Source organism: Pseudomonas citronellolis (genome assembly GCF_900112375.1).
Taxonomy (GTDB): Bacteria; Pseudomonadota; Gammaproteobacteria; order Pseudomonadales; family Pseudomonadaceae; genus Pseudomonas; species Pseudomonas citronellolis.
Map to the genome: position 1 here is coordinate 112,507 of NZ_FOLS01000005.1, position 55,521 is coordinate 168,027.

50 protein-coding genes and 1 pseudogene (2 of these 51 cut by a window edge) are annotated in these 55,521 nt (G+C 69.5%); 22 read left to right on the plus strand and 29 right to left on the minus strand.

Annotation, left to right across the window (positions count from 1 at the left end; translation table 11 throughout):
* The 7 genes from glnT to BM060_RS06750 all read left to right on the plus strand — a co-directional run.
* Positions 1 to 643, plus strand: the final stretch of a protein-coding gene (gene glnT, locus BM060_RS06720) for a type III glutamate--ammonia ligase (RefSeq protein ID WP_009622550.1). Its footprint begins 692 nt before the window's first position; only the last 643 of its 1,335 coding nucleotides appear in the window; the start codon falls outside the window, past its left edge; the stop codon is at positions 641 to 643.
* A 91-nt stretch (positions 644 to 734) separates the two neighbouring features.
* A complete protein-coding gene (locus tag BM060_RS06725) occupies positions 735 to 1,640 on the plus strand; it encodes a class II glutamine amidotransferase (RefSeq protein WP_009622549.1) in 906 nt (301 codons plus the stop codon).
* A 32-nt stretch (positions 1,641 to 1,672) separates the two neighbouring features.
* Positions 1,673 to 2,347 carry a GltB/FmdC/FwdC-like GXGXG domain-containing protein gene (locus BM060_RS06730; protein WP_074978498.1) on the plus strand — a complete coding sequence of 225 codons (675 nt, stop codon included), beginning with the start codon at positions 1,673 to 1,675 and terminating at the stop codon, positions 2,345 to 2,347.
* 22 nt (positions 2,348 to 2,369) lie between these two features.
* Positions 2,370 to 3,695 (plus strand): FMN-binding glutamate synthase family protein, encoded by a 1,326-nt coding sequence (locus BM060_RS06735; RefSeq protein ID WP_074978500.1) that lies wholly within the window; start codon positions 2,370 to 2,372, stop codon positions 3,693 to 3,695.
* 618 nt (positions 3,696 to 4,313) lie between these two features.
* On the plus strand, positions 4,314 to 5,633 hold the full coding sequence (locus BM060_RS06740; protein WP_043313395.1) for an ammonium transporter: 1,320 nt from the start codon (positions 4,314 to 4,316) through the stop codon (positions 5,631 to 5,633).
* Positions 5,634 to 5,644: 11 nt separating this feature from the next.
* Positions 5,645 to 5,983, plus strand: coding sequence for a P-II family nitrogen regulator (locus tag BM060_RS06745; RefSeq protein WP_009622545.1), 339 nt, complete (start codon positions 5,645 to 5,647; stop codon positions 5,981 to 5,983).
* 68 nt (positions 5,984 to 6,051) lie between these two features.
* Positions 6,052 to 6,393, plus strand: coding sequence for a DMT family transporter (locus BM060_RS06750; protein ID WP_074978502.1), 342 nt, complete (start codon positions 6,052 to 6,054; stop codon positions 6,391 to 6,393).
* A gap of 569 nt (positions 6,394 to 6,962) precedes the next feature.
* Here the strand turns inward: BM060_RS06750 and BM060_RS33580 are convergent.
* The 8 genes and pseudogenes from BM060_RS33580 to BM060_RS06790 form a co-directional block, all read right to left on the minus strand.
* Positions 6,963 to 7,931 (minus strand): annotated as a pseudogene (locus BM060_RS33580) (methyl-accepting chemotaxis protein); the annotation flags it as partial.
* Between the two features lie 69 nt (positions 7,932 to 8,000).
* Complete coding sequence (locus tag BM060_RS06760) at positions 8,001 to 10,346, minus strand: trimethylamine N-oxide demethylase (protein WP_074978506.1); 2,346 nt, start codon at positions 10,344 to 10,346, stop codon at positions 8,001 to 8,003.
* 49 nt (positions 10,347 to 10,395) lie between these two features.
* Complete coding sequence (locus tag BM060_RS06765) at positions 10,396 to 11,766, minus strand: trimethylamine monooxygenase (protein WP_074978508.1); 1,371 nt, start codon at positions 11,764 to 11,766, stop codon at positions 10,396 to 10,398.
* A gap of 25 nt (positions 11,767 to 11,791) precedes the next feature.
* Positions 11,792 to 12,649, minus strand: coding sequence for a formyltetrahydrofolate deformylase (gene purU, locus BM060_RS06770; RefSeq protein ID WP_043313401.1), 858 nt, complete (start codon positions 12,647 to 12,649; stop codon positions 11,792 to 11,794).
* 53 nt (positions 12,650 to 12,702) lie between these two features.
* Complete coding sequence (locus BM060_RS06775; RefSeq protein ID WP_074978510.1) at positions 12,703 to 13,833, minus strand: aminomethyl transferase family protein; 1,131 nt, start codon at positions 13,831 to 13,833, stop codon at positions 12,703 to 12,705.
* Between the two features lie 32 nt (positions 13,834 to 13,865).
* Positions 13,866 to 14,882 carry a heme-dependent oxidative N-demethylase family protein gene (locus tag BM060_RS06780; protein WP_074978513.1) on the minus strand — a complete coding sequence of 339 codons (1,017 nt, stop codon included), beginning with the start codon at positions 14,880 to 14,882 and terminating at the stop codon, positions 13,866 to 13,868.
* A 10-nt stretch (positions 14,883 to 14,892) separates the two neighbouring features.
* On the minus strand, positions 14,893 to 15,819 hold the full coding sequence (locus BM060_RS06785; protein ID WP_074978515.1) for a PDR/VanB family oxidoreductase: 927 nt from the start codon (positions 15,817 to 15,819) through the stop codon (positions 14,893 to 14,895).
* Positions 15,816 to 16,346: a dimethylamine monooxygenase subunit DmmA family protein gene (locus tag BM060_RS06790; RefSeq protein ID WP_074978519.1), complete on the minus strand. Its 531-nt coding sequence runs from the start codon at positions 16,344 to 16,346 to the stop codon at positions 15,816 to 15,818. The genes BM060_RS06785 and BM060_RS06790 overlap by 4 nt, the downstream gene beginning before the upstream one ends.
* 244 nt (positions 16,347 to 16,590) lie before the next feature.
* Here BM060_RS06790 and BM060_RS06795 point away from each other — a divergent pair, with 244 nt between their 5' ends.
* The 4 genes from BM060_RS06795 (at position 16,591) to BM060_RS06810 (ending at position 19,546) form a co-directional block, all read left to right on the plus strand.
* Positions 16,591 to 17,721: a sensor histidine kinase gene (locus BM060_RS06795; protein ID WP_083426730.1), complete on the plus strand. Its 1,131-nt coding sequence runs from the start codon at positions 16,591 to 16,593 to the stop codon at positions 17,719 to 17,721.
* Entirely contained in the window at positions 17,690 to 18,316 is a 627-nt protein-coding gene (locus BM060_RS06800; protein ID WP_009622532.1) for a response regulator, read from the plus strand. Before BM060_RS06795 ends, BM060_RS06800 begins: the two co-directional genes overlap by 32 nt.
* Before the next feature lie 12 nt (positions 18,317 to 18,328).
* On the plus strand, positions 18,329 to 19,063 hold the full coding sequence (locus BM060_RS06805) for a PAS domain-containing protein (protein ID WP_009622530.1): 735 nt from the start codon (positions 18,329 to 18,331) through the stop codon (positions 19,061 to 19,063).
* A gap of 84 nt (positions 19,064 to 19,147) precedes the next feature.
* Positions 19,148 to 19,546, plus strand: coding sequence for a DUF1801 domain-containing protein (locus BM060_RS06810; RefSeq protein ID WP_074978525.1), 399 nt, complete (start codon positions 19,148 to 19,150; stop codon positions 19,544 to 19,546).
* 7 nt (positions 19,547 to 19,553) lie between these two features.
* Here the strand turns inward: BM060_RS06810 and BM060_RS06815 are convergent, their stop codons facing one another.
* A complete protein-coding gene (locus tag BM060_RS06815) occupies positions 19,554 to 19,715 on the minus strand; it encodes a DUF2474 family protein (protein WP_009622514.1) in 162 nt (53 codons plus the stop codon).
* Positions 19,716 to 19,743: 28 nt separating this feature from the next.
* Complete coding sequence (locus BM060_RS06820) at positions 19,744 to 20,643, minus strand: LysR family transcriptional regulator (RefSeq protein WP_009622512.1); 900 nt, start codon at positions 20,641 to 20,643, stop codon at positions 19,744 to 19,746.
* Between the two features lie 303 nt (positions 20,644 to 20,946).
* On the opposite strand from BM060_RS06820, the gene moaB reads away from it, so the two are divergent.
* A complete protein-coding gene (gene moaB, locus BM060_RS06825) occupies positions 20,947 to 21,486 on the plus strand; it encodes a molybdenum cofactor biosynthesis protein B (RefSeq protein ID WP_009622510.1) in 540 nt (179 codons plus the stop codon).
* Positions 21,487 to 21,528: 42 nt separating this feature from the next.
* On the opposite strand, the gene BM060_RS06830 is transcribed toward moaB, so the two are convergent.
* The 4 genes from BM060_RS06830 to BM060_RS06845 all read right to left on the minus strand — a co-directional run bounded on the left by BM060_RS06830 (position 21,529) and on the right by BM060_RS06845 (position 30,345).
* The gene (locus BM060_RS06830; RefSeq protein ID WP_043271761.1) at positions 21,529 to 22,428 is read right to left on the minus strand and encodes a bestrophin family protein; all 900 of its coding nucleotides are present in this window, start codon (positions 22,426 to 22,428) and stop codon (positions 21,529 to 21,531) included.
* Positions 22,429 to 22,835: 407 nt separating this feature from the next.
* Positions 22,836 to 24,005, minus strand: coding sequence for a GGDEF domain-containing protein (locus BM060_RS06835; RefSeq protein ID WP_074978528.1), 1,170 nt, complete (start codon positions 24,003 to 24,005; stop codon positions 22,836 to 22,838).
* Positions 24,006 to 24,131: 126 nt separating this feature from the next.
* Positions 24,132 to 28,613: a PAS domain S-box protein gene (locus BM060_RS06840; RefSeq protein WP_074978530.1), complete on the minus strand. Its 4,482-nt coding sequence runs from the start codon at positions 28,611 to 28,613 to the stop codon at positions 24,132 to 24,134.
* A gap of 40 nt (positions 28,614 to 28,653) precedes the next feature.
* A complete protein-coding gene (locus BM060_RS06845; RefSeq protein ID WP_074978533.1) occupies positions 28,654 to 30,345 on the minus strand; it encodes a putative bifunctional diguanylate cyclase/phosphodiesterase in 1,692 nt (563 codons plus the stop codon).
* 247 nt (positions 30,346 to 30,592) lie between these two features.
* Here BM060_RS06845 and BM060_RS06850 point away from each other — a divergent pair, with 247 nt between their 5' ends.
* The 7 genes from BM060_RS06850 (at position 30,593) to BM060_RS06880 (ending at position 36,548) form a co-directional block, all read left to right on the plus strand.
* A complete protein-coding gene (locus BM060_RS06850; RefSeq protein WP_074978536.1) occupies positions 30,593 to 32,284 on the plus strand; it encodes a sensor domain-containing diguanylate cyclase in 1,692 nt (563 codons plus the stop codon).
* 60 nt (positions 32,285 to 32,344) lie between these two features.
* The gene (locus tag BM060_RS06855) at positions 32,345 to 32,797 is read left to right on the plus strand and encodes a GNAT family N-acetyltransferase (RefSeq protein WP_074978539.1); all 453 of its coding nucleotides are present in this window, start codon (positions 32,345 to 32,347) and stop codon (positions 32,795 to 32,797) included.
* A gap of 69 nt (positions 32,798 to 32,866) precedes the next feature.
* A complete protein-coding gene (locus BM060_RS06860; RefSeq protein ID WP_074978542.1) occupies positions 32,867 to 33,154 on the plus strand; it encodes a hypothetical protein in 288 nt (95 codons plus the stop codon).
* Between the two features lie 784 nt (positions 33,155 to 33,938).
* The gene (locus BM060_RS06865) at positions 33,939 to 34,496 is read left to right on the plus strand and encodes a tetratricopeptide repeat protein (protein ID WP_074978545.1); all 558 of its coding nucleotides are present in this window, start codon (positions 33,939 to 33,941) and stop codon (positions 34,494 to 34,496) included.
* Between the two features lie 152 nt (positions 34,497 to 34,648).
* Entirely contained in the window at positions 34,649 to 35,143 is a 495-nt protein-coding gene (locus BM060_RS06870) for an RNA polymerase sigma factor (protein WP_255314669.1), read from the plus strand.
* Positions 35,140 to 35,934, plus strand: a complete 795-nt coding sequence (locus tag BM060_RS06875; protein ID WP_074978548.1) for an anti-sigma factor family protein — start codon at positions 35,140 to 35,142, stop codon at positions 35,932 to 35,934. Before BM060_RS06870 ends, BM060_RS06875 begins: the two co-directional genes overlap by 4 nt.
* Positions 35,931 to 36,548, plus strand: coding sequence for an START domain-containing protein (locus BM060_RS06880; RefSeq protein ID WP_083426732.1), 618 nt, complete (start codon positions 35,931 to 35,933; stop codon positions 36,546 to 36,548). Before BM060_RS06875 ends, BM060_RS06880 begins: the two co-directional genes overlap by 4 nt.
* Positions 36,549 to 36,985: 437 nt before the next feature.
* On the opposite strand, the gene paaZ is transcribed toward BM060_RS06880, so the two are convergent.
* From paaZ to paaF, 15 genes are all read right to left on the minus strand, one after another.
* Positions 36,986 to 39,037, minus strand: coding sequence for a phenylacetic acid degradation bifunctional protein PaaZ (gene paaZ, locus BM060_RS06885; protein WP_074978551.1), 2,052 nt, complete (start codon positions 39,035 to 39,037; stop codon positions 36,986 to 36,988).
* A gap of 270 nt (positions 39,038 to 39,307) precedes the next feature.
* On the minus strand, positions 39,308 to 40,384 hold the full coding sequence (gene paaE, locus BM060_RS06890; protein WP_074978554.1) for a 1,2-phenylacetyl-CoA epoxidase subunit PaaE: 1,077 nt from the start codon (positions 40,382 to 40,384) through the stop codon (positions 39,308 to 39,310).
* Between the two features lie 25 nt (positions 40,385 to 40,409).
* Positions 40,410 to 40,943: a 1,2-phenylacetyl-CoA epoxidase subunit PaaD gene (gene paaD / locus BM060_RS06895; RefSeq protein WP_074978557.1), complete on the minus strand. Its 534-nt coding sequence runs from the start codon at positions 40,941 to 40,943 to the stop codon at positions 40,410 to 40,412.
* Positions 40,930 to 41,691 carry a 1,2-phenylacetyl-CoA epoxidase subunit PaaC gene (gene paaC / locus BM060_RS06900; RefSeq protein WP_074978559.1) on the minus strand — a complete coding sequence of 254 codons (762 nt, stop codon included), beginning with the start codon at positions 41,689 to 41,691 and terminating at the stop codon, positions 40,930 to 40,932. The genes paaD and paaC overlap by 14 nt, the downstream gene beginning before the upstream one ends.
* Positions 41,692 to 41,701: 10 nt before the next feature.
* The gene (gene paaB / locus BM060_RS06905; RefSeq protein ID WP_024764426.1) at positions 41,702 to 41,983 is read right to left on the minus strand and encodes a 1,2-phenylacetyl-CoA epoxidase subunit PaaB; all 282 of its coding nucleotides are present in this window, start codon (positions 41,981 to 41,983) and stop codon (positions 41,702 to 41,704) included.
* A gap of 17 nt (positions 41,984 to 42,000) precedes the next feature.
* Positions 42,001 to 42,996, minus strand: a complete 996-nt coding sequence (gene paaA / locus BM060_RS06910) for a 1,2-phenylacetyl-CoA epoxidase subunit PaaA (RefSeq protein WP_074978561.1) — start codon at positions 42,994 to 42,996, stop codon at positions 42,001 to 42,003.
* Between the two features lie 363 nt (positions 42,997 to 43,359).
* Positions 43,360 to 43,713, minus strand: a complete 354-nt coding sequence (locus tag BM060_RS06915) for a DUF1428 domain-containing protein (protein WP_069864661.1) — start codon at positions 43,711 to 43,713, stop codon at positions 43,360 to 43,362.
* 325 nt (positions 43,714 to 44,038) lie between these two features.
* Entirely contained in the window at positions 44,039 to 45,673 is a 1,635-nt protein-coding gene (locus BM060_RS06920) for a cation acetate symporter (protein ID WP_074978563.1), read from the minus strand.
* The gene (locus tag BM060_RS06925) at positions 45,670 to 45,975 is read right to left on the minus strand and encodes a DUF485 domain-containing protein (RefSeq protein ID WP_043271749.1); all 306 of its coding nucleotides are present in this window, start codon (positions 45,973 to 45,975) and stop codon (positions 45,670 to 45,672) included. Before BM060_RS06925 ends, BM060_RS06920 begins: the two co-directional genes overlap by 4 nt.
* Positions 45,976 to 46,335: 360 nt before the next feature.
* Positions 46,336 to 47,655, minus strand: a complete 1,320-nt coding sequence (gene paaK, locus BM060_RS06930; protein WP_074978565.1) for a phenylacetate--CoA ligase PaaK — start codon at positions 47,653 to 47,655, stop codon at positions 46,336 to 46,338.
* A gap of 128 nt (positions 47,656 to 47,783) precedes the next feature.
* Positions 47,784 to 49,010 (minus strand): 3-oxoadipyl-CoA thiolase, encoded by a 1,227-nt coding sequence (gene pcaF, locus BM060_RS06935; protein WP_074978576.1) that lies wholly within the window; start codon positions 49,008 to 49,010, stop codon positions 47,784 to 47,786.
* The gene (gene paaI, locus BM060_RS06940) at positions 49,007 to 49,453 is read right to left on the minus strand and encodes a hydroxyphenylacetyl-CoA thioesterase PaaI (RefSeq protein ID WP_009622469.1); all 447 of its coding nucleotides are present in this window, start codon (positions 49,451 to 49,453) and stop codon (positions 49,007 to 49,009) included. Before paaI ends, pcaF begins: the two co-directional genes overlap by 4 nt.
* The gene (gene paaH / locus BM060_RS06945; RefSeq protein ID WP_074978578.1) at positions 49,446 to 50,963 is read right to left on the minus strand and encodes a 3-hydroxyacyl-CoA dehydrogenase PaaH; all 1,518 of its coding nucleotides are present in this window, start codon (positions 50,961 to 50,963) and stop codon (positions 49,446 to 49,448) included. The genes paaI and paaH overlap by 8 nt, the downstream gene beginning before the upstream one ends.
* A 1-nt stretch (position 50,964) precedes the next feature.
* Positions 50,965 to 51,756 carry a 2-(1,2-epoxy-1,2-dihydrophenyl)acetyl-CoA isomerase PaaG gene (gene paaG / locus BM060_RS06950; protein ID WP_043314348.1) on the minus strand — a complete coding sequence of 264 codons (792 nt, stop codon included), beginning with the start codon at positions 51,754 to 51,756 and terminating at the stop codon, positions 50,965 to 50,967.
* Positions 51,757 to 51,801: 45 nt separating this feature from the next.
* Positions 51,802 to 52,575, minus strand: a complete 774-nt coding sequence (paaF, locus tag BM060_RS06955; RefSeq protein ID WP_043271744.1) for a 2,3-dehydroadipyl-CoA hydratase PaaF — start codon at positions 52,573 to 52,575, stop codon at positions 51,802 to 51,804.
* Between the two features lie 515 nt (positions 52,576 to 53,090).
* On the opposite strand from paaF, the gene paaY reads away from it, so the two are divergent.
* From paaY to feaR, 3 genes are all read left to right on the plus strand, one after another.
* Positions 53,091 to 53,687, plus strand: coding sequence for a phenylacetic acid degradation protein PaaY (gene paaY / locus BM060_RS06960; RefSeq protein ID WP_074978580.1), 597 nt, complete (start codon positions 53,091 to 53,093; stop codon positions 53,685 to 53,687).
* Between the two features lie 80 nt (positions 53,688 to 53,767).
* A complete protein-coding gene (paaX, locus tag BM060_RS06965; protein WP_074978581.1) occupies positions 53,768 to 54,691 on the plus strand; it encodes a phenylacetic acid degradation operon negative regulatory protein PaaX in 924 nt (307 codons plus the stop codon).
* Between the two features lie 138 nt (positions 54,692 to 54,829).
* Positions 54,830 to 55,521, plus strand: partial view of a transcriptional regulator FeaR gene (gene feaR, locus BM060_RS06970; RefSeq protein WP_074978584.1) — the 5' portion only. Its footprint extends 226 nt past the window's final position; only the first 692 of its 918 coding nucleotides appear in the window; the start codon lies at positions 54,830 to 54,832; the stop codon falls past the right edge of the window.

The window sequence follows — 55,521 nt, forward strand, 5'->3', positions numbered from 1 at the left end:
CGATCCCAAGCGCGCCGGCAACGGCATGCACTTCCACCTGTCGATCGCCAGCGCCAGCAACAAGAACCTCTTCCACGACCCGTCCGACCCCAGCGGCGTGGGCCTGTCGAAGCTGGCCTACCACTTCGCCGCCGGCCTGCTGGCCCACGGACCTGCGCTGTGCGCCTTTGCCGCGCCCACGGTCAACTCCTACAAGCGCCTGGTGGTGGGCCGCTCGCTGTCCGGCGCCACCTGGGCCCCGGCGTTCATCGCCTACGGCGCCAACAACCGCTCGGCGATGGTGCGCATCCCCTACGGGCGCCTGGAGTTCCGCCTGCCCGACGCCGGCTGCAACCCCTACCTGGTCACCGCCGCGATCATCGCCGCCGGCCTGGACGGCATCGACCGCCAGCTGGAGCCGGGCGAGATGTGCAACGAGAACCTCTACAACCTCAGCCTGGAGGAGATCGCCGCGCGCGGCATCAAGACCCTGCCGCAGTCGCTGAAGGAAGCCACCGACGCGCTGGAGGCCGACCCGCTGTTCCGCGAGGTGCTCGGCGCCGAGATCGTCGACGAGTTCATCAAGCTCAAGCGCATGGAGTGGGTGGAATACAGCCGCCACGTCTCCGACTGGGAGATCCAGCGCTACACCGAATTCTTCTGACCGCCGCGCCCGCCGGGCGCACCCCATTTACCCCTCTGGGCGACCGTGACGACCAAGCGGCGGCCGCCTGCTGCCTCGAAGGAGACGAACCATGTGCGGAATCGTAGGCCTCTACCTGAAGAAGCCCGAACTGGAGAGCCAGCTCGGCAAGCTCTTCGAACCCATGCTGCAAGCCATGACCGACCGCGGCCCGGACAGCGCCGGCTTCGCCATCTACGGCGACGAAGTGGCCGACGGCTGGGTCAAGCTGACCTTGCAGGCCAGCGACGCCGGCTACCCCTGGGCCGAGCTGATGGGCGCGCTGGAAGCGCGCCTGGGCTGCTCGCTGGACTGGTTCCAGAACGCCAGCGCCGCGGTGCTGAAAATCCACTGCGACGAAGCCGCGGTGCGCCAGGCCCTGGCCGAGCTGGCCCCGGCGGTGCGCATCATGAGCGCCGGGCAGAGCATCGAAATCCTCAAGGGCATGGGCCTGCCGCAGGAAATCTCGCAGCGCTTCGGCCTGGCCGGCATGAAGGGCAGCCACATCATCGGCCACACCCGCATGGCCACCGAGAGCGCGGTGACCATGGAGGGCAGCCACCCGTTCTCCACCGGCGCCGACCTGTGCCTGGTGCACAACGGCTCGCTGTCCAACCACTTCCGCCTGCGCCAGGAACTCAAGCGCCAGGGCATCGCCTTCGAGACCGACAACGACAGCGAAGTGGCCGCCGGCTACCTGACCTGGCGCCTGCGCCAGGGCGACAGCCTGGCCCAGGCCCTGGACGGCGCGCTGAACGACCTGGACGGCTTCTTCACCTTCGCCATCGGCACCCGCAACGGCTTCGCCGTGATCCGCGACCCCATCGCCTGCAAGCCGGCGGTGCTGGCCGAGACCGACGACTACGTGGCCATGGCCTCGGAGTACCAGGCCCTGGCCAGCCTGCCGGGCATCGACAAGGCGCGCGTCTGGGAACCGGAGCCGGCCACCCTCTACGTCTGGGAGCGCGAAAGCGCCTGACCCGCACCGAGCAGAACATTGGAGACCCTTGCATGAAGACCATCGACCTTTCCAGCGCCTCGGTGCGCGAACTCAACCAGGCCCTGCACGGCGAGGTGCAGGACCGCGAATGGCTGGTGACCCACCCCGACGGCAAGCACAACCTGGCCGTGGGCATCGACCAGGCGGTGTCCGTGGATATCCAGGGCCACGCCGGCTACTACTGCGCGGGCATGAACCAGAAGGCCAGCGTCACCGTGCACGGCAACGTCGGCGTGGGCGTGGCGGAGAACATGATGTCCGGCAGCGTGCGGGTGAAGGGCAGCGCCTCCCAGGCCGCCGGCGCCACCGCCCACGGCGGGCTGCTGGTGATCGAGGGCGACGCCGGGGCGCGCTGCGGCATCTCCATGAAGGGCGTGGACATCGTGGTCGGCGGCAGCATCGGCCACATGAGCTGCTTCATGGGCCAGGCCGGGCGCCTGGTGGTCTGCGGCGACGCCGGCGACGCCCTGGGCGACTCGCTCTACGAGGTGCGCATCTACGTCAAGGGCGAGGTCAAGTCCCTGGGCTCGGACTGCATCGAGAAGGAAATGCGCGCCGAGCACCTGGCGGAGCTGAAGGAGCTGCTCAACCGCGCCGGCTTCGACGAGGACCCGGCCGCCTTCAGGCGCTACGGCTCGGCCCGCCAGCTGTACAACTTCAAAGTCGACAACGCTTCGGCCTACTGATCGCGCCGCGAGGAGACCCCCCATGAGCGAGAAACACACCCCGGTGCTGCGCGAGTCCGCCACCTTCGACCGCCTGACCATCCAGGAAATCCAGCGCGCCGCCGAGACCGGCATCTACGACATCCGCGGCGGCGGCACCAAGCGCAAGCTGCCGCACTTCGACGACCTGCTGCTGCTCGGCGCCAGTGTCTCGCGCTACCCGCTGGAAGGCTACCGCGAGAAGTGCGGCACCGACGTAGTGCTGGGCACCCGCTTCGCCAAGAAGCCGATCCACCTGAAGATTCCGGTGACCATCGCCGGCATGAGCTTCGGCGCGCTCTCGGCCAACGCCAAGGAGGCCCTGGGCCGCGGCGCCAGCATCGCCGGCACCAGCACCACCACCGGCGACGGCGGCATGACCCCGGAGGAGCGCGGCCAGTCCCGGCACCTGGTGTACCAGTACCTGCCCTCGCGCTACGGCATGAACCCCGACGACCTGCGCAAGGCCGACGCCATCGAGATCGTCCTGGGGCAGGGCGCCAAGCCCGGCGGCGGCGGCATGCTGCTGGGCATGAAGGTCACCGAGCGGGTGGCCGGCATGCGTACCCTGCCGATCGGCGTCGACCAGCGCAGCGCCTGCCGCCACCCGGACTGGACCGGCCCGGACGACCTGGCGATCAAGATCGCCGAGCTGCGCGAGATCACCGACTGGGAGAAACCCATCTACGTGAAGATCGGCGCCAGCCGCCCGTACTACGACGTCAAGCTGGCGGTGAAGGCCGGCGCCGACGTGATCGTCCTCGACGGCATGCAGGGCGGCACCGCGGCCACCCAGGAAGTGTTCATCGAGCACGTCGGCATCCCCATCCTGCCGGCCATTCCCCAGGCGGTGCAGGCGCTGCAGGAAATGGGCATGCACCGCCAGGTGCAGCTGATCGTCTCCGGCGGCATCCGCAACGGCGCCGACGTGGCCAAGGCCATGGCCCTGGGCGCCGACGCGGTGGCCATCGGCACCGCCGCGCTGGTGGCCCTGGGCGACAACCACCCGCGCCTGGACGAGGAACTGAAGAAGATCGGCTCGGCCGCCGGCTACTACGACGACTGGCAGAACGGCCGCGACCCGGCCGGCATCACCACCCAGGACCCGGAGTTGGCCAAGCGCCTGGATCCGGTGGAAGCCGGCCGCCGCCTGGCCAACTACCTGCGGGTGCTGGTGCTGGAAGCGCAGACCATGGCCCGCGCCTGCGGCAAGTCGCACCTGCACAACCTCGACCCGGAAGACCTGGTGGCCCTGACCGTGGAAGCCGCGGCCATGGCCCGCGTGCCCCTGGCGGGCACCAGCTGGGTGCCGGGGCAGGTGCAGTACTGAGTCACGGCGGGTAGTCCCGAAGGCCGGCGAGCGATCGCCGGCCTTTTTGTTTTCGCCGGCAGGGCATCGCGGACGGAGTCCGCTCCTACGGTTACAGGGAAGCACGGGCGTAGGAGCGGACTCCGTCCGCGATTGGATTTACCGGCCACGCCGGACACCCCGGCGGCACGGCTTCTCGTAGGAGCGAGCTTGCTCGCGAACAGATTCCGCAGCGGGGTTCATTCGCGAGCAAGCTCGCTCCTACGAAGAGCCGCGCGGAGGCGCTTTCGTAGGATGGGTTGAGCTTGCGAAACCCATCCTACGAGAAGCTCTTCGCGGGCCTGCCATATTGCTTGGCAGGAAATTCAAATTCGCACCAAGAAAATGCGCAACCCGCCGGCCACAACCCTGGCCCGCTCACCACCCCTCCGGAACAAAGCCTTTCCATTCAATCACCTAGGAGAAATTACCGGCTTCCGGCGAGCCTTGGCAGGCCAATTGCTATGCCTCCAGGGAAATAAAGTTGCCCTACAGGAAGGCACTGGCTACGGCCCGGCCACCTGCCCAGGGCGCTCGAAACGCCGGCCCGTGCCCCGACCGCGGGCCGGCCCCGTCCCCGTCGGTTGGAGGCAACAGGCAATGATCCGGTTTTCACACGTGAGCCGCAGTATGTTGGGCCTTTCCCTGCTGTTCGGCAGCGTCGCCGCCCTGGCGGACGAGGCGCCGCCGGCGATCAACAGCGGCGACACCGCCTTCGTCGCGCTCTGCTCGCTGGTGGTGCTGCTGATGACCCTGCCGGGCCTGGCGCTGTTCTATGGCGGCATGGCGCGGACCAAGAACGTGCTGTCGATCCTCATGCAAGTGTTCTGCACCGCTTCGCTGATGTCGGTGCTGTTCGCCGTGTACGGCTACAGCCTGACCTTCACCGACGGCGGCGCGCTGCAGTCGGTGGTCGGCGGCCTGGACAAGCTGTTCATGGTCGGCATCACCAAGGACTCGGTGGTCGGCACCATCCCCGAGTACCTGTACTTCCTGTTCATGCTGCTGTTCGCCGCCATCACCCCGGCGATCATCGTCGGCGCCTTCGCCGAGCGCATGAAGTTCGCCGCGGTCATGGTGTTCATGGCGGTGTGGCTGACCATCAACTACATCCCCATGGCGCACATGGCCTGGGGCGGCGGCTGGGTGTTCGACCTGGGCGTGCAGGACTTCGCCGGCGGCAACGTGGTGCACCTCAACGTCGGCATCGCCGCGCTGGTGGGCGCCTGGCTGCTGGGCCGGCGCCGCGGCTTCGGCACCGCCACCCTGGCGCCGCACAACATGACCATGACCCTCACCGGCGGTTCGCTGCTGTGGGTGGGCTGGCTGGGCTTCTGCGGCGGCTGCGCGCTGGCCGCCAGCGGCTTCGCCATGCTGGTGATGGTCAACACCATGCTCGCCAGCTGCGCCGGCGCCCTGGCCTGGATGCTCGTCGAATGGCAGCACAAGGGTAGGCCGAGCCTGTTCGGCGCGGTGTCCGGCGCCATCGCCGGGCTGGTGGCGATCACCCCGGCGTGCGGCTACGTCGGCCCCATGGGCGCCATCCTGCTCGGCCTGATCGCAGGCCCGGTGTGTGTCTGGTCGGTGGACAAGCTCAAGCCGATGATCGGCCTGGACGACGCCTTCGACGTGTTCGGCGTGCACGGCGTGGCCGGCATCCTCGGCGGCCTGCTGACGCCGGTGTTCGCCCTCACCGCCATCGGCGGCCAGGGCTTCCCCGAAGGCCGCGGGCTGTTCGACCAGTTGCTGGTCAATGGCGGCGCCATTCTCTTCAGCATCTGCTTCTCCGGCGTCACCAGCCTGGTCGCCTTCAAGGTGGCCGCGGCGCTGTGCGGCGGGCTGCGCGTGGACGAGGAAGCCGAGGTGGACGGGCTGGACCTCTCCGCCCACGGCGAAGTCGGCTACAAGTACTCCAACTGAGGATGGCCGTCATGAAACTCATCACCGCGATCATCAAACCCTTCCGCCTGGACGACGTGCGCCTGGCGCTGACCGAGGCCGGCGTGCACGGCGTGACCGCCACCGAGGTCAAGGGCTACGGCCGGCAGAAGGGCCATTCGGAGGTGTACCGGGGCGCCGAGTACGTCGTGGAACTGCTGCCCAAGGTGAAGCTGGAGGTGGTGGTCGGCGACGCCCTGTGCCAGGCCGCCGTCGACGCCATCCTCAAGGCGGCGCGCACCGGCAAGATCGGCGACGGCAAGGTGTTCGTCCAGGACCTGGAGAGCATCGTGCGCATCCGCACCGGCGAGCTGGGCGAAGACGCCGTCTGAGCCCCTTGCAAGCACCCAGCGCCGACGCTTTTGCGTCGGCGTTGTTTTTGGCAAAGGAGAAACGACCGATGGCCTGGTTGAACGGCTGGGGCTACCTGGTCCTGGCGGGGCTCTGCGAAGTGCTGTACGCCTCGATCATCCCCCGCACCGAGGGCTTCACCCGGCTGGGGCCGAGCCTCTACTGCGGGGTGTTCCTGGCGCTGAGCATCTACCTGCTGAGCCTGGCGGTGCGGGAGTTGCCGCTGGGGCTGGCGTATGCGGTGTGGGTGGGCATTGGCACGCTGGGTACGGTGGCCTATGGCAGCCTGTTCCTCGGGGAGCCGTTGGGGGCGTTGAAGGCGTTGTGCCTGGTGATGATCGTGGGGGGGATCGTTGGGTTGAAGCTGGTGGGGGGAGGAGTGGTGGTGTAGGGGGGATCGTGGGCGTTATCCCGTTCGTGCCATTGCCATGTAGGAGCGCGCCCTGCGCGCGAAATCGCGGGCAGGGCGCGCTCCTACAAGAGCAAGGTGTGGGGGCGATCCGTAGGAGCGGATCTTATCCGCGAATCGCGCTGGAACCCCGGTTATCGCGGACAAGGTCCGCTCCTACGGTGGGATAGGGGAGGTGGTGTAGGGAGGATCGTGGGCGTTGTTCCATTCGCGCCATTGCCATGTAGGAGCGCGCCCTGCGCGCGAAATCGCGGGTAGGGCCCGCTCCTACAGGGGATGGCGGTGACGGAGGTGCTGGGGTTGAGAGCGCCCTCTCCCTAACCCTCTCCCTGAAGGGAGAGGGGACTGTCCTCTGCCGTCTGGAACATCAGAGCACTCCTGTCATTTCCGGCTGAAGCCATACTTGCAGCGCACGCCGAACGGCCCCCTCTCCCTTCAGGGAGAGGGCTGGGGAGAGGGGGCGGCGTTCATCTCAAGCACAGCTGCTGCCGGCGAGCACCGTTCGCGAGCAAGCTCGCTCCTACGAAAAGATTGCGCCTGCTGGCTCAGTGCTGCTGCAGCATCGCCTGGATCTGCTGCACCGACTCCTGGGTGCGCCTTGCCAGGTTGCGTACCTCGTCGGCGACCACGGCGAAGCCGCGGCCCTGTTCGCCGGCGCGGGCGGCTTCGATGGCGGCGTTCAGGGCCAGCAGGTTGGTCTGCTCGGCTATGCCGCGGATCACCCCGGCCACCTGGGCGATCTGCCCGTAGGTGGTCTGGATGTTCGCCTGCTCGCGTTCGTGCAGGGCGGCGGCGGCTTTTTCGTCGCTGATCTCGCGCACCGCGCCGGTCACGTACAGCAGGCGGCCGCGGTTGTCGCGCAGGCAGCGGCCGCGTTCGCGGAACCAGACTTCGCCGCGGCTCTTGTGGCGCATGCGGTATTCCACCGCGTAGGAGCCGTCGCCGTTGCTGTCGGCCATGGCGGCGTTGAAGGTCTGCATGACCGTCTTCAGGTCGTCCGGGTTGACCACGCCGAAGTAGCTGTCCCAGCCGTCGGGGAATTCCTCGCGCCGGTAGCCGACCAGCTCGCGGAACTGCTCGGACCAGCGGATCAGGTTGTGCGGGTGGTCGGGGTCGCCGTTGACCACGTTCATCGCCCAGCAGCCCTCGGTGAGGGTGCGCTGGGTCAGTTCCCAGACCTGGCGCTCCTCCTGCCATTGCCGGCGTTCGGTCTCCAGCTCGCCGAGCTGGCGCTGCTGTTGTTCCAGCTCGTCGCGCAGTTGCTGGTTCTGCTGCTCGGCCTGGGCCAGGCGCCGTGTCAGTTCGGCGTATTCCCCGGCGCTGCAGGGCGCTGGCGGCTGCCGTTCGGCGTGCTGGCGGAAGCTCAGCAGCTCCTGCCAGCCACGCTGCAGGCGTTCCAGGCTGGCGCGCAGGCGCGGCTCGCAGTGCCGCGGCGGCGCCGTGTCCGGTTCGCTGGAAAGCTGGTCGAGCCACTGGCCGAGCTCCTCGGCCAGGTTGCGGGATGCCTTGCTGAACCACATCGGCCGTTCCTCCTTGGTCTGCGAGCGACGCGTTGCCTACACACTGCAAAAGCCACTCCAGAAAGCGCCTCAGGCGCGCACGCGGCTCTTCTGCGGGTCGTAGGCCACGGTGCCGGCGGCCACCTGCGCGCGGATGCGCTTCTGCTGGCCGTCGAGCTTGCCGACCTCCACCGCCGTGCCCGGCTCGCAGTAGCCCACGTCCAGCCGGCACAGGGCGATGTTCCTGCCCAGCAGCGGCGAGCGGGTGGCGCTGGTGACGACGCCGACCTGGGCGCGGCCGACGTGCACGCAGTCGCCGTGCGCGGCCGGCTCGTTGCCTTCCAGTTCCAGCCCCACCAGGCGGCGTTGCGGGTTGGCGCTGCGCCTTAGCAGGGCATCCTTGCCGATGAAGTCGGCCTGCTTGCTCTTCAGCGGCACGCAGAAGCCGATGCCGGCCTCGAAGGGGTCGGTCTGGTCGTCGAACTCGTAGCCGGCGAACACCAGCCCGGCCTCGATGCGCAGCATGTCCAGCGCGTGCAGGCCCAGGGGCACCAGGCCCAGGGGTTCGCCCAGCTGCCACAGGCGTTGCCACACGGCCATGGCGTCGCTCGGGTGGCACCACAGCTCGTAGCCCAGCTCGCCGGTGTAGCCGGTGCGCGAGACCATCAGCGGCGCGCCGTTGTAGTCGTCGAGGCGGCCGCTGAGGAAGCGGAACCAGCCCAGGTCCTCCAGCTTCGGCTGGGTGCCCGGCGTCCAGACCATGCCCTTGAGCAGTTCGCGGGCCAGCGGGCCCTGCACGGCGACGTTGTGGATCTGCTCGGAGGCGCTCTTGATCCACACCTTCATGCCCAGCTTCTGCGCCTGCTCGCGCAGCCAGTCGCCGGCGTAGTCCTCGCCGCCGATCCAGCGGAAGGCGTCCGGCCCCAGGCGCAGCAGGGTGCCGTCGTCGAGCATGCCGCCGTGCTCGTAGCACATCGCCGAGTACACCACCTGGCCGACCGCCAGCTTGCGCACGTCGCGGGTCAGGCAGTAGTCCAGCAGGGCCTCGGCGTCCGGGCCCAGCACCTCGAACTTGCGCAGGGCGGAGAGGTCCATCACCGCCACTTTCTCGCGGCAGCCGTGGTATTCCTCGATGGCGCCGTAGCCGTCGAAATGCGTCGGCGTCCAGAAGCCGCGGTAGTCGACGAACTGCCGGGTGAGGGCGGCGGTGCCGGGGTGGAAGCCGCTTTCGTGGGTCAGTTGCGGGTCGGCGTCGGGTGTCTTGCGGTTGGCCATGGCGATACTGAAACGCTCCTTTTCGCTGTACACGCGGACGTGGATGTCGGTGGGCTGCCAGCCGTTGGCCGGGTCGATGTCGTCGGGGCAGGAACTGCTGGCGCAGACCAGGTCGGTGAGGGCGCGCAGCAGCACGTAGTCGCCGGGGCGCGACCAGGGTTCGTCGAGGGTCAGCTGCTGGTGCGTGTCGACCCCGGTGTTGAAGAAGAAGTTGATCGCCGGCCAGCCGGCGCGGCCGCGCACGCCATGGCTGGCGAGGGCGCGGCTGAGGTTGTCGCTGCAGTTGGCGTGGCCGAAGTAGCCCTGGGCCTCGTAGTAGCGCGCGGTGCAGGCCAGGGCGAAGGTGTCGTGGCGGCCTACGGTGTCGCGCACCACTTCCAGCATCGGCTGCAGGTCGCGGTCGTAGAAGCGGCTGTACAGGCCCGGGCCGGGGTAGGCGTTGCCGTTGAGGGTGCGGGTGACGGTGGGGTCGAGGTCGATCTCGCAGCCTGCCTCCAGGCCGCGGCGGTCGAAGGCGACGAAGTCCGAGCACTGGCGGCCGGCGACGTCGAGCACCTGGATGTACTGCCCGGCGGCGACCGTGTAGGCGTTGGCCGTGCCGGGGCGGATAGTGAATTCGTCCAGCACCTCGCCCAGCGGCGCCGGCAGCGGCGGGGCGAGCAGCTGGCGCGGGTTGGCGCGGTGCACCAGCAGGCGCAGCTCGCTGGCCCGCGCCTGGCTGTCTACCGGCGTGGGGCCGCCGGGCGCGGCGACTATCACCAGCAGCGCCGCGCCGGCGTCGAGGGTGCGGCTGAAGCCGGCCGGCGTGCCGCCTTCCCACAGCCGCGCGGCGCTCGGCAGGTGGCGGCAGTCGATGCCGCGCCGGGCCAGGCCGGCGCTGACGTGGGCGGCCTCGCGGCTGCCGTCGTGCAGCAGGTGGTGGATGAAGTCGGTGCCGGGGCTGGGCGCCAGGCCGAGGTCGGCCAGGGCCGGGCGGCCGTCGGCGGCGAAGGCCAGCAGTTCGGCGCCCTGGTCGCCTTCCAGGTCGACGACCTGCAGCCGGTCGCCGGCTTCCAGGGCCAGCACGGTCAGGCCGCCGGGGGCGACGCGGTGGCGCTCCAGCGCCGGGGCGCGGGCGAACAGGGCCGGCTCGAAGGGCCGGCTCGTCACGGGCAGGTTCATTCTCGTGCTCCACGCAAGGCGGGGCGGCGGGGCCGCCCCGGGAGAAGGCTCAGAGGGCTTTCCTGAGCCGGTCCACCGGCTGGTCGGCCAGGTAGGCCTCCAGCGAATCGTCCAGGGCCTGCAGCCAGGGCGTGTGGTGCGGCGTGGCGAGGGTGCCGGTGATCAGCGAGCGATGGCACTTGTCGCGGTAGCCCATGATGTTTTCGTACTTGTCCTGCTTCCATTGCAGGAAGGTGTTGTTCACCTCGGCGATGTCGAAGCTGGGGTAGTCGGTGGCCTCGATCAGCTGGCGGATGTACTCGCCCTGGAACTCGAACATCTGCCGGGCGTTCTCCAGGGTTTCCTCCTCCTGGCGCCAGGCCAGGTCCTCGGCGCGCATCAGCGCCGGGCTCGGCAGGGCGATGCGCCCGAGGATCACGTCGCGGGCGTACCAGGCCTGGGCGTCGAACATGTTGAAGCTGTACCACTGGTCCTGCATGCCGAGGTAGATCAGCCGCGTGTTCTGCTCCCAGAACACGCCCTTGTAGAGGTTCAGCGGCCACAGGCGGTTGTCGGTCTTCAGCCGCAGTTCCTCCGGCAGGAAGGGGAAGTGGTGCTTGTAGCCGGTGCACAGGATGATGGCGTCGACGCGCTTGCTGCTGCCGTCGGCGAAGAAGGCGGTGCTGCCCTTGACCTGGGTGAGCAGCGGTTTCTCTTCCCAGTTCTCCGGCCACTTGTAGCCCATGGGTGTGCTGCGGTAGCAACTGGTAATGCTGCGCGCGCCGTACTTGAAGCACTGCGAGCCGATGTCCTCGGCCGAGTAGCTGCCGCCGACGATGAGCACGTCCTTGCCCTGGAACTCCAGGGCGTCGCGGAAGTCGTGGGCGTGCAGCACGCGCCCGGCGAAGCTCTCGAAGCCGTCGAAGTAGGGCACGTTGGGCGTGGAGAAGTGGCCGCTGGCGACCACCACGTAGTCGAAGGTCTCGCTGTAGGTGCGGTCGTCGTCGTAGCTGTGGGCGGTGACCTCGAAGGTGCCGCTGGCCTCGTCCCAGGTGACATTGCGCACCGTGGTGTTGAAGCGGATGTAGGGGCGCACGCCGGCCTTGACCACGCGGCCCTTGATGTAGTCCCAGAGCACCTCGCGCGGCGGGTAGGAGCCCATGGGCCGGCCGAAGTGCTCGTCGAAGCTGTAGTCGGCGAACTCCAGGCATTCCTTCGGCCCGTTGGACCAGAGGTAGCGGTACATGCTGCCGTGCACCGGCTCGCCATGCTCGTCCAGGCCGGTGCGCCAGGTGTAGTTCCACATGCCGCCCCAGTCGGCCTGCTTCTCGAAGCAGACCAGTTCGGGGATGTCGGCGCCCTTGTCGCGAGCCGACTGGAAGGCCCGCAGCTGGGCCAGGCCGCTGGGGCCGGCGCCGATGATGGCGACTCTTTGCTTCATGTCCGGTGCTCCACGTTCGTAGTTGTCAGGAGAAGATCACGGTCTTGTCGCGGTTGATGAACACGCGGTGTTGCAGGTGGTACTTGAGCGCCCGCGACAGGGCCACGGTCTCGGTGTCGCGGCCGATGGCGACCAGCGCCTCGGGGCTGTAGGCGTGGTCCACGCGCTGCACTTCCTGCTCGATGATCGGGCCCTCGTCGAGGTCGCTGGTGACGTAGTGCGCGGTGGCGCCGATCAGCTTCACGCCACGCTCGTAGGCCTGGTGGTAGGGCTTGGCGCCCTTGAAGCCGGGGAGGAAGGAGTGGTGGATGTTGATGGCCTTGCCGGAGAGCTGTTTGCACAGGTCGTCCGAGAGGATCTGCATGTAGCGGGCGAGGACCACCAGTTCGGTGCCGGTCTCGGCGACTATCTTCAGCAGCTCGGCTTCCTGCTGGGCCTTGGTGTCCCTGGTGACCGGCAGGTAGATGAAGCGGATGCCTTCGCGCTCGGCCATGGGGCGCAGGTCGAGGTGGTTGGAGACGATGGCGGTGATCTGCATCTCCAGCTCACCCTTGGCGTGGCGGTACAGCAGGTCGGCCAGGCAATGGTCGAACTTGCTGACCATCAGCAGCACGCGCATCGGCCGCTGGCCGTCGAACAGCTGCCAGTGCATGTCGAAGGGCACGGCGACGTCCTCGAAGCCGTCGCGCAGGGCCTGGATGTCGCCCTTGGCGTCGGCGTCGAAGCGGAACACGGCGCGCATGAAGAAGCGCCCGGTGATCTCGTCGTCGAACTGCGACAGCTCGCTGATGTAGCACTGCCGCCCGGCCAGGTAGGTGCTGACGGCGGCGACTATCCCGGAGCGCGCCGGGCAGTCGATGGTGAGGATGTAGTGGGTGTCCATGTTCGGTCTCGCAGCGGGGTGGAAGGCCGCCCGGCGCGCCGGGCGGGCAGGGCTCAGCCCTTGGCGGTGCGCTTCTTCTTCTCGGGGTCGTCGAAGGGCAGGGTGTGGGCGATGGCGCTGGTCTGCAGGCTGCCGCGCACCTGCAGCGGCACGCCCTGTTCGGCGCAGTCGGTGCTCAGCCGGGCGATGGCCATGGAACGGCCGGTCAGCCGCGAGTACATGGCGCAGGTGATCAGCCCCACTTCCTGCCCGGCATGCCACAGGGTGTCGCCGGCCTGGGCGGCCTGCTCGCCGTCGAGCAGCACGCCGAAGATGCGGAAGCGCTCCTGGCCCTTGAGCCGGTAGTGCTCGCCGGCGCCGCGGAAGTCCTGCTTGCCGGGCGACACGGTGAAGTCCAGGCCCAGCTCCCAGAGGCTGTCGCCGGCCTTCTCGTCGGCGAAGGGGTACATCTGCGAGTTGTCGTAGGGGTAGAACAGCAGGTAACTCTCCACCCGCAGCCAGTCCAGGGCGGTGAAGGCGCAGGGGATGATGCCCAGGTCCTCGCCCTGTTCCAGGATGCCGTCCCAGATGGCCGGGGCGTCGGCGGCCTTGCAGAAGATCTCGTAGCCGCGCTCGCCGGTGTAGCCGGTGCGCGAGATCATCACCGGATGCCCGAACAGCTTGCCCTGCAGGTGGTGGAAGTAGGGCAGCTCGCGGATGCCCGGCACGTGCCTGGCGAGGAAGTCCACCGCCAGCGGGCCCTGCAGCGACAGGTCGTGCAGGTCGTCGTCGAACAGCACCGCCACCTGCCGGCCCTGGGCCGAGCGGATGAGCATCTCGTGGCCGACGCCGGCGCCGTGCACCACCATGAAGGCGTTGGGACCGGTGCGGTAGACGATGCAGTCGTCGGCGAACTTGCCGTCCTCGTCGAGCATGCAGGCGTACACCGACTTGCCCGGGTAGAGCTTGGAGATGTCGCGGGTGGTGGCCCAGTCCAGCAGGCTCTCGGCGTGGGGGCCGACGTAGTGCACCTTCTTCAGCCCGGACACGTCCATCAGCCCTGCGCGGGTGCGGATCGCCTCGTGGTGGTCGGCGAGGTCGCTGGCGTAGGTCCAGGCGGTGCCCATGCCGTTCCAGTCCTCGAGTTTGGAGCCAAGCGCCAGGTGGCGTTCACGCAGGGCGCTGATGCGCCAGGAATTGGCCATGGGGTAATCCTCTTGTAGTGGGTGGCGGTTCTTCAGGCTTGCGGATCGAACGGCCGCAGCCAGTCGAGCAGGGCGCCGCGGTAGCGGCTCAGGCCCTTGTAGTCGGCGATCGGCTCGGGCAGGTCGCGCAGCACGCGGTACAGGCGCCGGGCCCAGTGCGGCTGGGTGGCCAGCTCGTTCATGCTGATCAGGTAGGTGCGGATGCTGAACATCAGCGCGTGGCTGCGCGGCAGGCGCGCCATCACCTGCAGCTCCACGCGCAGGTGCACCAGCTCGCCGGCGTTCTGCGCGGTGACGCTGCCGCGGTCGGCGCCCCACTCGTGGTAGGTCTCCGGCGAGGTGTCCAGGCGCGGGTTGATGGTCATGGTCCAGTTCAGCCGGCGCATCGGCTGGCCCACCTGCAGGTTCAGCAGGTACTTCAGGGCGCGGTCGAACACGCCCATCTGGTGCGCCATGGGCACCGGCGAGTGCCACTGCTTGAAGCTCATGCCGGCGTCGAAGGCCAGCGACCAGTCGGCCGGGCCGGTGACCATGCCGGCGTCCATGAACAGGTCGCCGTCGCGCTGGTCGAGCAGGGCGAAGTCGCCCTGCACCTGGCGGGTGATGTATTCCAGCGGCTCGCAGGGCAGGGTGCTCGCATCGCCATAGGTGAAGCGCTGGTGGATGCCCAGCACCAGGTTGCGCCACTCCCACTGCGCGCCTTCGCGGTGCAGCTGGAAGTACTGCGGGTAGTCGGTGCAAAGGCGCTCCATCAGCAGCGCCAGGGCGTCCCAGGCGGCCGGCTGCATGTGCGGCATCACCAGGCAGCGCGTCGGGTCGCGCTGCAGCACCAGGGCGCGCTCGGCCACCTCGGAGCGGTAATGCTCGTCGATGTCGAACAGGTGCTCGAACACCGAACCCGGCTCGCGCGGCACGGCCGGCTCGATGTTCACCGAGTACTGGTACTGGTCTTCCGGGAAGGGGAACGGGAAGCGGCGGATGGCCTCCGCGCTGTTGGCGAAGCTGAAGGCCTCGCGGTAGCGCTCCACCGGCTTGAGGGTCGTGGGCATCGTGGTTCTCCTAGAGGTCGAGCAGGATCGGGCCGCAGCCGCGGGATACGCAGGGCATCAGGCTGCCGGCGCGTTCGCCGGCGTCGAGGACGTGGTCGCGGTGCTCCACCTCGCCCTTGAGGTAGCGCGTCTGGCATTGGCCGCAGACCCCGCCGCGGCACAGGCTGGGCACTTCCACGCCGGCGCCTTCCAGGGCTTCGAGCAGGCTCTGCTCGGCGCCCACTTCCAGCTGGCGGCCGCTGCGCGCCAGCTCCACGCGGAACGGCTGGCCCGGCTCGGGCGCGGCGAAGGCTTCCCAGTGCACCCGCGAGTCGCTCCAGCCCAGCGCCGCGGCCTGCTCGCGCAGGGCCAGCAGCAGGCGCTGCGGGCCGCAGGCGTAGACGTGGCTGCCCAGCGGGCGGTGGCGCAGCAACTGATTGAGGTCCAGCGCGCGCTGGGCGCCGTCGTATTCGTGCAGGCGCTCGCCGAGCAGGTCGCGCAGCTCGCCCAGATAGGCGTCGCTGATCCCGCTGCGGTAGGCGTAGTGCAGTTCGAAATCCGCGCCGCGGCGCAGCAGCTCGCGGCAGTGGGCGAGGAAGGGCGTGATGCCGATGCCGCCGGCCACCAGGATGTGCCGGCGCGCCTCGCCGTACAGGGCGAACAGGTTGGCCGGGGCGCCGACGCGCAGCCGGTCGCCGACCTGCAGTTGCTCGTGCAGGTAGCGCGAGCCGCCGCGGGATTTTTCCTGGCGGCGCACGGCGATGCGGTAGTGGCTGGCGTCGGCCGGATCGCCCAGCAGCGAGTAGGCGTTGCGCAGGCCGTTGGGCAGGCACAGCTGCACGTGGCTGCCGGCGGAGAAGCCGGGCAGCGCGCCGTCCACGGCCTCGAAGGTGAATTCGCGGATCACCGGGGTGAGGGCGCGCACGGCGCTCACCCGCACGTCGAAGAAGACGCTCATGGGCGGGCCTCCGCATAGGGGTGGTCGGCGTCGGCGCACACGCCCAGGTAGGCGCCCAGGCGCTGGGAGAAATGCCGCCGCACTTCCAGGCGCACGCCGCACTGGCGGCAGTCGTGGTGGTCGGCGGCGCCGGCGCTCTGCAAGGTGCCGCAGTGCACGCAGTACAGCGTGCGGGCGGCCCCGCCCTGGCGCAGCAGGTGGATCTCGTCGGGGAGCAGGCCGGCCTGGCGGGCCAGGGCATGCAGCGGCCAGAGGAAGGCCTCGTCGCCCCACAGCAGCAGCTGCAGGCCGACGCTGGCGCTGGCCAGGCGTTCCTGCAGGGCGCGCTGGGCGTTCTGCGCGTCGGTGGCCAGCAGTTCCAGTTCGCCGGCGGCCAGCCCGAGGCGGGCGGCCAGGGCGCGGGCCTGGTCGGCGTCGGCCTGTTGCATCACCAGCAGCGCCTGGCCGCCGGCCAGGCGCGGCGGGGCGTCGTAGCGGGGCAGGCTGGGCAGCGACGGGGCGCTGGCGCAGAGAGCGGTATCGGTCATGGCTTCCTCGCTGGGTGGGTCGCCGCCGTGCCCGATCCTGAGGCGCGGGGCCTTGTGTTGGTGCGCATCCGGGCGCTGGCGGCGGCGAACTTTCGTGTTTCGCGTTGGGGAAAATATTTTCCTGTTGCGAATAACCGCTCAATCCGCAGGAGGTGATATCTCCAAAGGGGTAAGGGCCGCGGGGAGGCCCCGCCGAGGGCATGAAAGTTGCTGCCGCTAGCGCAATTGCGAACGAGGGCTGGGCATGGGCGCACGGCGTGCGGGGTGGCTGGATCGCTGGCGGCAACGATGGCTCGCAGGGGCCGTCGCGGCCGCGCCACGGCGCGCCGAGGCCGAGCTGCTGCGCGGGTTGCTGGAGGAGCCGGGCAACTGGGCTCCGCTGGCGCGCCTGCTCGCCGACCTGGCGGCGGCCCATCCCGCCGCGGCGCCCTGCCTGCTGCTGGACGAGCCCGGCCTGGCGGAGCCGCTGCGCCGTCCGGCGGCCTTCTGCGCCGAGCCCGACTGCCCATTGCGCGACCTGCCGGCCTTACGCGCCGGCCCCTGCCGGCCCTGCCGGGCACGGGGCGAACCAAGGCTGCTGTGGCCGCTGGAGCCGGGCGGCCACGCTGCGCTGGCGCTGCAGGACGCCACTGGCCGCCAGCACCGGGCGCTGCTGGCCTGGTTGCCGCTGCTGGCCGCCAGCGCCCACGGCATCGCCCGCCAGCGCGCGCGGCTGCGCCTGGAGCGCCACGGCCAGGACACCCTGCTGGCCCGCGAGCTGCACGACTCGGTGGCCCAGCAGCTGGGCTTCCTGGCCTTCCAGGCGAACCGCCTGCAGGGCCAGTTGCAGCGCCCGCAGCAGGCCGCGCCGCTGCTGGAGGAATTGCGCCACGGCCTGCAGGCGGTGCAGCGCCAGGTCCGCGAGCTGATCGGCAATGCCCGGCTGAGCCTGGACGGGCGCAGCCTGCGCCAGTCGCTGCTGGATTCGGTGGAGGAGTTCGGCCGGCGCAGCACCATCGTCTTCGAGCTGGACAACCGCCTGCCCGACGGCCTGCTCGACGACGAGCAGGCCCTGCAGGTGCTGCAGATCGTCCGCGAGGCGCTGGCCAACATCGTCCGCCACTCCCACGCGCGCACCGCGCGCATCGACCTGCGCCTGGCCCGGGGCGAGCTGCGGGTGACGGTGGAGGACGACGGCGTCGGCCTGCAGGCCTGCGGTGAGACCGGCCACTTCGGCCTGTCGATCATGCGCGAACGGGCCCTGGCCATCGGCGCCGGCCTGAGCGTGAAGACCATTCCGCCACGGGGCACGCGGGTCGCGTTGCGGCTGCCCGGCGTGGCCCTCAACCCGGAGGAGAAAGCCGATGCACAGCGCCACCTTGCTGCTGATCGATGACCACCCGCTGTTCCGCCGCGGCCTGGCCGAGCTGCTCAGCGAAAGCGGCGAGTTCACCGTGGTCGGCCAGGCCTCCAGCGGCCGCGAGGGCATCAGCCTGGCCTGCCAGCTGAGCCCGGAGCTGATCCTGCTGGACCTGCACATGCCTGGCCTGGGCGGCCTGCAGGTGCTCGACGAGCTGCGCCAGCTGGAGCTGGACAGCCAGGTGATAGTGCTCACCGCCTCGGCCGACCGCGCCGAGCTGGCCGCCGCCCTGCGCCTGGGCGCCGAGGGCTACCTGCTCAAGGACACCGAGCCTGAGGCGCTGCTGGACTACGTGCGCGGCTGCGGCCGCGGCTCGGTGCAGCTGGACGGCAGCCTGGTGGCGCTGCTCGCCGAGCCCGGTCCCGCCGCGCCGCCGGACGAACTCACCGCCCGCGAGGGCCAGACCCTGGCGCTGATCGCCCAGGGCCTGAGCAACAAGCGCATCGCCCGCGAGCTGGGCATCAGCGACGGCACCGTGAAAATCTACGTGAAGAACCTGCTGCGCAAGTTCCACCTGGGCTCGCGCCTGGAACTGGCCGCCTGGGTCCATCGCGGCGGCGGCCCGCACTGAGGAGGACGGCACATGGCAACCCCCTTCGCCGATGGCCGCGACGACGGCGACCGCTACCCGGTGGCGCTGCTGCGCCTGGACGGCCGCGGCCGCATCCGCCGGGCCAACCGCGCCTGGCGCCTGTTGATGGGCGACAGCGGCCTGGGCGAGGAACTGGCCGCCTGCCTGCACCAGGAGGACCTGCCCGGCTGGCGCGCGGTGCTGCGCCAGGCCCGGCAGGGCGACGGCGCGCGGCAGTGCCTGCGCTTCATCGACGCCCACGGGCGCCTGCGCTGGTTCGACGTGCAGTTGGACGGCGACGCCGAGACGCTCTACCTGTCGCTCAGCGACGCCACCAGCCAGCGCCGCCAGGACGCCCGCCTGGAGGCCAGCCGGCGCGGCGCCGCCAGCCTGCTCGACGGCCTGCCCGGGCTGATCTACCGCGGGCGCAACAACCGCCAGTGGACCATGGAATTCGTCAGCGCCGGCTGCCTGCAGCTCACCGGCTACCCGGCGCACTACCTCACCGACACCTACGAACACAGCTACAGCACGCTGATCCTCGAGGAATACGCCGAATACGTCTGGGCCGGCGTGCAGCAGGCCCTGCTGCGCCGCGAGCCCTACGAGCTGACCTACCGCATCCGCTGCGCCGACGGGCGGATCAAGAACGTCTGGGAAAAGGGCGTGGGCATCTATGCCGACACCGGCGAGGTGCTCGGCATCGAGGGGGCCATCTTCGAGGTGGGAGCACCGCCGCCGACGTGACGATTTCGCCTGCCGCGGGCCCGTACCTGGTCGATACTCAAGCGGTCATGCCGGCGGCCGCCGGCGCGCGAGAGGACGAATGCGATGAGCGAAGACAAGCCTGTGGCGGCGGACGACGCCGGCGCCCTGATCAGCGCGCGGATCGCCGAGCTGGGCGACTGGCGCGGCGAGATGCTGGCGCGGGTGCGGGCGCTGGTGCGCGAGGCCGAGCCGGAGGTGGTCGAGCAGTGGAAGTGGCGGGGCGTGCCGGTGTGGTCGCGGGGCGGCATCCTCTGCACCGGCGAGACCTACAAGCAGGTGGTGAAGTTGACCTTCGCCAGGGGCGCGACGCTGGAGGACCCGGCGGGGTTGTTCAATGCCAGCCTCGAAGGTACGACGCGGCGGGCCATCGATATCCATGAGGGCGACGCGCTGGACGAGGCGGCGTTTCGCGCGCTGATCCGCGCGGCCGTGGCGGCGAACCTGGCGAAGCGCCGCGGCTAGCGGCGCGTCAGTGAGTCTTGAGGCCGGCGGCGGCCATGGCCAGGCGGATCGCCTCGGCGGCCAGCAGCACGCTGCCGACGCCGCCCAGCCACAGGGTGAGCAGCCACAGCAGTTGCTTGCGCAGGGGCTGGCTCGGCTGCTGCGGCGCGGGGTTCGGGATAGGGCTCATGTGGGCTCCGTGGCTGGGTTTCAGTGGCTCATTCGGCCGGGCTTTCGCCGGCGAGGATGGTGCGCGCCTCGGCGAAGCATTTCTCCGCCAGGGCCGAGCGCGGCTCGGTGCGCCGCTGCAGCAGGCCGATGGGGCTGTGGATGCTGGCGCCGGCGATGGGGGTGATGCGCAGGTGCTCGCTGAGGGTTTCCAGGCCGCAGTTCAGCGGCATGATGGCGCAGCACATGCCTTCGCCGATGGCCTGGATCAGTTGGAAGGTGGAGTCGCTCTCCAGCACCGGCAGCGGGTCCATGCCGCGGCTGCGGAAGCTCAGGTCGACGGACTGGCGGTAGTGCATGCCCTTGCTCAGCAGCCCCAGGGGCAGGTCGTTGAGCTTGTCCCACTTGAGCTCGCCGTCCTCGAACTGGAAGTGCCGCACGTCGTGCAGCAGGCCCATGGTGGTGGTGGCCAGTTCCAGCACTTCGAAGTAGGTGGTGTTGACCTGGTCGAGGTAGCAGATGCCCAGGTCCAGCTGGTTGCGGCTGAGGCCGTCGATGATCTGCTCCGAGCTCATCGACGATAGCTGGAACTGCAGCTCCGGGTAGCGCTGGGACAGCGGCTTGAGCACCTGCATCGGGTTGAAGCTGGACAGCGGCACCAGGCCCAGGCGCAGGCTGCCCACCAGTTGCCCGCGGCAGCTGGCGGCCTCGGCCTGCAGGCCGTCGTAGGCGGCCAGCAGGGTGCGGGCCCAGGCCAGGATGCGCTCGCCGGCCTCGGTGAAGCCCTCGAAGCGCTGGCCGCGGGTCACCAGCACCAGGTCCAGCTCGTCTTCGAGATTGCGCAGGCGCATGGACAGCGTGGGCTGGGTGATGTGGCAGAGCGCGGCAGCCTGCCCGAAGTGGCGGGTCTGGTCCAGGGCGATGAGGAACTTGAGCTGCTTGATGTCCATGGGAGCTGCCTGTCGGGTAGTGGGGGCCAAGGCCTGGCCGGCGTCATTTATCAGTATGTAGCCGAACGTGCGGCGCGGCGCCGTCGGTCTTGTCGTGGGAACGCGGATGAGCGGCACGTTACCGGGCGCGGCGGGCGGCGTCCAATCGTTGCTGCCGACCGCCCGATAGGCCGGCCTTATCGCGCCGCGAAAGGTCGCCGGCGCCGATAGAGGGCGTCGATCACCCGGTCTGCCATATCGATTGGACGGGGTAGGGGTTTGTCTCTAGCGTGGCTGCGAGTTCAATTTCGCGGAGACAAGGGCGTGAGCGTCAAACCCAATGCGGAATTCGTTCCGCTGAATATTGCCGTGCTGACCGTCAGCGATACCCGGACCTTCGACAACGACACGTCCGGCGAACTGCTGGCCAGCCGCAGCGTGGAGATCGGCCACCGCCTGGCGGCCCGCGTGCTGCTCAAGGACGACCTCTACAAGATCCGCGCCCAGGTCGCCGCCTGGATCGCCGACGACGACGTCCAGGTGGTGCTGGTGACCGGCGGCACCGGCTTCACCGCCCGCGACAGCACCCCCGAGGCGGTCGCCTGCCTGCTGGACAAGCAGGTCGAGGGCTTCGGCGAGCTGTTCCGCGCCCTGTCGATCCTCGACATCGGCACCTCCACCGTGCAGACCCGCGCCCTGGCCGGCCTGGCCAACGGCACCCTGGTGTGCTGCCTGCCGGGCTCCACCAATGCTTGCCGCACCGCCTGGGAAGGCATCCTCGCCGAACAGCTCGACGCCCGCCACCGCCCCTGCAACTTCGTCGCCCACCTCAAGCCCGGCCAGCGCTGCGAATCGCGGCAGTGAGCCCTCGTCGCCCGGCGCACTCTGCGCCGGGCGCCGCCGTCTTCAGCTGAGGATGCAGTCCACCGGCTCCAGCGGCCGCGGCAGCGCGCGCTCGCCGAGGGCGCCGAGGATGTCGCGCTCGATGACGCGGACCACGGCGTCCAGGGGCAGGTCGTTCTCGTCGCGGCCGAAGGGGTCTTCCAGCTCGTTGCCGATGGCGTCCAGGCCGAAGAAGGTGTAGCTGACGATGGTGGTGAACAGCGGCGCCATCCAGCCCAGCGGCTCGGCCATGGCGAAGGGCAGCAGGATGCAGAAGATGTAGATGGTGCGGTGCAGCAGCAGGGTGTAGGGGAAGGGCAGCGGCGTGCTCTTGATCCGCTCGCACACCGCCTGCGCCTCGCTGAGCCCGACCAGGCGCTGCTCCAGGGTGACGTAGCGCCACTCGCCCAGGGCGTTGCGCCGGGCCTGCGCCGAGCAGGCCGCGCCGATCTGCTGGAGGATGCCGTCGCTGACGTTGTGCAGCGCCACCGGCGCATCGGCCGCCAGCCAGGGCCGCGCCGCCTGCAGTTCGTCCTCGTTGCGCAGCCGCGCGTTGAGCGCGTGGGCATAGCCGCAGAGCGCCCGCAGCAGGCGTTCGCGCAGGGCGGCGTCGGTGATGGCGACGCTTTCGCGGATGAACGAGCGCATCTCGACGACCACCTGGCCCCAGGCCTTGCGGCCCTCCCACCAGCGATCGTAGCAGGCGTTGTTGCGGAAGCTCATGAAGATCGACAGCGACAGCCCCAGCAGGGTGAAGGGCGTGGCGCTGACCCGCGCGAAGAGTGCCGGATGGCGGCTTTCGACCAGCACGATCAGCGAGGCCAGCAGGGTGACCAGCAGGCTGCGCCAGGCGATGCGTTTGGCGATGGAGCCCTTGAGCGTGAACAGCACGCTGAACACGTTGGGCTGGGGGTGAACGATCATGGTGCTTCCGTGGACAGGGGGCGGTCGGCCGCCGGGTTCATGCAGCGTCGCCGGCCGCGCGGCGGTGGCGTTCGCCTTCGCGCCCGGGCATGGCCGGTCGAGGGCTTGCGGCGTATTCGGAGGAACTGTCTTCACAGCCTTGCGCCGAGGCTAGAGAGACGCCCCGGGAGCGTCAAATCGCTTTTGGTTACCAGCCGATAAGTGTGCTCTATCGGCCTCTTGCGACCAGGCTCCGGGCGCTTTGCCACGGGCTTTTCAGGACGATGGCCGACAGGGGTGGCGTGGTCGGAAGTTCCGCGGATGACGGCGTTCTTTCAATTGCAGCGGGCCCTGGAAAGTTCGCCTGGAATAACGTTTAGCGAACTATCCCGGCGGGACTTTCCCGGCCCGGGAACTGGCAGCGGCGGCTAGTCGCCGGCCAGGCACACGCGGTCGCGGCCCTGTTGCTTGGCCTGGTAGAGCAGGCGGTCGCAGCGGTCGAGCAGCTCGCCCGCTTCGGCGGCGCCGTCGGACAGCCCGCCGCCCAGGCTGATGGTCAGGTGGCAGAGGCGGTCGGGGCGCTTCAGGTGCTCGATGTCCAGTTCCGCCACGCGCTCGCGCAGGCGCTCGGCGACCTGGCGCAGCTCCAGCGGGCTGGCCACCTGCAGGAGGATGACGAATTCCTCGCCGCCGTAGCGGAACACCCGGGCCTGGCCGCTGCGCAGGGTGTCGGCCATGCAGTTCGCCACCTCGCACAGGCAGCGGTCGCCGGCGGGGTGGCCGTAGTGGTCGTTGAACGGCTTGAAGTAGTCGATATCGGCCAGCAACAGGGCGAAGGGCCGGCCGTGGCTGCGCATCTGCCGCCAGCTTTGCTCCAGGTGCAGGTCGAAGGCGCGGCGGTTGCCCACGCCGGTCAGCGCGTCGGTGGCGGCCAGGGCCTGCAGGCGCTGGTTCAGCTCGGCCAGTTCGGCGCGCTGGCGCTGGCCTTCCAGGTCGGCGAGGAAGGCCCGGCGCACGCCGTTGATGTTGGTCCAGCTGATGAACAGGCTGAAGGCCAGCACCGGCAGGTAGACCAGGGTGAACACCAGCAGCGCCTTGGGTTCGCCGGCGTGGATCAGCGCCACGTTGCCGAGGATCACCGCCGAGATGGCGATGGAGCAGGCCAGGATGCCGGCGAAGGAATAGCGCACGCCGAGGTTGCCCAGGACGATGAACACCACCGAGGCGTAGAGGAAGGTGGGCACCTCCGGCGAGGCGCTGCGCTTGAGCAGTTCGAACCAGGCGATGGCCGAGACGATGTCGTGCAGCGGCATCAGCAGGTCCATCAGCAGCACGCTGCGGCTGTGGCGGAACACCAGGTAGATGTTCAGCAGGCCGACCAGGCTGAGCGCCCCGCGCAGCAGCAGCGACTGCAGGGCCATGTCCGGGATCAGCGCGGCGTCGGCGAGGACGTAGGCGTCGTAGGCCGCCATGGCGATGAAGTTGATCGCCAGCAGGAAGCCGCGGTAGTGCTGCAGCACGTAGGCGCGCAGGGCCGGCTGCAGGTGCGCGGGGATGTGCCGCTCGCTGCTGGCCGTGGGGTGCTCGGGTAAGCTCATGACGCCTGCCTGTGGCCGGTCCATCGGGGTGTCGCGCGCCGGTCCACGCCCGACACGCTACTGCTGGACTGTGTCGGCAGGATGTAGGCCGGCTTGAACGGGCGTGGGCGCCGGCCGCCGTGTGGCTCACAGCTCATCGAGCATCTCCCGGCCCAGTTGCAGCGCGCCCTTGAAGTCCAGGGCCTGGACCAGCTCGTTGAAGCGCAGGAAATGCCGCGGCCAGGCGTGCTGGTGGCGGGCCAGCGCGTCCAGGCGGTCGAGGGCGTCGAGGTTGCCCGACTCCAGCAGGCCGAGGATTTCCCCCACCCGCTCGCGCACCTGCGGGCGGCTGAGTTGCGTGGCGGTGCCCGGGGCCAGGCCGGGCGGTTCGGCGAACAGCGCCTGCAGCTCGGCCAGTGTCACCGCCAGCAATTGCCGCAGCTCGTCCACCGGCAGCGTGGCGAGGGCAGCGGCCTGCGCCTCGGCCGGGGTGCGCAGCAGCTCGGCTTCCAGGGCCGCGCAGCGCGCAGCCAGGGCACGGGCGCCCATGGTGCCGGCGCTGCCCTTGAGGGTGTGCAGCAGGCCGGCGCTGGCGCTCACGTCGCCGCTGCCGCGCAGGCTGTCGAGGCGCCCCAGCAGCTTGTCCATCTCCGGCTCGAAGCTGCGCAGCACGCGGTGGATCAGCTTCTCGTCGCCGCCGAAGCGGCCCAGCACGCTGTCGCGGCCCTCGACGATGGCGTCTTCCTCCGGCAGCTGCGGCGGCGCTTCCCGCGCGCGCTGCGGCGCCTCCAGGTGGGCCAGCAGGCGGTTGACCATGTGTTCCTTGTCGATCGGCTTGGCGATGTGGTCGTTCATCCCCGCCAGCAGGCAGGCCTCGCGGTCGGCCTGGGCGGCGTTGGCGGTCATGGCGAGGATCGGCAGGGCGGCGAAACGGCCGTCGGCGCGGATCCGCCGGGTGGCCTCCAGGCCGTCGATGTCGGGCATCTGCACGTCCATCAGCACGGCGTCCAGGGGCACGCCGCTATGGCACACCTGCTCGACGCCTTCCAGGCCGCCCTCGGCCAACAGCACCTCGGCGCCCTCGCTGGCCAGCAGTTCGGCGGCCACCTGGCGGTTCAGCGCGTTGTCCTCCACCACCAGCAGGCGCCGCCCGGCCAGGCGCCTGCTGTCGGCGGCGGGCGCCGTGGCCGGCTCGGCGGCCTGGCCGCCCAGGGCCTGCTGCACGCTGTCGGCCAGTTGCCGCGGGGTGACCGGCTTGGTCAGGAAGTCGATGAAGGGCGGGGTGTCGCCGTCGCGCACGTCGGCCAGCACCTCGCGGCCGTAGGCGGTGATCATGATGATGGTCGGCGGCGTGTGCGCCCCGGCCTCGCGCTGGATCAGCCGCGCGGCGCGCAGGCCGTCGAGGTCGGGCATGCGCCAGTCCATCAGCACCACGTCGTAGCTCAGGCCAAGGCCCGTGGCCTCGCGGTAGCGTGCCACCGCCTGCATGCCGCCGCTGACCTGGTCGGCCTGCCAGCCCAGGGACTCGCAGGTGCGCAGCAGCAGTTCGGCGGCGCTGGGGTTGTCGTCCACCACCAGCAGCCGCAGCGGCCGGTCGATGACGGCGCAGCCGGCCTTCAGCGGCCGTTCGCCGACCACCGCCAGGTCCAGGTCGAACCAGAAGCGGCTGCCGAAGCCCAGCTGGCTTTCCACCTGCAGGCGGCTGCCCATCAGTTCCACCAGGCGCTTGCAGATGAACAGGCCCAGGCCGGTGCCGCCGAAGCGCCGGGTGGTGGAGGCCTCGGCCTGGGTGAAGCTGTCGAAGATGCTCTGCAGCTGCGCCGGGCCGATGCCGATGCCGCTGTCGCGCACGCCGATGCGCAGGCGCAGGCGGTCGCCCTCGCGGCCCAGCTGTTTGACGCTGACCACCACCTGGCCGTGGTCGGTGAACTTGATGGCGTTGCCGGCCAGGTTGATGAGGATCTGCTGCAGGCGCAGGGCATCGCCCAGCAGGCTGCCGGGCAGGTTGGGGTCGATGTCGAAGAGCATCTCGACGTCCTTGCTGCCGAGGTTGCCGGAGAGCACCACGGCGAGGTCGCGCATCAGCGTCTCCAGCTCGAAGGGGTGCTCCTCCAGCAGCAGCTTGCCGGCCTCGATTTTGGAGTAGTCGAGGATGTCGTTGAGCAGGCCGAGCAGGGCGGTGGCGGCGGAGTGGGCCTTGTCGACGTAGTCGCGCTGGCGCGGGTTCAGCTCGGTCTGGCGGGCCAGGAAGAGCATGCCCAGCACGGCGTTCATCGGCGTGCGGATCTCGTGACTCATGTTGGCCAGGAAGCTGGACTTGGCCGCGTTGGCGGCGTCGGCCTGCTCCTTGGCCTGGCGCAGCGAGGCCTGCATCTCGCGCTCGCGGGTGATGTCCAGGTTGATGCCGGTGACGCGCAGCGGCGTGCCGTCGGCGTCGCGCTCGACGCGGGCGGCGGCCTGGATGTAGCGCACCTGGCCGTCGGGGCGGACGATGCGGAAGGTCGGCTCGTAGTTGCCGTGGCCCTGCACCGCGGCGTTCAGGCTGGCGAGGGTGGCCGGGGCGTCCTCCGGGTGCAGGCGCTCGCGCCAGTGGCCGATGTTCAGGCCGTTGCCGTTGAGTTCCGGCGGCTGCTGGTAGAGCTCGAACATGCGCTCGTTCCAGTGCAGGGTGTCGTCGGCCGGGCGCCACCACCAGATGCCCAGGCCGGCCGCCTCGGCGGCCAGGGCCAGTTGGTCGTGGGCCAGGCGCAGGCGGTCCTCGGCGGCCTTGCGCTCGGTGATGTCGACGGCGATGCCCAGGTAGCCGCTGACCTGGCCGGCCTCGTCGCGCATGGCGGTGACCACCAGGCTCATCGGCACGCGGCTGCCGTCCTTGCGCAGGTAGGTCCATTCGCGGGTCTCGGCGCCTTCGTCCTCGGCCTTCTGCACCAGGGCGCGGAAGCCCGGCACCGGGCGGCCGTATTCCTCGCCCAGCTGGGCGGCGCGCGTGGCCACCTCGTCCTCCGGGTGCAGGCGTTGCGGGGTGGCCTGGCCGACCAGTTCCTCGGCGCGGTAGCCCAGCAGGCGCTCGGCGCCGCGGTTGAAGATGCGGATGATGCCGCCGGCGTCGGTGGCGATGATCGACACCTCCGAGGCCGAGTGCAGCACGCCGGTCAGCAGGCGGTTGGCCGCGGCGAGTTCGGCGGTGCGCTCGGCCACCTGGCGTTCCAGGCCGCTGTTGAGTTCGTGGATGCGCGCTTCGGCGGCCTTCTGCGCGGAGATGTCGCGCACCGTGGTCGAGGTGCCCACCACTTCGCCATGGGGGCCGCGGATGGGCGAGGCGCTCAGCGACACGTCGATCAGCCGGCCGTCCTTGTGCCGGCGCTGGGTGTCGAAGGGCGGCAGGCGCTCGCCCTGGGCCACGCGGCGCAGCAGCGGTTCCTCTTCGGCCACCCGCTCGGCGGGCACCAGCAGGCCGTTGGCCTGGCGCCCGAGGACTTCCTCGGCTGTATAGCCGAGCAGCTTCTGCGCGCCGGCGTTCCAGCTGGTGATCTCTCCCTGCAGGTTCTTGCCGGCGATGGCGTCGGCGGAGGATTCGACGATCGCCGCCAGCCGCGCCTGCTGCTCCAGCACCTGGGCGCGGCGCTGGCGGCTGACCGCGGTGGCCCCGAGCAGGGCGGCCAGCAGCAGGCTGCCCAGGCAGCCGGCGCCGAACACCAGGGGCGGGGAGAGCGGGTGCAGGCGCTGGACGAACGCCGGGTGGGCGCTGAAGTCGATCTGCCAGCGGCGGCCGAACACGTCGCGCTGCAGGCTCTGCGGGTACAGCCGCGGTGCCTTGGAGTCGTCGGCGCTGCTGTAGAAGGTGTCGCCGGGCTCGCCGTCGGTCACGTCGGCGAGCTGGAAGTGCACGGCGGCGTCGTCCAGGCGCAGGTCGTCGAGCACCTCGCCCATCAGCAGCGGCGCGTAGCTCAGGCCGATGGCCTGGGCCTCGCGCTGTTCGATGCTGGCCGGGGTGACGCCGCCGCGGTAGATGGGCAGCAGCATCAGGAAGGACTGCTGGGATGCGCCGGAAGCTTGCACCAGGGTGATGGGCGCGGAGAGCCGCGGCAGCCCGGTGCGCAGCGCCGCCTGGGCGGCCTGCTGGCGGCGCGGCTCGGAGGCCACGTCCAGGCCGATGGCGGCCAGGTTGGGCTGTTCCGGTTCGATGTACTGGATGACGTAGCGCTCGCCGGGGTTGGGCCTCACCTCGTGCACGGCGAAGTCCGGCCGGCCTTCGGCGCGGGCGTTGCGCAGGAAGTCGTCGAGCGCCCCGGCCGGCACCCGGCGGACGAAGCCGAAGCCGCGGGCGCCGGGAAACTCCCGGGCGACGTCGCGGGTCTGGCTGTAGCGGTGGAAGACCTCGCGGCTGATGTGCGCCTCGCCGGCGGTCAGCACCGCGCCGCGGGCGCCGCGCAGGCCGTACTGGTACAGCTCGATGCGCGCCAGCACGGTGTCGGCCAGGCGGTTGGCCTCCTGGGCCACGGCGGCGCGCGCCTGCTGTTCGTTGCCGCGCTGCACCAGGGCGGCGCCGAGGGCCGAGCAGAGCACGCCCAGGGCCAGGACGGCCCAGGACCAGCGGTTGAACCTGAGGTTGCCCGGTGTCGTCTTCACCCGATCCTTCCCGTTGCGGTGGTGCCCGTGGCACGGAGGTTCATGCTTGCAGGCCGTCGGCTAGCAGGCGGCTCATGTCGTCGCGGGGCACCGGGCGGCAGTAGAGGTAGCCCTGCATCACCGGGCAGCCCAGCGCCGCCAGCGCGCTTTCCTGGTTCGGGCATTCCACCCCTTCGGCCACCAGCTCCAGGCCCAGGGCCTGGGCGAGCTTGATGATGGCCTCGATGATCGCCGCGTCGCTGCGGTCCTGGAGCATGTCGCGGACGAAGCTCTGGTCGATCTTCAACACGTCCACCGGGAAGCGCTTGAGGTAGGCCAGGCTGGAGTAGCCGGTGCCGAAGTCGTCGATGGCGATGCGCACCCCCAGTTCGCGCAGCGCCGCCAGGGTCTGGCGCGAGGCGTAGCGGTCGCTGGCCAGCACGCCCTCGGTGATCTCCAGTTCCAGGTTGCCCGGCTGCATGCCGGTCTGGGCGAGGATCTCGGCCACCTGGTCGACGAAGCTCTCGCTGCGGAACTGCACCGCCGAGATGTTCACGCTGACCGTCAGCGCGTGCCCGGCATCGTTCCAGGCGCGGGCGTCCTGGCAGGCGCGCAGGAGGATCTGCTGGCCGATGGGCACGATCAGCCCGGTTTCCTCGGCCAGCGGGATGAACTCCGCCGGCGGCACCAGGCGGCCCTCGCCGTCGCGCCAGCGGATCAGCGCCTCGACGCCGACGATGGCGCGCGTGGCGGCGTGCACCTTGGCCTGGTAGAACACCTCGAACACACCCAGCTCCAGGGCCAGGCGCATGTGCCGTTCGAGCAGGTGGCGGGCGCGCATGCGCGCCTCGATGTCCGCCGAGAAGAAGCTGTAGCCGTTGCGCCCGGCGGCCTTGGCCTGGTACATGGCGGCGTCGGCGTGGCGGTAGAGGTCCTCGGCGCCGTCGCTGTCGTCGGGGTAGAGGCTGATGCCGATGCTGGCGGTGAGGTGGTAGCTGGTGCCGCGGATGACGTAGGGCTCGCCCAGGGCCGCCTGCACCCTCGCGGCGAAGTCGCCGATGGACTCCAGGCTGTGCACCTCCGGCAGCAGCACGGCGAACTCGTCGCCGCCCGGCCGGCACACGGTGTCCATGGCCCGGCACTGGCGGCTGAGGCGCAGGGCGGTCTCCTGCAGGATGGCGTCGCCCAGGGAGTGGCCCTCGGCGTCGTTGACCGCCTTGAAGTTGTCCAGGTCCAGCAGCAACAGGCCGACGCGCTGCTGGTTGCGCCGCGCGCCCTCGATGGCCTGGGCCATGCGGTCGGCGAGCAGGGCGCGGTTGGGCAGGTTGGTCAGCGGGTCCTGGTTGGCGAGGATCTTCGCCATGTGCCGCAGGCGCGCGTGGGTGCGGATGCGCGCGCGGGCCACCGGCAGGTTCATCGGCTTGGTGATGAAGTCCACGCCGCCCATCTGCAGGGCGCGCAGCTCGTGGGCCACCTGGTCGTAGGCGGTGACGAAGATCACCGCGGCGTCGTTGAGCTTGGCGTCGGCCATCAGCGCCTGGCACACCTCGAAGCCGTCCATCCCGGGCATCTCGATGTCCAGCAGGACCACGTCCGGGCGGATGCGCCGGGCCAGTTCCAGGGCCTGGCGGCCGTCCGAGGCGAAGTGCGTCACGCCCAGCCCCCTGGCCGCCTCGCCCAGCAGCTGTATGTCGCTGACCTGGTCGTCGACGATCAGGATGACCGAGTCGAAGTTACGCGGATCTTCCGGCATTCCATTGCTCCAGCGGAACACTTCTGTAGGAGAATTCTGGCATGAGGCTAGCCTAGATCACGAGAGCCTACCTCTACATGATGGCGAATTGGCATGTTTTCTCGGGATTGCCGTGCGGGTAGCGGCCGATGAGCTGTGTCTGTCAGCTGATGGGCTGTCATGACGCCAGAACGCCATTATGGATAGACTCGAAACGACGGCCGACTTTCCCGGCGGTTCCCTGGGTGCCTGAGCGAGCAGTGTGCAGATGCAGTCCGTGAGTACGGGATACGCGATGGAGAGTATGGGCGAGCGCCACCATGCCGGGCTGTTGCGCCTGGCGTTGGGCCACCTGGCCCTGGATGCGGCGGCGCTGACGCGCGATGACGGCGGCGCCTGGCGGCTGTGCGCCTGCCTTGGCCTGGGCGCCGAGGACAGGGCCTGGCTGGAACGCCCGGGCGGGCCCCCCGACGACGGCGCGGCGGCGCTGGCCGCGCGCTGGGCGTTCCAGCACGTGTGCCCGCTGCGCTCGGCCGACGGCCTGTCGCTGGGGCAGCTCTGGCTGCTGGGCGAGCGCCCGCGCGAGCTGGACGCTCCCCAGGCCGAGGCCCTGGCCGAATACGCCGGCCTGGCCGCCGCGCTGCTGGAACTGGAGCGCGGCGCCGAGCGCACCCGCATCACCGAGCGGCGCCTGGCGCTGGCGGTGGAGGGCAGCGGCACGGGCATCTGGGACCGCCACGTGCCCAGCGGCGTCATCCATTACTCCTCCGGCTGGAAGGCCCTGCTGGGCTACACCGAGGACGAGATCGGCGAGCGCATCGAGGAAAGCTACGCCCGCGTGCACCCGGACGACCTGGCCTACGTCAGGGCGACCATGGAGGCGCACTTCGCCGGGCAGACCGCGGCCTACGAGGTGGAGCACCGCATCCGCCGCAAGGACGGCAGCTACATGTGGGTGTGCAGCCGCGGCAAGGTGGTCGAGCGCGACGAGCAGGGGCGGGCGCTGCGCATGCTCGGCACCACCACCGACATCACCGCCCAGCGCGTGCTGGCCGAGAAGCTGCGGCAGAACCTCGAACTGCTCACCGACCTGACCAACGAGATTCCCGGCATGGTCTTCCAGTACCGCCGCCTGCCCGACGGCTCGGCGCGCTTCCCCTACGTCAGCGCCGGCAGCCGGGAAATCTACGGCATGGCCCCGGAGGAACTGGCCGACGGCCCTACCGAGCGCATCCGCGCGATCATCCACGACGAGGACATGCCGCGCTACCTGGCCGCGCTGGAAGCCTCGGCGCGGACCCTGGTGCCCTGGGAGCTGGAGTACCGCGTGCAGCTGCCGGAGCAGGGCGTGCGCTGGCGCCAGGGCCACGCCCACCCGCGCCGCCAGGCCGACGGCAGCGTGCTCTGGCACGGCTTCATCACCGACATCACCGAGCGCAAGCGCATCGAGGCCGAGCTGCAGGTGCTGGCCACCACCGACTTCCTCACCCAGTTGCCCAACCGGCGCTGCTTCATGCACCAGCTGCAGGCCGAGCTGGGCCGCGTGCAGCGCGGCGGCGAGCGCAGCGCCGCGGTGCTGATGTGCGACCTGGACCACTTCAAGGCGATCAACGACCGCTGGGGCCACGCGGTGGGCGACCTGGCCCTGCGCCATTTCGCCGACGTCCTCGCCGGCCTGGTGCGGCGCAGCGACTGCGTCGGGCGCATGGGCGGCGAGGAGTTCGCCGTGCTGCTCAGCGACGCCAGCCGCGACAACGCCGTGGCCTTCGCCCAGCGCCTGCAGGAGCACCTGGCGCAGACCCCGCTGGTGCACGCCGGCGAGCGCATCCCGCTGACGCTGAGCATCGGCGTCGCCGACATGCTCGCCGGCGACGCCACGGCCGAGGCGGTGCTGTCGCGCAGCGACCTGGCGCTGTACCGCGCCAAGCAGGCCGGGCGCAACCGCATCGAGTACCTCTGAACGGGCCGGATGGCCTGCCTTGGGCTATGGTGCAGGGAGCACCGCCCAAGGGAGGCCACCGTGAACCCGCAAGTCGAAGTGCAGGTCGCCGGCCCGGACGAGGAGCCGCTGCTGGCGGCCATGCTGCCGGGTTACCTGCGCGAGCTCGGCGTCGAGTCGGACCTGTACCCGTACCTGGCGCTGTACTGGCTGGAGTCCGGGCGCCGGCCCTACCTGATCCGCGTCGGCGGCCAGGTGGCCGGCTTCGCCCTGGTGCGCGCCCTGGAGCGGCCGGGGCTGCACGAACTGGCCGAGTTCTACGTCGGCCAGGCGTTCCGCCGCCAGGGCGTGGGTCGCGCCGCGGCCTGGGCGTTGTTCGAAGGGCAGCCCGGCGACTGGCAGCTCAACGTGCTGACCGGCAACTGCGACGCCCTGGCGTTCTGGCTGCGGGTGGTGCCGCGCGGCACCGTGCCGCTGCCGGTGGACGATCCCGAGGCCTGGCCGCACTTGCGCTTTCGCTTTCACGTCGGCTGACCCTTGCCAGGCGCCGCCGCGCCGGGCAGATTGGCGCCCGCATTCATTTCCCCAGCCCTGGAGCCCTTCATGCCGCACTTCACCGCCACTGTCACCGTCAGCGCCGAGCACCGGGGGCGCGAAACCGAGGCCGTGGACAATCCGGCCATTGCTGTCGAGCTGCGTACTCTGGAGCCGGGGGTGATGGAGCTGGTGTTCCAGGGGCAGCTGGATGCGCCGGAGGAGCCGAGTCACGTTTGCGTGAGTCTGGACAACGGCCTCAACTACTACGGGCCGATCACTGGCGGCAGTGCGGACGAGAAGGGTGGGCGGATCAGTTTCGAATGCGACATGGTTGAGCCCGAACTGCTGGTCTGATCGCCCGGCCCCTGTAGGAGCGAGCTTGCTCGCGAACGGAGTTTCCTGGCGGAGTAGATGCTGGGTTCAAGAGCGCCCTCTCCCCAACCCTCTCCCTGAAGGGAGAGGGGGCTGTCCTGAGCGGCTTGTCGGTCAGGCGCCATCCTCACACCTTCGTCATTCCCGCGAACGCGGGAACCCAGTGGCTTGGGGGCTTGGTGTAGCGCGCCGCACCGAGTCTGCGGAGGTTTTTTGTTTCGCCCCCTCGGGCGAGTCCCTTTTGTCAAACGGTGGAAGGCCACCCCCGCAAAAAGGAACCAAAAAGGCTTGCCCCAACATACGGGCCCGACAAAGCCGGGCTACCCTCACGAACTCCCCCGCCACGGAGGCCCGCCCCGAGGGTACGTCCCTGTAGCCCGCGGGGCTCTCGCGACATCCATGTCGCATGACCTCCTGAGCGGGGGTTTCGTTCGGCCTGCTGAAGGGGCGTTTCGGAGTGCGTGGAGGTTTCTCTGGAAATCCGAATCGCGGACAGAGTCCGCTCCTACAGTTACAGGGAAGCACGGGCGTAGGAGCGGACTCCGTCCGCGATTGGACTCAACGCCCCCGCTGGACATCCCGGTGGCACGAATGGCCCCCTCTCCCGCTTGCGGGAGAGGGCTGGGGTGAGGGCGCTCTTAACCCCAGGTGCATAGGGCTCCGGTGCCTCCGACGAACGGCCGAAAAACCGTCGCGCGCACCGAATAACGCCCCACCCTGGGGTGTTCACTCCTGGCCACCCCCGCCGTCGCCAGGAGATTCCGCCATGACCCCGCGCCCCGCCGTCCACCTCCCGTCGCTGCTGTTGCTGGCCTGCCTGGGCGTCGTGCTTTCCGGCGGCCCGCTGCGGGCCGACGGTGGCGGCGGCAACGATGACGACCGCTCCCAGGCCGCGCCCGACTGCCCGGCCGGACAGGTCCGCGAGCGCGCCGAGCAGCGCTGCGTCGAGCAGACCAGCGCCAGCCTGGGCGACGCCGACCGCACCGCCTACGCCTACCGCCTGGCCAAGGCCGGGCGTTACCAGGAGGCCCTGGCGCTGCTGGACAGCCTGCGCCAGCCGAACACCGCCGAGGCGCTCAACTACCGCGGCTATGCCACGCGCAAGCTGGGTCGCGTGGATGAAGGCATCGGCTACTATCTGCAATCAGTACGCCTCGATCCGCAGTACGCCAAGGTGCGCGAGTACCTGGGCGAAGCCTACGTGACCCAGGGGCGCCTGGACCTGGCCCGCGAGCAGTTGCGCAGCATCCAGGGGCTCTGCAGCACGGGCTGCGAGGAATACCGTGACCTGGCGCAGGCGATAGCCGCGTCCGCGACCCTATGAACGAGCGCAGCCAGACGCTGTGCCCGCCGGCATGGGAGCACCCGCGGACCCCGGCCGTGGTGCCCGAGCGTCATCCACCCGGCCCGCCGTCGCGGCGGCCGCGCAGCCCAGCGGAGGCGGCTATCGCACAACCTGCGGATATTCGCGCCGAGATCGGCCAGTACCTGGCGCGCCTGTGGCGCTACGCCATGGTCCTGGCGCACCAGCCCCACGTCGCCGACGACCTGGTGCAGGCCACCTGCGTGAGGGCGCTGGAACGCGCCGCCCAGTTCAGCGCCGGTAGCCGCCTGGACCGCTGGCTGTTCTCCATCCTGCGCTCCATCTGGCTCAACGAGGTGCGCGCGCGGCGGGTGCGCAGCGGCCACGGGGTGGTGGACGCGGAAAGCGAACTGGTGTTCGACGGCGAGCGCCAGGCCCAGGCCGAGGTGCTCGCCAGTCAGGTGCTGCGGCGCGTGGCGGCGCTGCCGGAGGCACAGCGCGAGACGCTGTTCCTGGCCTATGTCGAGGGCCTCAGCTACCGCGAGGTGGCGGACATCCTCGGGGTGCCGGTGGGCACGGTGATGAGCCGCCTGGCGGCGGCCCGCTTGAAACTGGCCGAAGCCGCGGCGCCGGACGACGCGGAAGCGGCCAGGGGAGGACGGCGATGAACGAACATGGCACAGGCCCGCGGGTTTCCGACGAGACCCTGGTCGCCTTCATCGACGGCGAGCTGGACGCCGCGCAGGCCCGCGAAGTGGAGGCGCGGATCGCCGCCGACGCCGAACTGGCCCAGCGTTTCGACACTCTCTGCCGCGGCGGCCAGGGCCTGGGCGAGGCCTTCGACGCGCTGCTCGACCAAGCCCCGCTGCAGCGCCTGGGCGCCGGCCTGGCCAGCCTGCCGCTGGCGCAACCGCGGGCGCCGCGCCGGCGTGGCCTGGCCCTGGCCGCGGCGGCCTGCCTGGTGCTGGGCATGGCCCTGGACCGCCTGCTGCTCGGCGGCCTGCCGCTGCACCACGAAGAGGACTTCAACTGGCGCCAGCGGGTGGCCGACTACATGTCGCTGTACACCGTGCAGACCCTCGACCACCTGCCGGGCGATGTGGCCATCCACCAGGCCCAGCTGGCCACGGTGGGCGAGCGCCTGGGCCTGGCCCTGCCGGCGCCGGACCTGGCCCTGGAAGGCGCCCAGCTGCGCCGCGCGCAGATCCTCGAATACGACGGCATCCCCATCGCCCAGCTCACCTACCTGGACGCGCGCTACGGCCCCATGGCGCTGTGCATCACCCGCAGCGACGGCCGCGCCGCCGCGCCGCAGCAGGAGCGCCGCGAGGGCATGAACCTGGTGTACTGGCAGGACGCCGGCCACGCCTACCTGCTGATCGGCCACAACCCGCCGCAGGACCTGCAGTCCATGGCCGCCGGCCTGCGCCAGCGCCTGGGAGGCGGGGGTGGGGTGTGAAAGCCTGGCTGGTGGGGCTGCTGCTGGTCGCCGCCGCGTCGTTGCAGGCGGCGCCCCAGGAACACTGGCGCCTGGCCCGTGACGAGGATGGCATCCGCGTCTACCTGACCGCGGTGCCCGGCTCGCGCTACCAGAGCTACCGCGGCGTGGCCGACATGCGCGCCGACGTGGCCACCCTGGCCGACCTGCAGGAGAACCTGCGGGTGGCCTGCAAGTGGCTGTACGCCTGCGCCGAACTGCGCCTGCTGAAGGCCAGCGGCGACGACGTGTGGCTGTACATGAGCACCCAACTGCCCTGGCCGGTGCAGCCGCGCGATATGGTGCTGCTGGTGACCACCCGGCGCACTGCCGATGGTGGCCTGCTGCGGGATATCCGCGCGTTGCCGGACTACCTGCCGGTGGTGCCGGGGCAGATTCGCGTGCGTGAGTTGAGCGGTATCTGGAGCCTGGCGCCGTTGGGGGATGGGCGTACAAGGGTGACTTACCAGATGCGTGCGGAGCCTGGCGGGAGTGTGCCGTCCTGGTTGGCGGATAGTTTTGTTGTCGATGCGCCGTTGGATACCCTGAGGACCCTGCGGGCGGTGGCGGAACGGCAGGCGCCGCGGCGGCCGTAGTTTTTAGCTTTGGCTTTTCGTAGGAGCGAGCTTGCTCGCGAATGGGGAGCTGTTCGTGCCACCGGAGCATCCGGCGTGGCCAGTGAGTCCAATCGCGGACGGAGTCCGCTCCTACGCCCGTGCTTCCCGCAACTGTCTACCGGCTGCGCCGAGGTGCTTTTCGTAGGATGGGTTGAGCTTGCGATACCCATGCTGCCGGGGTGATGGGTATCGCTCCGCTCAACGCCATCCTACGAAAAGCCGTGCTTCCTGGAACCGTAGGAGCGGACTCTATCCGCCCTACGATGAAACATCCGATCAGGATGACCCCGAACTCCCCATTCACTCCGAACGGCTCCCTCTCCCTCCGGGAGAGGGCTGGGGTGAGGGGGCTCTGCACGAACGCAAAAAAAGACCGGCCCTAGGGCCGGTCGAGGGTGACACCGGAGTAGGAGAGATCAACCGCGCTTGAGCACCAACGTCAGGATGTCGTAGCTGGCCACCAGCTCGCCGTTCTGGTTGGTGACTTCCACGTCCCAGGCGACCACGCCTTGCGGCTCGCCTTTGGGGCTCTTCTTGCCCTGGTCGATCTTGCGCTTGCAGGTCAGGCGGGCCTGAATGGTGTCGCCGATGCCCACCGGGTTGATGAAACGCAGGGTGTCCAGGCCGTAGTTGGCCAGCACCGGGCCGACGCCGGGGGAGACGAACAGACCGGCGGCCGCCGAGAGCACGAAGTAGCCGTGGGCGATGCGCTTGCCGAACTGCGAGTCCTTGGCCGCCAGCTCGTCGAAGTGCATGTAGAAGTGATCGCCCGACAGGCAGCCGAAGTTCACCAGGTCGGCCTCGGTGACGGTGCGCCGGTGGGTCAGCAGCGATTCGCCGATCTTCAGCTCGTCGAAGTAGCGGCGGAACGGGTGCACGTCGGTCTCGTAGACCTGGGCGCCGCGCACGTATTCGCCGGTGACCGCCATCAGCATGGTCGGCGAGCCCTGTACCGCGGTGCGCTGCAGGTAGTGCTTGACCGCGCGCACGCCGCCCAGCTCTTCGCCGCCGCCGGCGCGGCCCGGGCCGCCGTGCTTGAGCACCGGCAGCGGCGAGCCGTGGCCGGTGGATTCGGCCGCCGACTCGCGGTCGAGGATGTGCAGGCGGCCGTGCAGGGCGCCCATCACCGGCACCACCTTGGCCGCGACCTGCGGATCACGGGTGATCAGGCTGGCCACCAGGCTGCCCTTGCCGCGGGCGGCCAGGGCGATGGCTTCGTCGAGGTCGTCGTAGGCCATCAGGGTGCTGACCGGACCGAAGGCCTCGATGTCGTGGGCGCCACCTTCGGCGTGCGGGTCGCGGCTGCGCAGCAGGGTCGGGGCGAAGAACGCGCCTTCGCCGACACCTTCGCCGCGCGGGGCGAAGCCGTCCTTCGCGCCGAAGACCAACTCGCTGGATTTCAGCAGCGCTTCCACGCGCTCGGCCACGTCGGCCTGCTGGGCGTGGGAGGCGAGGGCGCCCATCTTCACGCCTTCCACCGACGGGTCGCCGACCACGACTTTGGCCAGGCGTTCGCGCAGGCGTTCGGCCACGGCGTCGATGTGCTTGGCGGGGACGATGGCGCGGCGGATGGCGGTGCATTTCTGCCCGGCCTTGGCGGTCATCTCGCGAGCCACTTCCTTGACGAAGAGGTCGAATTCCTCGTCGACCGGGGTGACGTCCGGGGCCAGGATGGCGCAGTTCAGCGAGTCGGCCTCGGCGTTGAAGGGCACCGAGTTGCGGATCAGGTTGGGGTTCACCCGCAGCTTGGCGGCGGTGTCGGCGGAGCCTGTGAAGGTGACGATGTCCTGGCCCTGCAGGCGGTCGAGCAGGTCGCCCGTGCCGCCGATGATCAGCTGCAGGCTGCCGGCCGGCAGCAGGCCGGATTCGTGCATCAGGCGCACGGCGGCTTCGGTCACGTAGCTGGTGGCGGTGGCCGGCTTGACGATGCAGGGCATGCCCGCCAGGAAGCTGGGCGCGAACTTTTCCAGCATGCCCCAGATGGGGAAGTTGAAGGCGTTGATGTGCACGGCGATGCCGCCGCGCGGCACCAGGATGTGGCTGCCGGCGAACTTGCCTGTCTTGCCCAGGGGCATGGCCGGGCCTTCGTGGACCACGTTGCCCGAGGGCAGCTCGCGGCCGCCGACGCCGGCGTAGGCGAACAGGGTGCCGGCGCCGCCTTCGATGTCGATCCAGCTGTCGGCGCGGGTGGCGCCGGTGTGGCGGGAAATCTCGTAGAGCTGTTCCTTGCGCTCGGTCAGGTACAGGGCCAGGGCCTTCAGGCACTGGGCGCGCTGCTGGAAGTCCATGGCCATGAGTGCGGTCAGGCCGCTCTGGCGGGCGTGGGCCACGGCTTCGGCGAAGTCCGGGGCCTCTTCGTGGGTGCGTGCCACGAGCTGGCCGTTCAGTGCGCTACGCAGCGCCTGGGCGCCATGCTGGCCGATCCAGCGGCCGCCGATGAAACTCTGCAGGGTGGGCTCTTGGGCCATCACTCTATCCTCCAAAAGGTACGCAAGGGTTCCGGCCGCGGCCGGTGACCGCCGTAGCCGGGTGGGCTGCGGCGGCGCGTTGGAACGGTGGCGGGGAAAGGCCGCCGGGTCAGGGACGCCAGGGGCCTTTTGGGCCCGGGGCGGTGAAACCTGGCTCTTTGTAGGAGCGGGCCCTGCCCGCGATTCGCGCGCAGGGCGCGCTCCTACATGGAGACCGCGTAGGATGGGTTGAGCGAAGCGATACCCATCATCGTGGCCTACGAAGAGCAGTCAGAGCTGGTCGAAGTCGAGGACCACCTTGTCGCTCAGCGGGAAGGCCTGGCAGCTGAGCACGTAGCCGGCCGCCACTTCGTAGTCTTCCAGGGCGAAGTTGCTGTCCATCTCCACTTCGCCTTCGATCACCTTGCACTTGCAGGTCGAGCACACGCCGGCCTTGCAGGAGTAGGGCAGCTCGGCGCCCTGGGCGTTGCCGGCGTCGAGCACGCTGACGCTGTTGCGCGCCAGTTCGAAGGAGAGTTCGCGGCCGTCGCTGATCACTGTGACCTGGCTCTTGCCGCTGTCGGTCGCGGCGGCGGCCTGGCGGGCTTCGCGCTTGCTCTCGCTGCCGGCGGCGGCGAACAGCTCGAAGTGGATGCGCTCGGCCGGCATGCCATTGGCCCTGAGTTGGTCGCGCACGGTCTCGGTCATCGCCTGCGGGCCGCAGATGAAGGCGGCGTCGAGGTGCTTCACGTCCAGCCAGCGGCTGAACAGCTGGCCGCACTTGTCGGCGTCGATGCGGCCGTTGTAGAGGTCCACGTCCTGCTGTTCGCGGCTGAACACGAAGATCAGGTTGAGGCGCTGCAGGTAGCGGTTCTTCAGGTCTTCCAGCTGCTCGCGGAACATCGCGGCGTTGCTGGAGCGGTTGCCGTAGAGCACGGTGACGCGGCTGTGCGGCTCGGCTTCCAGGGTGGTCTTGACGATCGACAGGATCGGCGTGATGCCGCTGCCGGCGGCCACCGCCAGGTAGTTGCCGTGGCGCGCCGCATCCAGCTGCACGTTGAAGTGGCCGGCCGGCGGCATCACTTCCAGGCTGGCGCCGGCCTTCAGCGCCTCGTTGGCGTAGGCCGAGAAGCGCCCGCCGGGCACGCGCTTGATCGCCACGCGCAGCTCGCCGTCGTTGACGCCGCTGCAGATGGAGTAGGAGCGGCGCACCTCCTCGCCGTCCAGCTGGGCGCGCACCACCAGGTGCTGGCCCTGCTCGAAGCGGAAGCTGTCCTGCAGGTCCTGGGGGACGTCGAAGGCGATGGACACGGCGTCGCGGGTCTCCGGGCGCACTTCGCGGATCTTCAGGCTGTGGAATTTGCTCATTGTTCTTCTCCGGCGGCGGCGCCGCTCAGATGCACTTGAAATAGTCGAAGGGTTCGCGGCAATCGACGCAGCGGTACAGCGCCTTGCAGGCCGTGGAGCCGAACTGGCTGAGCTGCTCGGTGTGCAGGCTGCCGCACTGCGGGCAGCGCACTTCCGGCGTCTCGCCGAGCAGGCTGCGCTTGCTGGTGCTGCCGGCCGGCGGGGCGATGCCGTATTCGCGCAGCGCCTGGCGGCCGGCGTCGCTGATCCAGTCGGTGGTCCAGGCCGGGTCCAGGCGCCGTTCCAGTTGCGGCGCGGCGAAGCCGGCGTGTTCCAGGGCGTGCTGGATGTCCTGCTCGATGACCTCGGTGGCCGGGCAGCCGGAGTAGGTGGGGGTGACCACTACGTGCAGGTGCCCGCCGTGCCAGTCCAGGCCGCGGACGATGCCCAGGTCGACCACGCTGACCACTGGCACTTCCGGGTCCATCACCTGGCCCAGCACGTTCCAGGCATGGCTGAGGTCGTCGGCGGAACCTGCGCGCGCGCCGCGGTCGCTGGCGATCAGCTCACCAGGTCGCATCGGGGTAGGCCCGCTGGAGGAACTGCATCTCGGCCAGGAGGATGCCCAGGTGCTCGGTGTGCAGGCCGCGGCGGCCGCTGAGGTAGAAGTTCACCGCGGGCTCGGGCAGCGGCAGGGTGGCGCTGGCGAAGATGTCGGCGACCTTGGCGCGCCAGGCGGCGGCCAGCTCTTCCGGGTTGGGCGCCACGCCTTCGGCGAACAGGCGCTGTTCCACTTCGTCGGCGTTGGTCATCTCGACGGTGAAGCGCCAGACCTGCGGAATCGCCGCCAGCATGCGCGCGTGGCTTTCCTCGGTGCCGTCGCCCAGGCGCTCGATCCACTCGCCGGAGCGGCGCAGATGGTAGGTGACCTCCTTCAGGCCCTTGGCGGCGATGGCGGCGATGCGCGCGTCGCTGGAATCGCTGAGGGCGCGCAGCACGTGGAAGTGCCAGGCGTCGTAGAGGAACTGCTTGGCCATGGTCACGGCGAAGTCGCCGTTGGGCTGCTCGACCAGCAGCAGGTTGCGGAAGGCGCGCTCGTCGCGGCGGAACGCCAGGTGGTCGGCGTCGCGGCCGTCGTCCAGCAGCTCGGCTGCGTACTCGTACCAGTTGCGTGCCTGGCCAACCAGGTCGAGGCCGACGTTCATCAGCGCCAGTTCTTCTTCCAGGGCCGGGGCGCGGCCGCACCATTCGCACAGGCGCTGGCCCTGGATCAGGGCGCTGTCAGCGAGGCGCAGCAGGTATTCGATCTTGTCGTTATGCGGGTTCATGCACGCGATCTCACATGTGGCCGACTTCGGGCGGCAGCTCGTAGAAGCTGGCGTGGCGGTAGACCTTGTCCTGCGCCGGGTCGAACAGCGGGTCCTTCTCGTCGGGCGAGGAGGCGGTGATCAGCGCCGAGGGCACCACCCACAGGCTCACGCCTTCGTTGCGGCGGGTGTACAGCTCGCGGGCGTTCTCGATGGCCATCGCGGCATCGGCGGCATGCACGCTGCCGACGTGCTTGTGGTTGAGGCCGTGCTTGCTGCGCACGAAGACTTCAAAAAGGGTCCATTCGCTCATGGTGTTCTCCTCGCGGCTCAGGCGGCGTCGCGTTTGCGTTGTTGTTTTTTACGGGCATGGGCGACCGCGGCTTCGCGGACCCAGGCGCCGCTCTCGATGGCGTTGCGGCGGGTGGCGACGCGCTCGGCGTTGCACGGGCCGTTGCCCTTGAGCACTTCGTAGAATTCTTCCCACTGGATGTCGCCGAAGTCGTAGTGGCCGCGTTCCTCGTTCCACTTCAGGTGCGGGTCCGGGGCGGTGCAGCCGAGCAGTTCCAGCTGCGGCACGGTCTGGTCGATGAAGCGCTGGCGCAGTTCGTCGTTGCTCTGCCGCTTGATCTTCCAGGCCATCGACTGGGCGCTGTTGGGCGAGTGCTCGTCGCTGGGGCCGAACATCATCAGCGCCGGCCACCAGAGGCGGTCGATGGCGTCCTGGACCATGTCCTTCTGCGCCTGGGTGCCGTGGCGCATCATGGTCAGGAGGATTTCGTAGCCCTGGCGCTGGTGGAAGCTTTCTTCCTTGCAGATGCGGATCATCGCGCGCGAATAGGGGCCGTAGGAGGTGCGCTGCAGCACCACCTGGTTGACGATGGCGGCGCCGTCCACCAGCCAGCCCACCGCGCCCATGTCGGCCCAGTTCAGCGTCGGGTAGTTGAAGATGCTGGAGTACTTGGCGCGGCCGGAGTGCAGCTTGGCGACTTCCTCGTCGCGGTCGGCGCCGAGGGTTTCCATGGCGCTGTACAGGTACAGGCCGTGGCCGGCTTCGTCCTGGATCTTCGCCATCAGCTGCAGCTTGCGCTTGAGCGTCGGCGCGCGGGTCACCCAGTTGCCCTCCGGCAGCATGCCGACGATTTCCGAGTGGGCGTGCTGGGAAATCTGGCGGATCAGGGTCTGGCGGTAGGCGTCGGGCATCCAGTTCTTCGCCTCGATCTTGATCTCGGCGTCGATCTTCTCCTGGAAGGCACGCTCCTCGGGGGACATGTCCTCGAGCGACTTGACGCGCTTGACGCCAGTCTCGACCAGTTGTGCATACATGCTGTGTCTCCAGCCTTTGTTCTGTTGTGGGGAGGCCTTGGCCATGGCGCTATTTTTAAATGATACAGAAAGCAATGTCTAACACTAAATAGTGTGTCGTATGTGTTTTTTGTATCGCTTTGGGGGTAGGCGGGGGTGGGCGTTGGGCGCCAGTGGAAGACTTGTGGTGAATGGCTGCTGGAATTCGCAGCTATCTGGCGGTGAACGTGATGATAAAGGAGGGTTTGGATCAGGCGGATGATCGCGGCTCCGGCGCGATACCGGAGTGACGAATGGAGGGGTTAAAGCGATACGTAAAATTAGAGTGTGGCTGGTGTACGTGTTTCTGATGTGGCGCCCGCCGGGGCGGGCGCCGGTATCGGTTCAGGCGTCGACGATCACCTGGAAGCCGCCGAAGATCATGCGCTGGCCGTCGAAGGGCATGGACTGGAAGTTGTCCTTCAGGCGTGGGTCCTCCATGACCTTCTTCATCCCGGCGTCGCGTACCTCGCGGGACGGCCAGGTGATCCAGGAGAACACCACGGCCTCGTCCTCCTTGCGTTTCACGGCCATGGGGAAGGAGGTCACCTTGCCTTCGGGGACGTCGTCGCCCCAGCACTCGACCACGCTGAGCGCGCCGTGTTCCTTGAAGACCACCGCCGCCTTGCGGGCCAGCTCGGTGTAGGCCTCGCGGTTGGCGGTGGGGACGGGGACGATGAAGCCGTCGATGTAGTTCATGGTGGGGCTCCCTTTGCTGTTTGAGGGGGGAGTGGGTCTCCCGTGGGGGTCGATTGCTAGTCGTTCAGGGTGGGGGAGGATCGACAGGGGTGTGGCGGAAGGTGATGGGCGGTCGGGGGGGCTGGGTTTGAGAGCGCCCTCTCCCTAACCCTCTCCCTGAAGGGAGAGGGGACTGTCCTCTGCCTGCTGAAGCATCCGAGTACTCCTGCGGTTCCCGGCTGACGCTTGACTTCCCGTCCACGCCGAACGGCTCCCTCTCCCTTCAGGGAGAGGGTTAGGGAGAGGGAGCGGAGGTCCGCTTGACGATGAAGCCAAGCCTTACCTTTCAATGCCGACTGGCCACAGCCGCCCCAATCCCCGTCATCGACCGGATGAACTGCCCCAGGTACCGCCCACGCTCCGCCTCCGCCCTCGCCGAACGGTCGCTCACCGAGAACCCCCAGGCCGCCAGGAAGGCCGCGCTCATGGAGAACAGCGCCGGGTTGCTGTAGGGGAACACCGCCTCGGCGTTGCCCAGCACCGCCACCCACACCGGCGGGCCGAGCACCAGCAGGGCGATGGCGGTGAGCAGGCCGGCCAGGCTGCCGGCCACCGCGCCGCGGGTGGTCAGGCCGCGCCAGAACATCGAGAGGAACAGCACCGGGAAGTTCACCGAGGCGGCGATGGCCAGCACCAGGCCGGAGAGGAAGGCGATGTTCTGCGACTCGAAGAGCACGCCGAGGATCACCGCCAGAACGCCGATGCCCAGGGTGGCCAGGCGCGACACGCGCATTTCCTCGGCCTCGCTGGCCTGGCCCTTGCGCAGCACGCAGGCGTAGAGATCGTGGGACACCGCCGAGGCCGCCGACAGCGCCAGGCCCGCTACCACCGCGAGGATGGTGGCGAAGGTCACCGCGCAGATGAAGCCGAGGAACAGGTTGCCGCCCACGGCCTGGGCCAGGTGCACGGCGACCATGTTGCCGCCGCCGATCAGCGCGCCCTCGGCGGTGCGGAAGGCCGGGTCGTTGCCGACCATGACGATGGCACCGAAGCCCACGGCGATCAGCAGCAGGTAGAAGTAGCCGATGAAGCCGGTGGCGTAGAACACGCTCTTGCGCGCCTCGCGGGCGTCGCTGACGGTGAAGAAGCGCATCAGGATGTGCGGCAGGCCGGCGGTGCCGAACATCATGCCCAGGGCCAGGGAGATGGCGTCCACCGGGTTCGCCAGCAGGCCGCCGGGGGCCATGATCGCCACGCCCTTGGCGTGCACTTCGGTGGCCGCGGCGAACATCGCCTCGCTGCTGAAGCCGAAGTGGCGCAGCACCATGAAGGCCATGAAGCTGGTGCCCGAGAGCAGCAGCACGGCCTTGATGATCTGCACCCAGGTGGTGGCCAGCATGCCGCCGAAGGTCACGTAGCAGACCATCAGTGCGCCCACCACCAGCACCGCCTGCAGGTAGCTCAGGCCGAACAGCAGTTCGATCAGCTTGCCGGCGCCGACCATCTGCGCCACCAGGTACAGCAGCGCCACGATCAGCGTGCCGAGGGCCGCGGTGATGCGGATCGGCGCCTGCTCCAGGCGGTAGGAGACCACGTCGGCGAAGGTGTACTTGCCCAGGTTGCGCAGGCGCTCGGCGATCAGGAAGAGGATGATCGGCCAGCCGGCGAGCACGCCCAGGGCGTAGAGCAGGCCGTCGTAGCCGCTGGCGAACATCATCGCCGAGATGCCCAGGAAGGACGCCGCGGAGATCATGTCGCCGGCGATCGCCAGGCCGTTCTGCATGCCGGTGAGGCCGCCGCCGGCGGTGTAGAAGTCCGCCGCCGAGCGGGTGCGCAGGGCGGCCCAGCGGGTGATGGCCAGGGTGGACAGGACGAAGGCCAGGAACAGGCCGATGGCGTGCCAGTTCAGCGGGCGTTCGGCGCCGGCGGCCAGGGCCGGCTCGGACAGCGCCAGGCCGGCGAGCAGGAACAGGGACTTCATGCCTGGGCCTCCTGCTTGAGCCGGTCGTTCAGCGGGTCCAGCACCTTGTTGGTCTGGTGCACGTAGAGGCCGGTGAGCAGCACCGAGAGCAGGATCAGGCCGACGCCGGCGAGCATACCGACGCTGGTCACCCCGCCGGCGAGCGGGCGGCCCAGCAGGCCGGGGGCGAAGGCCACCAGCAGGACGAAGCCGTAGTAGGCCAGCAGCAGGGTGGCGGTAAGGGACCAGGTGAGGCGTTGCTTGCGGCGGACGAGAAGGAGGAAGTCCGGGTGTTCCCGGAGGCGTTCCAGGGGCAGGGTCATGGCGCGCTCTCTGTTGTTGTGAGGTTGTCGAGGCAGTTTGTTTGATACGTAAATGTATTTTTAGTTTGTAATTGAGTATCGGAATTGATTGTCACCCAGGAGGCACAGGCCGGGGAGGGGGATGCAGGCGAAAGTCGTGTCGGGATGTTGCCGGGAGAGGGCTTTTCGTAGGGGCGAGCTTGCTCGCGAACCGCCCAGCGCAAGAGCGTTCGCGAGCAGGCTCGCTCCTACAGGGTGTGGGGTCGCGTGCCAACGAGAAACTCCCCGTCGCAACCCATCCTACGAAAAGCAACTCGGCGCAATCGCCTGCGGGGAAAATGAAAAACCCCGCCGAGGCGGGGTTTTCGTGGCGCGGGGCGATCAGCCCTGGTTGCGCTTGTCGAACACGTGGCAGGCCTTGCCTTCGGAGCGCTTGAGGCTGTGGAACGGCTGGATCAGGATGCGCGCGCTGATGCCGATGTGCGTCTTGACCTGCTTGCTCAGCTCGTTGGCCACCTGTTTCTGCTGCTCGGCGTCCAGGTGCTGCAGTTCGTGCTTGAGCTCGACGTGCACGTCCATGCTGTCCATGTTGCCGTTGCGATACAGGTGGATTTCGTAGACTTCGGCCAGCTGTTTCACTTTCAGCACCTGCTCCTCGATCTGCGTGGGGAACACGTTCACCCCGCGGATGATCAGCATGTCGTCGCTGCGCCCGGTGATCTTGTCGATGCGCCGCATCGGCCGCGCGGTGCCCGGCAGCAGGCGGGTGAGGTCGCGGGTGCGGTAGCGGATCATCGGCAGCGCTTCCTTGGACAGCGAGGTGAACACCAGCTCGCCGTATTCGCCGTCGGGCAGCACCGCGCCGGTGGCCGGGTCGATGATCTCCGGGTAGAAGTGGTCTTCCCAGACGGTCGGGCCGTCCTTGGTCTCGGCGCATTCCATGGCCACGCCCGGGCCCATGATCTCGGACAGCCCGTAGATGTCCAGGGCGGTGATGCCCAGGCGCTCTTCCACGGCGCGGCGCAGTTCGGCGGTCCACGGCTCGGCGCCGAAGATGCCCAGGCGCAGCTTGAGGCTGTGCGGGTCGATGCCCTGGCGCTCGATCTCGTCGGCCAGGTTGAGCATGTAGGACGGGGTGACCATGATGATGTCCGGCTGGAAGTCGCGAATCAGCTGGACCTGCTTCTCGGTCTGGCCGCCGGACATCGGGATCACCGTGCAACCCAGGCGCTCGGCGCCGTAGTGGGCGCCCAGGCCGCCGGTGAACAGGCCGTAGCCGTAGGACACGTGGACCTTGTCGCCCTTGCGCCCGCCGGCGGCGCGGATCGAGCGCGCCACCACGTTGGCCCAGGTGTCGATGTCGTTCTGCGTGTAGCCGACCACCGTGGGCTTGCCGGTGGTACCGCTGGAGGCGTGCAGGCGCACGATCTCGCTCTGCGGCACGGCGAACATGCCGTAGGGGTAGTTGTCGCGCAGGTCGTTCTTGCCGGTGAAGGGGAACTTCGCCAGGTCGTCGAGGGATTTCAGGTCGTCCGGGTGCACGCCGGCTTCGGCGAAGCGCTTGCGGTACAGCGGGACGTTGTCGTAGGCGTGCTTGAGGCTCCAGCGCAGACGGTCCAGCTGGTGCTGGCGCAGTTCATCGAGGCTGGCGGTCTCCAGCGGGTCGAGCAGGGCACGTTCGGCATCATGGTACATATTCATGGGTTCACTCGATTTGTTCTTGTACGCCAGCCCGCGTGCGGGCTGCGAGTGTCATGGGGGGAGGATACGCCCCCCGCGGAATCCGGTCTTTGCGCTTCTGGCCAGGGTCTTTGGCGTCCCTGCCAGAGTTATTGCGGCAGGCGCTCGATGACCATGGCGATGCCCTGGCCGACGCCGATGCACATGGTGCACAGGGCGTAGCGGCCGCCGCGCTCTTCCAGCTCGTGCAGCGCGGTGGTGACCAGGCGCGCGCCGCTCATGCCCAGCGGGTGGCCCAGGGCGATGGCGCCGCCGTTGGGGTTGACCCGTTCGTCGTCGTCGGCCAGGCCCAGCTCGCGCAGCACGGCCAGGCCCTGGGCGGCGAAGGCTTCGTTGAGTTCGATCACGTCCATGTCGTTGAGGCTCAGGCCGGTCAGCTCCAGCACCTTGCGCGTCGCCGGCACCGGGCCGATGCCCATGATCCGCGGCTCGACGCCGGCCACCGCCATGCCGACCACCCGGCCGCGGGCCTTCAGGCCGTGGCGCTGGGCCGCTTGCGGGCTGGCCAGCAGCAGCGCGCAGGCGCCGTCGTTGACCCCCGAGGCGTTGCCGGCGGTGACGCTGCCTCCCTCGCGGAACGGCGTGCCGAGCCTGGCCAGCTGTTCCAGGGTGGTGTCGCCGCGCGGGTGCTCGTCATGCTCGACCACCTTGGCCGGGCCCTTGCGCTGGGGGATTTCCACCGGGACGATTTCCTTCGCCAGGCGGCCGCGGGCCTGGGCGGCGGCGGCCTTGTGCTGGCTGCGCAGGGCGAAGGCGTCCTGGTCGGCGCGGGAGATGCCGAACTGTTCGGCGACGTTCTCCGCGGTTTCCGGCATGGAGTCGATGCCGAACTGCGCCTTCATCAGCTTGTTGACGAAGCGCCAGCCGATGGTGGTGTCGAAGATCTCCGCGCTGCGGCCGAAGGCCTGCTCGGACTTGCCCATCACGAAGGGCGCGCGGGACATGGATTCGACGCCGCCGGCGAGCATCAGCCCGGCCTCGCCGCAACGCAGGGCGCGGGCGGCGTTGCCGATGGCGTCCAGGCCCGAGCCGCACAGGCGGTTGATGGTGGTGCCGGGCACTTCCTGGGGCAGGCCGGCCAACAGCGAGGCCATGTGCGCGACGTTGCGGTTGTCCTCGCCGGCCTGGTTGGCGCAGCCGAGGATGACGTCGTCGATGGCGCTCCAGTCCAGCTGCGGGTGGCGCTGCACCAGAGCCTTGAGTGGGATGGCGGCGAGGTCGTCGGCGCGCACGCTGCTGAGGGCGCCGGCGTAGCGGCCGATGGGCGTGCGCACCGCGTCGATGATCAGGGCGTCGCTGAGGGTGGCGTTGGTCATTCGGGGGTCTCCTGCGTCAGCACGGTGCCGCGCACTTTGTAGGATTTGCCGTGGAACAGGGCGATCAGCTGTCCGTGCTGGTTTTCGATGCGGACGTCGTAGTTGCCGGTGCGGCCGCTGCGGCTCTGCTCGCTGGCCGTGGCGGTCAGTTCGTCGCCCAGGCGCGCCGGGGCCACGTAGTCGATGCTGCAGCCGATAGCCACGGTGGCCTCGTCATAGCTGTTGCAGGCGAAGGCGAAGGCCGAGTCGGCCAGGGCGAAGAGGAAGCCGCCGTGGCAGGTGCCGTGGCCCTGGATCATGTCCTCGCGCACCGGCATGCTCACCTGCGCGCTGCCGGGGCCGGCGTCGAGCAGGGCGATGCCCAGGCGCTGGGTGGCCAGGTCGCGGCTGAACATGGCGTCGGCGCAGGCGCGGGCCAGTTGTTCGGGGGTGCGCTCAGTCATGCAGGCGGCTCCCTTCGGCGTGCTTGCGGCGCAGCAGCAGGGACGGGCGGTAGCGCTCCTCGCCGTAGCTGCGTTGCAGGTTGTCTAGGGTGTTCAGCACGTAGCCGACGCCGATGGCCTCGGCCCAGGCCAGCGGGCCGCGCGGGTAGTTCACCCCGGCGCGCATGGCCAGGTCGATGTCGGCGGCCGAGCCTACGCCCTGCAGCACGGCGTCGGCGGCCTCGTTGGCGAGCATCGCCACGGTGCGCAGCACGGCCAGGCCGGGCAGGTCGGCCAGCGCAGTGACCTTCAGGCCGGCGCGGCGCAGCAGGGCCACGGCCTGGTCGCGGGCTTCGGCGCTGGTGTCGGCGGACCAACTGATGGCGATGCGCGAGGCCTTGGCGTAGTCCAGCGCCAGGTCGAACAGCACCAGGTTGCGCAGGCCGTCGTCCTTGCCGCGCTGGCTGGCCAGGCGGCCGTCGGAGAGTGCCAGCACCGCGTCGCCGACGCGCAGCAGGCCGCTGCCGGCGCGCTCGACCACCTGCACGCCGGCGTCCTTCAGGCGTTGCACCAGCGGCTGGGCCACGCCCAGGTCGCCTTCGACCACGCAGCTGGCCACTTCGGCTGCGCTGGTCAGCTCGGCCGCCTGCGGGCGTTCGGCGCCTTCGGCGTAGTCGTAGAAGCCGCGGCCGCTCTTGCGGCCCAGGCGGCCAGCGTCCACCAGCTCCTTCTGGATCAGCGAGGGCTGGAATCGGAAGTCGCCGTAGTAGGCGGCGAACACCGAACAGGTCACCGCGTAGTTGACGTCGTGGCCGATCAGGTCGGTCAGCTCGAAGGCGCCCATGCGGAAGCCGCCGGCGTCGCGCAGCAGCGCGTCGAGGCTGGCACAGTCGGCGGCGCCTTCCTGCAGCAGGCGCAGGCTTTCGGCGTAGAACGGGCGGGCCACGCGGTTGACGATGAAGCCGGGGGTAGAGCGGGTGTACACCGGCTGCTTGCCCCAGTTCTTCGCGGTGGCGTGCAGGGCCTGGGCCAGCTCCGGACAGGTCGCAAGGCCGGAGACGATCTCCACCAGGGCCATCAGCGGCGCCGGGTTGAAGAAGTGCATGCCGATCACCCGCTCGGGGTGCTTGAGGCCGGCGGCGAGGCTGGTGATGGACAGCGAGGAGGTGTTGCTGGCGAGGATGCAGTCGGCCGCGCACAGCGCTTCCAGCTGGTTCAGCAGGCCGCGCTTGACCTCCAGGTTCTCGACGATGGCCTCGATCACCAGGCGCGCATCGGCCAGGGCCTCGATGGCTTCCACCGGTTGCAGGCGCGCGACTATGGCGGCGCGTGCTTTGGCGTCGAGCTTGCCTTTCTCGACCAGGCGGCCGAGCTGGCGGTCGATGCCGTCGATGGCCTGGGCGGCGGCGCCCGGGCGGTTGTCGTAGAGCTTCACCGGGTGGCCGGCCTGGGCCGCCACCTGGGCGATGCCGGCGCCCATGGCGCCGGCGCCGATCACCGCGACCTGGGCATTGATATCCAGTGCGTGCATGTCAGCGGCCCTTGAAGCTGGGGGTGCGTTTTTCCATGAAGGCGCCGACGCCTTCGCGGTAGTCCTCGCTGCGCCCGGCCAGGCGCTGCAGGTCGCGCTCCAGCTCCAGCTGCTCGTCGAAACTGTTGTTCAGGCTGGCGTTGAGGCTGCGCTTGATCAGCGCCAGGCCGTAGGTCGGCTGGGTGGCCAGGTGGCGGGCCAGCTTGAGGGCTTCCTCGCGCAGGTTGGCGTCGTCCACCACCTGGTAGATCAGGCCCCATTGCTCGGCCTGTTCGGCGGACAGGCGGTTGCCCAGCAGGGCCAGGGCCTTGGCGCGAGCCAGGCCGACCAGCCGCGGCAGCGTCCAGGTGCCGCCGGAATCGGGGATCAGGCCGATCTTGCAGAAGGCCTGGATGAAGCTGGCCGAGCGCGCTGCCAGGACCAGGTCGCAGGCCAGCGGGATGTTCGCCCCGGCGCCGGCGGCCACGCCGTTGACCGCGCAGATGACCGGCAGCGGCAGGTCGCGCAGGGCGCGGATCAGCGGGTTGTAGAACTTCTCGATGGACTCGCCCAGATCGGGCATCTCGGCGCCCGGGGCGACGTTGCGGTCGGACAGGTCCTGGCCTGCGCAGAAGCCGCGGCCTTCGCCGGTCAGCAGCAGCACGCGGGCCTCTTCGCTCTGGCGCACCTGCTTGAGCGCTTCGCGCACCTCGCCGTGCATCCTGGCGTTGAAGCTGTTCAGCTGCTCCGGGCGGTTCAGGCTGAGGAGGGCGACGCCGTCCTCGATGGAAAACAGGATGTGCTCGAAGGTCATGGGCGGGCTCGCTCCATCAATCGGTATAGAAGGAAGAAAGGGGCTTCAGCGGCCGAGGAAGCGCGCCGGGCGCTTTTCCTGGAAGGCGCGGATGCCTTCCTCGCGGTCGGCGGTGCCGGCCAGCAGGGTGAAGGCGTGGCGCTCGAAGCGCAGGCCGCTGGCCAGGTCGGTGTCCTGGGCCTTGAGCAGCGCTTCCTTGGCCATGCGCACGGCCAGCGGCGCCTTGCGCGCGATGACGCGGGCGACCTGCAGGGCGCGCTCGACGGTGAACTCGGGTTGGGTGACTTCGCTGACCAGGCCGGCGCGCAGGGCGTGGCGGGCGTCTATGGCTTCGCCGGTGAGGACCATCTGCATGGCCAGGGACTTGCCCACCGCGCGCAGCAGGCGCTGGGTGCCGCCGGCGCCGGGGATGATGCCGAGGTTGATTTCCGGCTGGCCGAAGCGGGCGTCCTCGCCGGCGATGAGGATGTCGGCGTGCATCGCCAGTTCGCAGCCGCCGCCCAGGGCGAAGCCGTTGACCGCGGCGATCAGCGGCTTGGCGAAGGCGGTGATGCGCTGCCAGTGGGCCACGCGCGGGTCGTTGAGGATGCCGACCAGGTCGCGCTCGGCCATCTCCTTGATGTCGGCGCCGGCGGCGAAGGCCTTGCGGCTGCCGGTGATGACCACCACGCGGGTCTCGGCGTCGCGCTCGGCGGCGTCCAGTTCCGCGGCCAGTTCGCCCAGCAGTTCGGTGTTCAGGGCGTTGAGCGCCTCGGGGCGCTGCAGGGTGATCAGGCGGACGCCGTCCTCGGGCGCCTGCACGGCGAGGGTACGAGGCATGTAAAGCTCCTCAGGCTGCACGCACGGCTTGAGGCCGGCTCATTGGAATTGTTATGCGGGCTCGTCGCGCCTCTGTGGGTGCGGACGGTCCCTGGCTGGCATCCAGTATATGCCTTAAGTGATACAAAACAACAATAACAAAATTGATTTATGTGTCTCGTATGTCGAGAGGATTGCCAGGTTCGGGCTTCCGCAAGGGGCTGCGAAGCCCGTTGGACAAGGGCTGATAGCTATGGGACTTGCGGCTTGGCAGACGTGCCGGTGGTCGCTCGGGAAAGCGATACAGCATCGGGTGCATTGACGATCGGATTTGTTGTGATACAAGATTTTCCAAACAACGAATCGCGACGGGTCGCTTTCCCGTCCCGTCCCGCCTTGCCGGCGCCCCTGGCGCCGCCGTGCACAAGGAGCCACCCTGATGCCGTCCGTCGCCTGCGCGCTGGAACCCTTCGCCGAAGCTGGATGCCCGTTCAGGGTGCAGCGCCACCTCGATCTGCCCGAAGAGGAGGCCTGAGATGCCCTGCTACAGCCTCGAAGGTCTGACACCGGTGGTCGACCCGACCGCCTACGTGCACCCCACTGCGGTGCTGATCGGCGACGTCATCGTCGGCCCCGGTTGCTACGTGGGGCCGCTGGCGGCGCTGCGCGGCGACTTCGGGCGGATCATCCTGGAGGAGGGCGCCAACCTGCAGGACACCTGCGTCATGCACGGCTTCCCGGACAGCGACACCGTGGTCGAGCGCAACGGCCACATCGGCCATGGCGCGGTGCTGCACGGCTGCCGCATCGGCGCCGACGCCCTGGTGGGGATGAACGCGGTGGTGATGGACAAGGCGCACATCGGCGAGCGCTGCATCGTCGCCGCCACCGCCTTCGTCAAGGCCGGTTTCGAATGCCCGCCGCAGCGCCTGGTGATGGGCTCGCCGGCCACGGTCAAGCGCGAACTGAGCGAGCAGGAAATCGCCTGGAAGCAGCGCGGCACCGCCGAATACCAGCAATTGAGCAAGCGCTGCCTGGCCAGCCTGGTGGAATGCCAGCCGCTGGCCGCGGTGGAGGCCGACCGCCCGCGTCTGGGCGATTCCGGGTTCCGCCCGAAGGGGCAGGGCGCATGAGCCTCATTGGGGTTCGCTCCAATGGCCAGGCGGCCCGGCGGGCAGGTATAGTCGGCGCTTTATCCGCGCCCGACCGAGCCATGAGCAGTCTCGCCCCGCTGAACCAACTGATCGCCCGCTTCCAGGAACAGACGCCGATCCGCGCCAGTTCGCTGATCATCACCCTCTATGGCGACGCCATCGAACCCCACGGCGGCACCGTCTGGCTGGGCAGCCTGATCGGCCTGCTGGAGCCCATGGGGATCAACGAACGGCTGATCCGCACTTCGATCTTCCGCCTGACCAAGGAAGGCTGGCTGACCGCCGAGAAGGTCGGCCGGCGCAGCTACTACAGCCTCACCGGCACCGGCCGGCGGCGTTTCGAGAAGGCCTTCAAGCGCGTGTACAGCCCCGGCCTGCCGGCCTGGGACGGCGCCTGGACGCTGGTGCTGCTGTCGCAGTTGGCGGCGGACAAGCGCAAGCAGGTGCGCGAGGAGCTGGAATGGCAGGGCTTCGGCGCCATCGCCCCGAGCGTGCTGGCCTGCCCGCGCTGCGACCGCGCCGACCTCACCGCGACCCTGCTGGACCTGGACGCGCTGGACGACAGCATCGTCTTCGAGACCCACGCCCAGGAGGTGCTCGCCTCCAAGGCCATGCGCCTGCAGGTGCGCGAGAGTTGGAAGATCGACGAGCTGGGCCAGCACTACAGCGAATTCATCCGCCTGTTCCGCCCGTTGTGGCAGGCGCTGCGCGAGCAGGGCGAGCCGGATGCCCGGGACTGTTTCCTGGCGCGCACCCTGCTGATCCACGAATATCGCAAATTGCTACTGCGCGACCCGCAACTGCCGGACGAACTGCTCCCCGGCGACTGGGAAGGGCGCGCGGCGCGGCAGCTGTGCCGCAACCTCTACCGCCTGGTGTACGCCAGGGCCGAGGTGTGGCTGAACAGCGCCCTGGAGACCGCCGACGGCCCCTTGCCGGATGCCGGCGAGAGCTTCTACCGGCGCTTCGGAGGGCTGAACTGAGCCGGTTGGCTCGAAACATGCTTCACAAGCGCCGTACCGAGGCGGCGCTGCGGGACCACCGGCCGGACGGCCGGACCATGACGGGCGCCTGCCTGAGCGTCCGCTGATAAAAACAATGCGTGCATGAGGCTTTAGGTCATGAACCCTTCATCGATTTCCAGGGATGAGGCTTTCGAAGCGTGGTTGGGCCAGGTCAACCAGGCGTGCGGGCGTTTCGACGCGCGCACCCTGGGGCCGTCCTTCCACGGGAAGCTGCGGGAGTACCAGGGCGGTGCCATCAAGCTCAGCGTGGTCGACATGTCCCAGGTGCACCTGTACCGCACCAGCAAGGAGGTGAGCGCCAGCGGCAACGGCCACTTCTACGCGGTGTTCCAGCTCGACGGGCGCTCGCGCCTGGAGCAGGACGGCAGCCGCGTGCAGCTGGCCCGCGGCGACATCACCCTGGTGGACGCCAACCGCCCCTGCGACATGACCTACGAGGAGGACTCGCGGCAGCTGTCGCTGATCCTCCCGCGCCAGGTGCTGGAGCGTGGCCTGCGCTTCTCCGGCATCGACTGCGCGCGGCGCATCCCGGCCAGCTCGCCGGTGGCGGTGCTGGCCAACACCCTGATCCTCGAGACCACCCGCCAGAACGGCCTGGGCATGCAGGAAAGCGAGGCCACCCTCGACGCCCTGGTCAGCCTGCTGCGCCCGGCGCTGGCCGGCGCGGAAGCCGAGGGCGACAGCCATGAAAGGCTGTTCCGCAAGGCGCTGGCCTTCATCGACGAGCACATCGGCGCCGAGGAACTCTGCCCGGAACTGATCGCCCGCGAAGTGGGCGTGTCGGTGCG

Bases quoted from the DNA above. Each gene is read 5' to 3' on its own strand.
- BM060_RS06725 (WP_009622549.1), top strand. From the start codon at position 735: ATGTGCGGAATCGTAGGCCTCTACCTGAAGAAGCCCGAACTGGAGAGC.
- BM060_RS06730 (WP_074978498.1), top strand. From the start codon at position 1,673: ATGAAGACCATCGACCTTTCCAGCGCCTCGGTGCGCGAACTCAACCAG.
- BM060_RS06735 (WP_074978500.1), top strand. From the start codon at position 2,370: ATGAGCGAGAAACACACCCCGGTGCTGCGCGAGTCCGCCACCTTCGAC.
- BM060_RS06740 (WP_043313395.1), top strand. From the start codon at position 4,314: ATGATCCGGTTTTCACACGTGAGCCGCAGTATGTTGGGCCTTTCCCTG.
- BM060_RS06745 (WP_009622545.1), top strand. From the start codon at position 5,645: ATGAAACTCATCACCGCGATCATCAAACCCTTCCGCCTGGACGACGTG.
- BM060_RS06750 (WP_074978502.1), top strand. From the start codon at position 6,052: ATGGCCTGGTTGAACGGCTGGGGCTACCTGGTCCTGGCGGGGCTCTGC.
- BM060_RS06760 (WP_074978506.1), bottom strand. From the start codon at position 10,346: ATGAACCTGCCCGTGACGAGCCGGCCCTTCGAGCCGGCCCTGTTCGCC.
- BM060_RS06765 (WP_074978508.1), bottom strand. From the start codon at position 11,766: ATGAAGCAAAGAGTCGCCATCATCGGCGCCGGCCCCAGCGGCCTGGCC.
- purU (WP_043313401.1), bottom strand. From the start codon at position 12,649: ATGGACACCCACTACATCCTCACCATCGACTGCCCGGCGCGCTCCGGG.
- BM060_RS06775 (WP_074978510.1), bottom strand. From the start codon at position 13,833: ATGGCCAATTCCTGGCGCATCAGCGCCCTGCGTGAACGCCACCTGGCG.
- BM060_RS06780 (WP_074978513.1), bottom strand. From the start codon at position 14,882: ATGCCCACGACCCTCAAGCCGGTGGAGCGCTACCGCGAGGCCTTCAGC.
- BM060_RS06785 (WP_074978515.1), bottom strand. From the start codon at position 15,819: ATGAGCGTCTTCTTCGACGTGCGGGTGAGCGCCGTGCGCGCCCTCACC.
- BM060_RS06790 (WP_074978519.1), bottom strand. From the start codon at position 16,346: ATGACCGATACCGCTCTCTGCGCCAGCGCCCCGTCGCTGCCCAGCCTG.
- BM060_RS06795 (WP_083426730.1), top strand. From the start codon at position 16,591: ATGGGCGCACGGCGTGCGGGGTGGCTGGATCGCTGGCGGCAACGATGG.
- BM060_RS06800 (WP_009622532.1), top strand. From the start codon at position 17,690: ATGCACAGCGCCACCTTGCTGCTGATCGATGACCACCCGCTGTTCCGC.
- BM060_RS06805 (WP_009622530.1), top strand. From the start codon at position 18,329: ATGGCAACCCCCTTCGCCGATGGCCGCGACGACGGCGACCGCTACCCG.
- BM060_RS06810 (WP_074978525.1), top strand. From the start codon at position 19,148: ATGAGCGAAGACAAGCCTGTGGCGGCGGACGACGCCGGCGCCCTGATC.
- BM060_RS06815 (WP_009622514.1), bottom strand. From the start codon at position 19,715: ATGAGCCCTATCCCGAACCCCGCGCCGCAGCAGCCGAGCCAGCCCCTG.
- BM060_RS06820 (WP_009622512.1), bottom strand. From the start codon at position 20,643: ATGGACATCAAGCAGCTCAAGTTCCTCATCGCCCTGGACCAGACCCGC.
- BM060_RS06830 (WP_043271761.1), bottom strand. From the start codon at position 22,428: ATGATCGTTCACCCCCAGCCCAACGTGTTCAGCGTGCTGTTCACGCTC.
- BM060_RS06835 (WP_074978528.1), bottom strand. From the start codon at position 24,005: ATGAGCTTACCCGAGCACCCCACGGCCAGCAGCGAGCGGCACATCCCC.
- BM060_RS06845 (WP_074978533.1), bottom strand. From the start codon at position 30,345: ATGCCGGAAGATCCGCGTAACTTCGACTCGGTCATCCTGATCGTCGAC.
- BM060_RS06850 (WP_074978536.1), top strand. From the start codon at position 30,593: ATGCAGTCCGTGAGTACGGGATACGCGATGGAGAGTATGGGCGAGCGC.
- BM060_RS06860 (WP_074978542.1), top strand. From the start codon at position 32,867: ATGCCGCACTTCACCGCCACTGTCACCGTCAGCGCCGAGCACCGGGGG.
- BM060_RS06865 (WP_074978545.1), top strand. From the start codon at position 33,939: ATGACCCCGCGCCCCGCCGTCCACCTCCCGTCGCTGCTGTTGCTGGCC.
- BM060_RS06875 (WP_074978548.1), top strand. From the start codon at position 35,140: ATGAACGAACATGGCACAGGCCCGCGGGTTTCCGACGAGACCCTGGTC.
- paaZ (WP_074978551.1), bottom strand. From the start codon at position 39,037: ATGGCCCAAGAGCCCACCCTGCAGAGTTTCATCGGCGGCCGCTGGATC.
- paaE (WP_074978554.1), bottom strand. From the start codon at position 40,384: ATGAGCAAATTCCACAGCCTGAAGATCCGCGAAGTGCGCCCGGAGACC.
- paaD (WP_074978557.1), bottom strand. From the start codon at position 40,943: ATGCGACCTGGTGAGCTGATCGCCAGCGACCGCGGCGCGCGCGCAGGT.
- paaC (WP_074978559.1), bottom strand. From the start codon at position 41,691: ATGAACCCGCATAACGACAAGATCGAATACCTGCTGCGCCTCGCTGAC.
- paaB (WP_024764426.1), bottom strand. From the start codon at position 41,983: ATGAGCGAATGGACCCTTTTTGAAGTCTTCGTGCGCAGCAAGCACGGC.
- paaA (WP_074978561.1), bottom strand. From the start codon at position 42,996: ATGTATGCACAACTGGTCGAGACTGGCGTCAAGCGCGTCAAGTCGCTC.
- BM060_RS06915 (WP_069864661.1), bottom strand. From the start codon at position 43,713: ATGAACTACATCGACGGCTTCATCGTCCCCGTCCCCACCGCCAACCGC.
- BM060_RS06920 (WP_074978563.1), bottom strand. From the start codon at position 45,673: ATGAAGTCCCTGTTCCTGCTCGCCGGCCTGGCGCTGTCCGAGCCGGCC.
- BM060_RS06925 (WP_043271749.1), bottom strand. From the start codon at position 45,975: ATGACCCTGCCCCTGGAACGCCTCCGGGAACACCCGGACTTCCTCCTT.
- paaK (WP_074978565.1), bottom strand. From the start codon at position 47,655: ATGAATATGTACCATGATGCCGAACGTGCCCTGCTCGACCCGCTGGAG.
- pcaF (WP_074978576.1), bottom strand. From the start codon at position 49,010: ATGACCAACGCCACCCTCAGCGACGCCCTGATCATCGACGCGGTGCGC.
- paaI (WP_009622469.1), bottom strand. From the start codon at position 49,453: ATGACTGAGCGCACCCCCGAACAACTGGCCCGCGCCTGCGCCGACGCC.
- paaH (WP_074978578.1), bottom strand. From the start codon at position 50,963: ATGCACGCACTGGATATCAATGCCCAGGTCGCGGTGATCGGCGCCGGC.
- paaG (WP_043314348.1), bottom strand. From the start codon at position 51,756: ATGACCTTCGAGCACATCCTGTTTTCCATCGAGGACGGCGTCGCCCTC.
- paaF (WP_043271744.1), bottom strand. From the start codon at position 52,575: ATGCCTCGTACCCTCGCCGTGCAGGCGCCCGAGGACGGCGTCCGCCTG.
- paaY (WP_074978580.1), top strand. From the start codon at position 53,091: ATGCCCTGCTACAGCCTCGAAGGTCTGACACCGGTGGTCGACCCGACC.
- paaX (WP_074978581.1), top strand. From the start codon at position 53,768: ATGAGCAGTCTCGCCCCGCTGAACCAACTGATCGCCCGCTTCCAGGAA.